Genomic DNA, 55,544 nt, shown 5'->3' with positions numbered 1-55,544 from the left:
CCGATTTCGGCCCGGAAGCCAAGCAGGATTATTCCGTGGAGATTCAGGGCCCGGTAGTCGCTGATATCCATCATTTCGCCCTGCTGCAAAGCGGCCGTCCGGGACGTGCGCGGTTCTGGTGGCAGCGTCGGCGTCAGCGTCGCGCAGAAATGGCGTTCAGCGAACACGATGGTCAGGTACGCCTGGTGTTCCGCGACAACGACCAGCACAACACCGATATCGAGGATGTCTATTTACAGGTGCTGCGCCAAGCCAAGCGCCGCGTGATCATCGCCAACGCCTATTTCTTCCCTGGCTATCGCCTGTTGCGCGAGATCCGTAACGCGGCGCGCCGGGGTGTTGAGGTGCGGCTGATTCTGCAAGGTCAGCCGGACATGCTGGTGGCCAAACTGGCGGCACGCATGACTTACGATTACCTGCTCAAGGCGGGCGTGCAGATTCATGAATATTGCGAGCGCCCCCTGCACGGCAAAGTCGCCTTGGTGGATGACGACTGGAGCACCGTCGGTTCGAGCAATCTCGACCCGTTGAGCCTGTCGCTGAACCTGGAAGCCAACGTGCTGATCCGCGACCGCGCGTTCAATCAGCACTTGTTCGAACGCCTCGAAGACCTCAGCCGCAACCACTGCAAAGCCATGGATCCCAAGCGCCTGCCCCGTGGACGAATCTGGCACATGACCGTGGGTTTCCTGGTGTTCCACTTTCTACGGCATTTCCCGGCAATCGCCGGCTGGCTGCCGGCGCATAAACCGCGGCTCAAGCCTTTTCGAGGAGAGTTTAAATGAGCCGAACCCAAGCACAGTCCACCGCTGATTCGGCGCCAGCCAGCCACTCGAAATGGAGCCGCTGGAAGCGCCCGTTGACCCTGCTGTTCTTCCTCGCCCTGATCGTTCTGCTGACCATGTTCGCCACTCGCATCGAATGGGCCGAAGTGCTGCAGACCCTCGCCGATTTCAAGGTGCGCACGCTGCTCATCGCCGCGAGCGTGACGCTGTTGAGTTTTCTGGTGTACGCCAGTTTCGACCTGATCGGGCGCACCTACATTCGTCAGGATTTGACCTGGAAACAGATCCTGCCGGTGGGCGTGATCAGCTATGCGTTCAACCTGAACCTGAGTGCCTGGGTGGGCGGCATCGCCATGCGCTATCGCCTGTATTCGCGGCTGGGCGTGAGCAAAGGCAACATCGCCAAGATCCTTGGCCTGAGTCTGGCAACCAATTGGTTCGGCTACATGACCATCGCCGGTGTGGTGTTCAGCAGTGGTCTGGTGCGCATGCCGCCGGGCTGGAAACTGAGCAGCGATGCGTTGCAGTGGGTGGGCGTGCTGTTGCTGTTGATCAGCGCCGGTTACCTGGCGGCGTGTCAGTTTTCCAAGCGTCGCGAATGGACGATTCGTGGCGTGGAAATCAACCTGCCGTCGCTGCGCATGGCGGTGCTGCAACTGTTGCTGGGCGCGTTGAACTGGTCGTTGATGGCGGCAGTCATCTTCACGCTGTTGCCGAGCAAGCTGGATTATCCGCTGGTGCTCGGCGTGCTGCTGATCAGCGCGATTGCCGGGGTCATCACCCATATTCCGGCGGGGCTGGGCGTACTCGAAGCGGTGTTTGTGGCGCTGCTGCAGCATGAGGCATCGCGGGGCAGCCTGGTGGCGGGACTGCTGGCGTACCGGGCAATTTACTTTCTGCTGCCGTTGTTGATTACCGTGGTGATGTATCTGGTGGTGGAGGCCAAAGCCAAGGCGCTGCGGATCGAGAAGAAACCTTCCTGAGATTGTTGTTGAATGGGAAATAGCTATCGCGAGCAGGCTCACTCCTACAAGGAGAACGCATTCCAAATGTAGGAGTGAGCCTGCTCGCGATAGCGTCCTCAAAAGCCCCGGAAATCACCAGGCCTGAGTAATGCTCAACCCTTCCCCGCCCCACCCGCACCCCTATTTGGAATGAGTTCTACCTGTGGGAGCGGGCTTGCTCGCGAAGAGGCCCGAGGAAACAACCCATCATCTGGATTGAATGATGCTCAACCGCTCGCCCACCACCATTTCGGTAATCCAGTCCACCAGAATCGAGGTATAGGCCTGCTGCGACACCGGGTCGCTCAACGCATGGTCGGCGCCGTCGATAATCCGGTGCGTCAGTGAATGCGTCTGCTGGCACGCGGCGCGGTAACTCATGATCGTCGCGTGCGGCACGAAATCGTCGGTTTCCGATTCCACCAACAGCACATCCCCGGTGAACTGCGAACAAGCGTGCAGCGCACGGTTGCTGTCGGCGGGCACCAGTGTGCCGCGGTAGTCACGTAAATCCGCTTTGTCCAGATCACGCTTGGGCGTGTGCCATTGTTCGTCGCGATACAGCGCCGGCACTCGCAGCGCCAACCAGCGCACCGGGCGCAAGGACGTGAGGATCGAGGCCAGATAGCCACCGTAACTGGTGCCCACCACGGCAATCGCCGAGGTGTCGAGCGCCGGATGCGCCAGCAGGCGGTCGTAGGCCGCCAGCAGGTCGCGCAGGTTGTCCTCACGGGTGACGCGGCTCAACGGGATGCCGGTGCCGCCGGTATGCCCGCGCAGGTCGAACGTCAGACACACGCAACCCAGACCGGCGATACCTTTGGCACGCTCAAGGTCGCGCTCCTGACTGCCGCCCCAACCGTGGACAAACAACACCCCCGGCACCTTCGATTTGGGACTGAGAAACGTCCCGCTCATCTGTTCATCATCAATGTCGATTTGAATGCTTTCGCTTCTAGCCGTCATAGGGTTTGACCGTTACGTATTTGAGAAGAAAGGCGCTGTTTTCGGCCGGGCCGCGATAGACCTCGATGGCGTCCGCCGGCAGCGCCTGATCGATGTAGGTTTCCACGGACGACACGCGGATAGCGCGTATCCCTGGATCGTTGACGAAAGCTTGCAGCGCGGCAATTTCCGCGCTGCTGGCCCCGCCCATGCGCCACGATTGCTCAAGCACCCCGCTGCGCCTGTTGCCACTGGCATCCAGGCCTTGGGCGATGTCGTAATTGCGCCGCGAGGCAAAGAATCGTGGGTAGGCTTCATCGGCGGCGTTATCGAACACCTGGGCCTGTTCGATCGCCAGACGCACATCGTCGGGCAGATCCAGCGCCAGCAACGCGTCATAACCGCCCTGCACCACCAGCAGGTTCGAGCCGCCGTAGACCTCTTCGCCCTGACCGTCTTCGGTCAGGTACTGGTCACCGCAGTAGCTCAGCACCCTGCCGCCAATGAACGACTGGCCGACGCTGTGGGTGACGACCTGACTCAGGTCCTGCTCCAGCACCACGCCTTCGCTGAAGATCTTTTGCGCCTCGGGGCGGGCGAGGATTTCGTCGAACGCGTCGAGGCTTTTGATTACTTCCTGGCCTCGGCCGGCACAAGCGTGAATCGGCTTCAAGCGGATCGGCCCGGCGTACAGCAAATGCTCGGCGGCCGGCCGCGCATCCTCCAGCGCAAATACGCTGAGGCCGTCGAGCACCACGTTGCGCACGTGCTCGGAGAACAGCGGCGACCAGCCCTGCGGCGCCCGGGCCAGATGGCTGCGTAAACCGTGGCTGATGGCTTTGGTGCAGATGAAATCGTATTCGACGTAACCGCCCCACAGATCATCGGGACCTTTGATCCCCAGCGCTTGCGCATTGGCCGCACCGACGATGGTCTGTGTCGGCAGCCAATACACATCGCGCCCCTGATGCTTTCCGGGATCGTAGCTGCCGCCGAATGTGCAGCCGAGAATCTGCGCCAGCCAGCGGGCCAGGGCCTTGTTGGTCTGGACTTCATGTTGCGGCGCGTCGGCACGCAGCGAGTGCGCGACGACGATTTTGCTACTGAGTGTCGGGGTCATGCGTTCCCCTTGCATCGGTTCGTGGGTTCAGCAAGGAAAAGTGCAGAGATCAGGCCAATGGCTGATCCGCAGAAAACGCCCGGTAACCGGGCGGTTGGCGAAACGGTGCTGGCACCGCGCCTGTTTCAAACTGCACGACGGCGCGCGAAAGTCCGGCAAATTGCACGATCCGACAGCTCGGCCATCACCCCTGTGGGAGCGGGCTTGCTCGCGAAGGCGGCGTGTCAGATACATCAATTTCCATTGATACACCGCATTCGCGAGCAAGCCCACAGGGTTAATGCAGTGCCTGGACTACCGCGTCAGGCCGAACCTGGCGCGATAATCACTCGGCGCCAGCCCGGTAATTTTCTTGAAGATCGTGCGAAACGCGCCCGGGTCCTGATAGCCCACCGTCCAGGCGATGTGATCGATGGTGCCGTTGGTGAACTCGAGCATTTCCCGCGCCTTGCCCACCCGCAGGTGCTGGCAGTACTCGGTCGGTTTCAAACCGGTCGCGGCACGAAAACGTCTCAGAAAGGTGCGCTCTTCCAGCCCCGCTCGCTCAGCCATTGCCGTCAGCGAGACCTCCGTCGCCCCGGTGCTTTGCAGCCAGTGCTGGACCTTGAGAATCGCCGCGTCGCCGTGGCTGAGGATCGGCGCAAAATTGCTGCCACATTCGCTGGCGCTGTCGCTGTGTTCCATCACCAGAAAACGCGCGGTCGCGGTGGCGATGCTCGGGCCGAGCAGGCGATCGACCAGACGCAATCCCAACTCGGACCAAGCCATCAGACCGGCCGTGGTGATCAGGTCGCCGTCGTCGACAATCGGCGTATCCGCCTTGAGTTTAATCAGCGGGTAACGCTCGGCAAACGCCTCGGCCGAGGTCCAGTGGGTGGTGGCGCTACGGCCATCGAGCAAGCCGCTTTCGGCAAGCATCAGCGAACCCACGCACACACCGCCCAGCGTCGCGCCGCGGGCATGCTGCTCGCGCAGCCATTGCTTCAGACTGGCGGGCATCTGCGCCGCGCTGAAACCGCCGAGCGACGGTGGAATCAGTACGGCCAGCAAAGCGTTTCGGCTGCCCGGGTGGCTGTCATACACCGGCGTCGGCACTTGCTCGCCTTCAACCTGCCAGTGACTGACCCGCAGCTCGGGCAATTGCACCGCCGCATATTCGCCGGCGATGCGGTTGGCCACGGCGAACAGATCGGTCAACCCGTGCACCGCCGCCAGTTGCGCGCCGGGATAAATCAGCACGCCCAATTCAGCCGTGGCGGCTTTTTCTGCAGGCATTGTCAGTTTTCCCCTGTCTATTGTCGGCGCGGCCAATCCTCGAATCGTCGGCCAGCGCCAATACTGAAGCCACACCCGATCACAACCCCGAGGACACTCCCATGGCCAAGCAAGCGCTCATCGTAGTCGATATCCAGAACGACTACTTCTCCCAAGGCAAGTGGCCGCTGGTCGGCGCCGACGCTGCTGCCGATAACGCCGCGCGGCTGATCGCGGCCTTTCGCGAAGCGGGCGATTCGGTGGTGCATATTCGCCACGAATTCACCTCCGAAGATGCGCCGTTTTTCACCCCAGGCTCCGAGGGCGCCAAACTGCATCCCAAAGTGCTCAATCAGGCTGGCGAGCCTGTGGTGCTCAAGCACTTCGTCAACTCGTTCCGTGAAACCGAACTTAAATCGGTTCTCGACGAACAAGGCATCACGGATCTGGTGGTGATCGGCAGCATGAGCCATATGTGCATCGATGGCATCACTCGCGCGGCGGCAGACATGGGCTATGGCGTGACGGTGATTCACGATGCCTGCGCCAGCCGGGATCTGCAATTCAATGGCCTGACCGTGCCGGCCGCGCAGGTGCACGCAGCATTTATGTCGGCACTGGGTTTCGCCTACGCCAGCGTGGTGTCGACCGACGAGTTCCTGCGCAGCAACGCCTAGCAACAACTGAAAAACCCACTGGCCCGCCGCGTTGCGGGCCTTTTTGCGTCTGTCATGAAAATCTCACGCGTGAGTCATTGATGGCACTTTGCATTGGTTGTAGTGTGGCCCATGCGTGAGATGTTCATAACCGGGTCATAGCCATGAAAAGCCGCTCTACGACGACTGCCGCCGCAAGCCCCAAGGGCGAGCGAGCCAAGGCGTCCGCGAAAAAACCGTCGAGCTTCTACATGAAGCAGATGCGCGCAGGCTTGGCCGCCGCCGGTTATGTCAAACACGAAACTTGGGTGCTTCCGGAAAACCGAAGCTTGCTCAAGCAAATGGAGCAACAGCTACGCCAACCGATTCAGGCTGGCTCTTTCATGTCGGAGAATTACATGAGCGCAGGCAACAACTGGACCATCGACAGCCTCTTCAATGCCCTCAAGGCCCTGGACGAGGTAGTCTCCCAAGAGATTTCGCTGTCCCTGATCCAGAGCTCCGAGCCGAGCATCAAGCTGGAGATGAATGAATTCGGCGGCCTGCCGATTCACATCGCCCTGGCCGGCCAGCAGATCATCGTCGACACCGTGCTGGTGGACATCGATTCGATCAGCGATGTGCACGCCTTCAACGATGCCGTATTGCGCAGCCGCGAAATGTTCCCGCTGTCGTCGATCGGTATCGAGTCGATGCCCAACGGCCAGACCGTTTACAACATGTTCGGCGCCCTCAGCGCCGATTCGAGCCTGACCAACATCGTCACCGAGGTGAAAACCCTGGTCGACAATGTGCAGCGCGCCAGCGAAGCCTTCGAACACTTCTTCAAGTAATCAACAGGGAATATCCAATGACTCAGTCCATCTGGAGCAAGTTGTTCACCGCGCTGCGCGGCGGCGCCAATGAAGTCGGCGAAGCCATCGCCGACCAGCAGGCCCTGCGCATCCTCGATCAGGAAATCCGCGACGCCGACAGCGCGCTATCCAACGCTCGTCGCGAACTGGTCACTATCATGGCCAAGCACAAACTGGCCGCCGACCGCGTCAGCGAATACGACGCCAAGATCAAGGACCTCGAAGCCAAGGCCGTTGCCGCGCTGAACGCCGGCCGCGAAGATCTGGCGCTGGAAGTGGCCGAAGCGATTTCGACCCTGACCAACGACCTGGATGCCGAGAAGAAGCTCAGCGATGAGTTCGGCGCCTACGCCGAGAACATGCGCAAAGACATCAGCAAGGCCGAGTCGCGGATCAAAAGCCTGCGCCAGCAAGTGGACATGGCCAAGGCCCGCGACAGCGTACAGAAGGCGCAGGTCAGCGCTTCGATTGCTAGCGGCGGCGCCAACGGCAAACTGGAAACCGCCGTGGGCACCCTGAACCGTCTGCAAGCCAAACAGCAGCAACGCGCGGCCGAACTCAGCGCGGCGGACGAACTGGCCGACGCCTCCACCGGCAACGACCTGGAACGCAAACTGCGCGACGCCGGCATCACGCCGAACGAAGGCAGCGCCAATGCGATTCTTGAGCGGCTGAAGCAGAAGTCCGCACAGTAATCCGTTACGCAACCCCCTGTAGGAGTAAGCCTGCTCGCGATGAGGCCGGAACAATCAACTTCAGTGTTGACTGACCCGCCGCCATCGCGAGCAGGCTCACTCCTACATTGTTTGCACCGCGCAATTCCTTCTGCTCGAACGCACCTGTGCCCGTTACACTAGCGCCACTTTTTCGCCCCCGAACACCTCCACCCGCTTCAAGGAACGTACCCATGGGATGGTTTAAAGACTTGCTGGGCACCAGCAACTGGCAGACCGCTGCGCCAACGACCACCGCTGCCAGTGGCCCGCTGGGCATGGCGCAAGGCAAAGGCGTACGGTTCGACACAACCCTGGCGCTGTTGCTGGAAGGCTCGACCTCGGTGCGGGTGCCGTTCGATCAAGCGGTGTGGAGCGCCGGTTGGGTCGATCTCGGCCAGTCCAACAAACTGCACCGCTATTACATGAACGACGAGGATTTCTGGGTGCAGATCCACGTCACTGGTGAAGACCAGATCGAGTCGGTCACCCTCTTCAATTACCTCAGCTACGTGACGGTCAACAGTGACGCCGAACTGCAGCGTCTGGCCGGCCCGAACAGCCTGATCGGTCTGCCGGGCTATACCCACGACGGTGTCGAATACACTCGCGAGTGGGGCACCGAACAGGGCCAGACCGAACTGGTGCCGATGACCGAACACGTGGCCAACCCGGACGAGTCCTACACCATCAAACACCACTCGATACTCTATGCCCGCGACACCGGCCTGACCGATCGCCGCGAACTGCTGCTGTTTTCCGTCGAGCAGGACGAAGAAGGCACTGTCAGCCTAAGCACCTCGCTGGGCATCTCGCTGTACACGACTGATTTGAGCGCCATTTAAAAAAGGAAGTTTTTCATGCTGGAAGTGCTGGCCGTTTCCCTGAACAAAACCGCACTGGTCGGTTTTGTCGTCTACCTGATCGGCGCCGTTTTGCTGTTCATGCTGTTTCAATTCGTCTATACGCGCATCACCGCGCACAAGGAATTCGAACTGATCCGCGCTGGCAATACCGCGGCCGCTATTGCCCTGTCCGGAGCGATCATCGGCTTCGCCATTCCGGCGAGCAACGTGATTGCCTACTCGGTCAACGTGCTCGACTTTGTACTCTGGGCAGTCATAGCGGCAGTCGTGCAATTGCTGGCGTTCGTCGCTACGGGGCTGGTGCTCAAGGGCACGTCCCAGCGCATCGCCAATGGCGAAGTCGCCGCCGGCATTTACGTGGCCGCCGTGGCGATCAGCGTCGGCATGCTCAATGCCGCGTGCATGACCCCCTCCAACTGATCGGCAGGACGCCTTCGATGAAACGCAGCAAATACGTGCAATTGTCCCTCGCCGCGTCGGTGGCGATGGCCATTTCCGGTGAAGCCGCGGCGGTGGATCAGCCGCGCAGTTTCCAGAGCGTCGAACAATGCGTCGATGCCGAACTGGCCGCCGATGTCTGCTCCAACGCCTACGTCGCCGCTCTGACCGAGCACCGGCGCATCGCCCCGGCGTACGACGACAAAGCCAAGTGCGACGCAGATTTTGCCGCCGACTGGTGTCAGAAAAACTCCGATGGCCGCTTCGTCCCGAAACTCGGCGGTTTCAAAGTGCCGCAGAGCGGTGACGCGCCACAGAATCTCGACGCCATCGCCGATGCGCAGATGCCGGCGGGTGATGCCGCGTCAGTACAGGGTTCGAACACGTCGCAGGTTGCCACTGGCGGCGGCAACGGCTGGCTCACCGGTTGGCTGATCGGCAACGCGATGAGCAACAACGCCAACCGCACCGTCTACCGCGACCGTGAAACGCGCCAGCCGTACAACACTTCGACGCAATATCGCAGAGCTGAAACGACGACGCGCAGTCAGGCGGATTACGAGAGCAGCAAAAGCAAACCGGTGAACGTGGCGTCGTCGACTTCGCGCGGCGGCTTCGGCAGCCAGTCCAGTGCGCGCAGCGGTTGGGGTGGCTGGGGCAGCAGCTCCGGGCGCTCGAGCAGCTGACATGAAAAAGATCCATTGCGCCGAGCGCCCCGACTGGAAACACACCGCCGAAAGCCTCGGTTTCATGTTCCACACCATCGACGACGAACCCTATTGGGACGAAAGCGCCTACTACCAGTTCAGCCTCGCGCAGATCGAAAACGATCTCGAAGATCCGACCACCGAACTGCATGAGATGTGCATGGACCTGGTCGAGCGCGTAGTGAACAGCGAAGAGTTGCTGGATCGCCTGAGCATCCCGGCGGCGTACTACGACATGATCCGCACGTCCTGGCGTGAAGGTCATCCGCATCTGTACGGTCGCATGGACTTCTCCTACAACGGCAGCGGCCCGGCGAAACTGCTGGAGCTCAACTACGACACGCCGACCAGCCTCTACGAAGCGGCGGCGTTCCAGTGGGGCTGGCTGGAACAATGCATCGAACGCGGTACCCTGCCGCGCCATGCCGACCAGTTCAACAGCATCGACACGCGGCTGCATCAGGCCTTTGCCGAGTTGCAATTGAAGCGGCCATTCTACTTCGCATCGATGAAAGACTCGGTCGAGGACAAAGGCACCACCGACTACCTGCGGCTGATCGCAGAAAAGGTCGGCATCGAATCGCGGCACATCGATATCGAGGACATCGGCCTGACGGCTGAAGGTCGCTTTGTCGATCTGCAGGATCGCTGGATCCCGCACCTGTTCAAGCTGCACGCCTGGGAATTCATCTTCCACGAACCATTTGGCGCGGCGATTGCCGAGTGCGATACGCAGTTTTTCGAGCCGGCGTGGAAGGCGATCCTGTCGAACAAAGGCGCGTTGCCGCTGCTGTGGGAACTGCACAAGGGCCATCCGAACCTGCTCGCCGCACACCTCGATCCGAATCCGGGCGGCGCCGTGCCAAGGGGCTGGGTGCGCAAGCCGTACTTTTCCCGGGAAGGCGCGAACATCGAGCTGCAAACAGCGGACGGTCTGATCGTAAAAGAGGACGGGCCTTACACCGATGCGCCGTTCATCCTGCAAGAGTTCGCGCCGTTGCCGAAGTTTGGCGACAGCTACACGCTGATCGGCTCCTGGGTGATTGGCGATCAGGCGGCGGGGATTGGCGTGCGCGAGGACAACAGTCTGATCACCAAGAATTCCAGCCGGTTCTTACCGCACCTGATACTCGACTGAAGCACTTATATCCCAGTGTCGGCTTGGCGGCGATGACGGACCTCGGTCGCCTCATTGGTTGATTGATCCGGGCCATCGCTGGCAAGCCAGCGCCCACACTCAAGCGGTACCCTGAGCGGTTCGTTCATCCTGTGCACGATCCCACAAACGCACTTGCAGGCTGTTATGCACCGCAGTCGCGCAAACTGCCGCCTGGCCTGTAGCGACGCTGAGTTGCTTGAGCGAGTCGACGACATCCCCGACCGCGTAAAGCCCGTCGATCGATGTGCGTTGGTGGCTGTCAACGCGCACAGCGCCCTCCTCGTCGACCTGCGCACCCAGTTGCACCGCCAGCTCCGAGCGGTATTGCGAGCCGAGCGACGGATAGACGATATCGAAGCAAAAGGCTTCGCCCTTGCCCACCGTCACGAGAACTTTGCCATCGCTCACTTCGATGGCCACGACCCGGTCATCGATCAGGCGTATCCCGGCGTGCCGCGCTGCCGCGACTGCCTCCTCACACGCTGGGTTATCACCCTCGACCAGCACCGTTACGCGGTCAGTGAAGTTGCGCAAAAACAGTCCGTGACTAATCGCGCAGTGTGCTTCGCCGTACACCGCGACGTTGTCACCGTTGATTTCGTAGCCGTCGCATATGGCGCATAGCCGAATGACCGACTGTGCGATGCCGTCGTAAGGGCGATCCATTTGCGGCAGGGTATCGACGATTCCCGTTGCCAGCACCACGCGGCGCGCGCTCAGCGTTCGGCCGTTGAGTTGCGCAACGAAACCGGTGCGGTTCTTGAGCAGACTTTCCACGCGCCCGGCTTCAATCGTCGCACCGTAAGACACCGCCTGCTCGCGCAATCGGCGGAGCAGGTCGTGACCCGATATACCTGGCGGGAAGCCGGGGTAATTGTGCGAAAGCGGAATCAGGCTCGCACGACTTTGCCCGCCGTCGGCAACCACGACTCGCCGGTGGAAGCGGCTCAGATAAACCGCCGTGGTCAGCCCTGCGGGACCGGCACCAACAACCAGGCAATCGACGTCGACATGATCGGCCTTGGCAGAGGCTGATTCGGGGCGATCAAAAACCTTGCGGTATTCGTCTGGATTAACTGACATGGCCTGCCCTCCTGAATGTTTTTTGACCCCGCTTGACTGACGACAGACAGATCGCGCGATCACCTCCGTTCGCAAACGGCAACGTCCGATGAGCGGTAACGTAAGTCGATGAAATGCAGCTTTTTTTCCGCTCGTCTGCTTAGGCGAAGCAGTTTCGAACCACGTCGCAACGCCATGGCTCGCATTTACATGACCCGCCGCATTCAATCCGTAAAAACTGATAAGACGCGACGCGGCGGATCCTTTGAAGTGCCACTGCCAGGAGTTTTCGCGATGTGTGAGTACATTGTTCAACATGATGTCGCCGAGGGGTTCGAAGCGCTGCTTGCCGCAACGCAGAATCAAAGTATCGGGAGTGCAATTGCGGTGGCGGACAGCAGCCTGCACCGAACCTGCGAACCGCAGGACAGCCAACACGTGATCAAGCCGAACATGCAGGTCGATGCCATACGCAGCCGCAACGGGGTTCTGGAATGCATCAAGGTTCGCTGGGGGTGGAAGCCTTTCTGGTCGATGGGAACAATGCCGCCGATGACTCACCTGCCTCTGCATCTGGTGATGCGTTCGAAGGTGTTCGACCGGGTCAAGCGCGACGGGCGCATGCTCATCGCTGTCGACGGCTGGTATGAAGCCTGCGAACCCGAGCAATCGAAAACCAACCACCGCCTCAGCTATACCACCTCGCGCCAGAGCGCACCGATTTTTCTCGCGGCGCTGGCGCAGGCCAGTGAACAATTCAATGGTTGTGACGGACTCACCCTGGTCACCCATGATGACAGCGCCACCAAGCAGCAACGCCTGCTGGCATTTACTGCCGAGGACGCACGGGTGTGGCTACGTCCCGATCTGCAATGGGAGCAGGCGCAGGAGCTGGCCATGCACATGGCACTGGCAGAACCGCAGTTGGAGCATGTCCTGGCCTCGCCGCGCAGCCTGCGCGGGCGATGAGCACGAACATGTTCTTTATCCAGGGCCGCTCGCGACCTCACAAGGCCACGTCGAGCGACCCTCCATCAATCCGCAAACGCTCAGGCACCCCGCCGTTGCGATTCGTGAGGATGAAACATGCAAGCCCCTCGTGAAGTCACCTACAGCCTGTTCCCTGCAATCGAAGAACCGCGACGCAGCGGTACGCTGGAAGTCGATGAAATCCATACCCTCTATTGGGAAGAAAGCGGCAACCCTGACGGTGTTCCCGTCGTGTACTTGCACGGTGGCCCCGGCGAAGGGGCTCCGCCGGGCAAGCGTCAGTTCTGGGATCCGGATTACTACCGCATCGTGCTGTTCGATCAACGCGGCGCCCTTCGTTCGACGCCCCTGGGCGAGCTGCGAAACAACACGACGCAGGCGCTGGTCGACGATCTGGAAAAACTGCGCGAACATCTGAACATCGAAAACTGGCTGATAACCGGAGGCTCATGGGGCACTACCCTCGCGCTGGCCTACGGCGAGACCCATCCGCAGCGCTGCCTGGGTTTCATCTTGCGCGGCGTGTTCCTTGGCACCGAAGACGAGATCGACTGGTTCATCCACGGCATGCGTCGGTTTTTTCCGCGTGCCCATGAGGATTTCGTGAACTTCATCCCCGAGGAAGAGCGGCAAGATTTGCTACAGGCATATCTCGAGCGGATGACAGGCGACGACGAGAAATTGAGCGGCGAAGCCATTCGCGGCTGGGTCCGCTACTCGGCCAGTTGCTCATTGTTGCGCCACGATCCCGACGGCGTCGAAGACCAGGCCGCCGATGAACAAACCAGTACCGGTCTGGGACGTCTTGATGTCTGGTACTTCAAAAACCGTCTGTTTCTTGAGGAAGACCAACTGATAAACAACCTTGAGGCAATCAAACATCTTCCGTGCAAAATTATCCAGGGTGGGCACGACATGATCGCCACGCCCAATTCAGCTTTTCGTTTGCACAAGGCTTGGCCAGACTCGGTGCTGAAGATCATCAACGACGCCGGACATTCGCCATCGGAGCCGGGGATTGTCAGTGCGTTGATCGAGGCGACCGAACAGTTCAAGGAATCGGGGAAGTTCTGCTGAAGCGAAGGCATGGCAACCGAGCTGGCCGAAGACTTCGTCCTCGACATCACATTTCCAGAGTGCAGTCACCTGCCGTACACGCGGACGTATCTGCAAGCCAATAAAAAAGCGAAGCCAAATGAATGGCTTCGCTTCTTATGTCTACGGTTCTGAAAGCTGCGGATCAGAACGGAATATCGTCATCAAAGCTGTCGAAATCCGGAGCCGGTTGCGCCGCAGCCTGCTGAGGGGCCGGCGCCGAACGCTGCTGTGGAGCCGACTGTTGCGGGCGTGGTGCCTGCTGACGTGGCGCCTGCTGCTGGTAGTTATTGCCACCGCCTTGCTGCTCGCCCTGTTGTGGACGACCGCCGAGCAATTGCATGGTGCCTTGCATGTCGACCACGATTTCGGTGGTGTAACGCTTGATACCGTCTTTTTCCCACTCGCGGGTCTGCAGCTTGCCTTCGATGTAAACCTGCGAACCCTTGCGCAGGTATTCGCCGGCGATCTCGGCGACCTTGCCGAACATCGACACACGATGCCATTCGGTCTTCTCGACCTTCTGACCGGTTTGCTTGTCGGTCCATTGTTCGCTGGTGGCCAGACTCAGGTTGGTCACGGCGTTACCGTTCGGCAGGTAGCGAACTTCGGGATCCTGGCCGCAAGTGCCGACCAATATGACTTTGTTAACCCCACGGGCCATAACGTTCTCCTAAGCGTCGCACGCAGCTCCGGCCGGGTTGTTCACCAGGCGTTCGAGGGTGGTGCGATCCACTAATTCTTTGTCCAGTTTGATGTAAACAGCCGCTTCGTCAGCGACTATCACTGCATCTGTTACCCCTACCAGGGCCTTGAGGCGCTCGACCAGACCCGCTTCGCGGATCGCTTCGGGCGACAACGGCAAGCGCAGGCTCGTCACGTAGGGAGGTTCGCGCATGGTAACAGCAAAGGCCAGCCAAAGTGCAGCCAGCGCGGCGCATCCGAGGAACACAACCGACAGACCGCCGTGCTGGAACAACCAGCCGCCGAGTATCCCGCCAAGTGCCGAACCGAGGAACTGGCTGGTGGAATACACGCCCATGGCCGTGCCCTTGCCACCTGCCGGTGAAACCTTGCTGATCAGCGACGGCAATGAAGCTTCCAGCAGATTGAACGCAGTGAAGAACACCACCGTACCGATCACCAGAGCCCGCAAGCTGTCGCCGAACTGCCAGAAGAATAGCTCAGTCAGCATCAGCGTCATGACGGCGCCGAGCAAAACTCGTTTCATTTTGCGTTTCTTCTCGCCATAGATGATGAACGGGATCATCGCGAAGAAAGAAATCAGCAGTGCGGTGAGATAGACCCACCAGTGCTGTTCCTTGGGCAAACCGGCTTTTTCCACCAGCGCCAGGGGCAAGGCGACGAAGCTCGACATCAACATCGCATGTAACACAAAGATCCCCAGATCGAGCCGCAGCAGGTCGGGGTGCTTGAGCGTCGGCATCAGTGCCTGTCGCGCCACGCCGGACTCACGATGCTGCAATGGCCCGGTGGAGCGCGGCACCATGAACATGATGATCAGGATGCCAACCAGCGCCATCCCACCGGTGGCGAGGAACAATCCGGACAGCCCGAACGCGCTCGTCAACAAGGGGCCGACCACCATGGCCACGGCGAACGAAAGGCCAATGGTCATGCCGATCATGGCCATGGCTTTGGTGCGATGCTGCTCGCGGGTCAGGTCTGAGAGGAGCGCCATGACCGCCGCGGAAATCGCTCCGGCACCTTGCAGGATCCGACCGGCGATCACGCCCCAGATCGAATCGGCTTGAGACGCGAGCACACTGCCCAGAGCGAACACGATCAGCCCCAGGTAAATCACCGGCCGACGGCCGATGCGATCGGAAATGACCCCGAACGGAATCTGGAAAATGGCCTGGGTCAGGCCGTAAGCGCCAATCGCCAACCCGATCAGGGCCGGGGTCGCTCCCGCCAGGTCCATGCCATAAGTCGCCAGCACCGGCAACACCATGAACATGCCAAGCATACGGAACGCGAACACCAGAGCCAGACCGCTCGCCGCGCGGGTCTCGCTGCCACTCATGCGTTCGCTGTGGGGATCGTGCATGGAAAAACCTCGTGTGAACCGGCGGCGATTCTACCAGTCCCATCGAAAGACGGGGTAGATCGCGACGCTATGACGCGTATAGATGAAACTCTCTTCATCCAGTGCAAAAAACCCGCTGTTTGATAGTGTGCATCCATCCAGTATTTGGCCGTATACTCCTACGTTTTCGACGCCCGCCAAGCGAGGCCACTTTGGACAAGATCCTGATACGTGGGGCCCGTACCCACAACCTGAAGAACATCGACCTGACCCTGCCACGGGACAAACTGATCGTCATCACCGGCCTGTCCGGATCCGGCAAGTCGTCCCTGGCGTTCGACACGCTGTATGCCGAAGGTCAGCGTCGCTATGTCGAATCGCTGTCGGCCTACGCCCGCCAGTTCCTGTCGATGATGGAAAAACCCGACGTCGACACCATCGAAGGCCTGTCGCCGGCGATCTCCATCGAACAGAAGTCGACCTCGCATAACCCGCGGTCCACGGTCGGCACCATCACCGAAATCTACGACTACCTGCGCCTGCTCTATGCACGCGTCGGTACGCCACGCTGCCCGGATCACGATATCCCGCTGGAAGCGCAGACCGTCAGCCAAATGGTCGATCTGGTACTGGCCCAGCCCGAAGGCAGCAAGCTGATGCTGCTGGCCCCGGTGATCCGCGAGCGCAAGGGCGAACACCTCTCGGTCTTCGAAGAGCTGCGTGCGCAAGGCTTCGTTCGCGCCCGGGTCAATGGACGGATCTGCGAGCTCGACGAGTTGCCGAAGCTGGATAAACAGAAGAAGCATTCGATCGATGTGATCGTCGACCGCTTCAAGGTCCGCGCCGATCTGCAGCAGCGCCTCGCGGAGTCATTCGAAACCGCGCTGAAGCTGGCCGACGGCATTGCCCTGGTCGCGCCGATGGACGACGAGCCGGGCGAGGAAATGATCTTCTCCGCGCGCTTCGCCTGCCCGATCTGTGGCCATGCGATCAGCGAGCTGGAACCCAAGCTGTTTTCCTTCAACAACCCGGCCGGTGCCTGCCCGACCTGCGATGGCCTGGGCGTTAAACAGTTCTTTGATATCAAGCGACTGGTCAACGGCGACCTGACCCTCGCCGAGGGCGCGATTCGTGGCTGGGACAGGCGTAACGTCTATTACTTCCAGATGCTCGGCTCGTTGGCTTCGCATTACGGTTTCAGCCTGGAGAAGCCCTTCAACGAACTGCCGGCCGACCAGCAGAAATTCATTCTGCACGGCAGCGGTTCGCAGAACGTCAATTTCAAATACCTGAACGACCGTGGCGATATCGTCAAGCGCTCGCACCCGTTCGAAGGCATCGTGCCGAATCTGGAACGCCGCTACCGCGAAACCGAATCGGCGAGCGTGCGTGAAGAGCTGGCCAAGTTCCTCAGCCATCAGGCCTGCCCGGATTGCCGCGGCACCCGTCTGCGTCGCGAAGCACGGCATGTGTGGGTGGGCGAGAAAACCCTGCCGGCGGTGACCAATCTGCCCATCGGCGATGCCTGCGAATACTTCGGCGCGCTGAAGATGACCGGGCGACGCGGCGAGATTGCCGACAAGATTCTCAAGGAGATCCGCGAGCGCTTGCAGTTCCTCGTCAACGTGGGCCTGGATTACCTGTCGCTGGATCGCAGCGCCGACACGCTGTCTGGTGGCGAGGCGCAGCGGATTCGTCTGGCCAGCCAGATCGGTGCCGGTCTCGTCGGGGTCTTGTACATCCTCGACGAACCGTCGATTGGTTTGCACCAGCGGGACAACGACCGTCTGCTGGGCACGCTCAAGCATCTGCGTGACATCGGCAACACCGTGATCGTGGTCGAGCATGACGAAGACGCGATCCGTCTGGCCGACTATGTCGTGGATATCGGCCCGGGCGCCGGTGTGCACGGCGGCCAGATTGTCGCCGAAGGCACACCAGCCGAAGTCATGGCCCACCCGGACTCCCTGACCGGTAAATATCTGTCGGGCCGGGTCAAGATCGAAGTGCCCGCCAAGCGCACGCCGCGCAACAAGAAGCTGACGCTGTCGCTCAAGGGCGCACGCGGCAACAACCTGCGCAACGTCGACCTGGAAATCCCGATTGGTCTGCTGACTTGCGTCACCGGCGTATCCGGCTCGGGCAAATCGACGCTGATCAACAATACGCTGTTCCCGCTCAGCGCCACGGCACTCAATGGCGCGACCACGCTGGAAGCTGCGGCTCATGACAGCATCAAGGGCCTGGAGCATCTGGACAAGGTCGTCGATATCGACCAGAGCCCGATCGGTCGTACTCCACGCTCCAACCCGGCGACTTATACCGGACTGTTCACACCCATCCGCGAACTGTTCGCTGGCGTTCCCGAATCGCGCTCCCGTGGCTACGGCCCAGGGCGTTTCTCGTTCAACGTCAAGGGCGGGCGCTGTGAGGCGTGCCAGGGCGACGGCTTGATCAAGGTGGAAATGCACTTTCTGCCAGACATCTACGTGCCCTGCGATGTGTGCAAGAGCAAGCGCTACAACCGCGAAACCCTTGAGATTAAATACAAGGGCAAGAGCATCCACGAAACCCTCGAAATGACCATCGAGGAAGCCCGGGAGTTTTTCGACGCGGTGCCGGCGCTGGCGCGCAAGCTGCAAACGTTGATGGATGTCGGCCTGTCGTACATCAAGCTCGGGCAGTCGGCGACGACTTTGTCAGGCGGTGAGGCGCAGCGGGTCAAGCTGTCGCGCGAGCTGTCCAAGCGTGACACCGGCAAGACCCTGTACATCCTCGACGAGCCGACCACCGGCCTGCACTTCGCGGACATCCAGCAATTGCTCGACGTCCTGCATCGCCTGCGCGACCACGGCAACACCGTGGTGGTGATCGAACATAACCTCGACGTGATCAAGACCGCTGACTGGCTGGTGGACCTCGGTCCTGAAGGCGGTTCCAAGGGCGGTCAGATCATCGCAACCGGTACGCCGGAGGAAGTGGCCGAGATGAAGCAATCTCATACTGGCCACTACCTCAAGCCACTACTGATCCGCGACCGCGCTTAAACGCCGGGCATGAAAAAGCCCCTGTCACTTCAACCGTGACAGGGGCTTTTTTGTAGCCGTTGCAATCAGGACGCGTGGGATTGCAGATAGTTCTCAAGACCGATCAATTTGATCAGACCCAACTGCTTTTCCAGCCAGTAGGTATGGTCTTCTTCGGTATCGTTGAGCTGGACCCGCAGGATCTCGCGGCTGACGTAGTCTTGGTGCTGCTCGCAGAGTTCGATGCCTTTGCACAGCGCCGCGCGGACTTTGTATTCGAGGCGCAGGTCGGCTTCGAGCATCTCTGGCACAGTAGTGCCGACATCCAGATCATCCGGACGCATGCGCGGTGTGCCTTCGAGCATCAGAATCCGGCGCATCAACGCATCCGCGTGACCGGCTTCTTCTTCCATTTCGTGGTTGATTCGCTCGTAGAGCTTGGTGAACCCCCAGTCCTCATACATCCGCGAATGAACGAAATATTGATCACGCGCGGCCAGTTCGCCGGTCAGCAACGTGTTGAGGTAATCGATTACGTCTGGGTGGCCTTGCATCGCCCTACATCTCCCTACTTGAAAGTCTGTAGTTTGAACCAAGCTGACCGGAAGGTCACTCGCCTGGCGCAATAAAAGCGAAGATTTTCTGAGAAAACAGGGCTAAATAACGCAAAAACCGCCCAAATGAGGGCGGTTCTGCTTCTCGTTTAGACTTCGTTAAGCTGTACGTTGAGCAGCGTTGCGATTGCTTCTCCATACGCCGGGTCGGCCTTGTAGAAATGCTGCAACTGACGGTCGACAACGTCGCTTGAAACGCCTGTCATCGCACCGGCGATGTTGCTGACCAACAAGGCCTTCTGCTCGTCGCTCATCAGGCGGAACAACGCGCCGGCATGGCTGTAGTAATCGGTGTCTTCGCGGTGGTCGTAGCGATCAGCGGCACCGCTCAAAGCCAGTGCAGGCTCGGCGTAATGCGGCGCTTGTTTGGGTGCCTCGATGTAGCTGTTCGGCTCGTAGTTCGGCGCTGCGCCGCCATTGCTGCCGAAGGCCATCGAACCGTCACGCTGGTACGTGTTTACCGGGCTGCGCGGGGCGTTCACCGGCAACTGCTGGTGATTGGTACCGACACGATAGCGGTGGGCATCGGCGTAGGCGAATACACGCCCTTGCAGCATCCGGTCCGGCGAAAGGCCCACGCCGGGCACCATGTTGCTTGGGCCGAACGCGGCTTGCTCGACTTCTGCAAAGTAGTTCAGCGGATTGCGATTGAGCTCAAGCTCACCCACTTCGATCAGCGGAAACTCTTTCTGCGACCAGGTCTTGGTGACGTCGAACGGGTTTTCGTAATGAGCCGCGGCCTGGGCTTCGGTCATGATCTGAATGCAGACGCGCCATTTCGGGAAATCGCCACGCTCGATCGCCTCGAACAGGTCACGCTGGGCGTAATCCGGATCAGTGCCTGCCAGACGTGCAGCGTCTGCCGGTGCGAGGTTCTTGATGCCCTGTTTGGTCTTGTAGTGCCATTTCACCCAGTGGCGCTCGCCTCGGGCGTTGATCAGGCTGTAGGTGTGACTGCCAAAGCCGTGCATGTGGCGGTAGCCGTCCGGAATGCCGCGATCCGAGAACAGAATCGTGACCTGGTGCAGCGCTTCGGGCGAATGCGACCAGAAATCCCACATCATCTGCGCACTTTTCAGGTTGCTTTGCGGCAAGCGCTTTTGCGTGTGGATAAAGTCAGGAAACTTCAACGGATCACGGATGAAGAACACCGGAGTGTTGTTGCCAACGATGTCCCAGTTGCCTTCTTCGGTGTAGAACTTCAGCGCAAAACCGCGTGGGTCGCGCTCAGTGTCCGCCGAGCCGCGCTCGCCGCCCACAGTAGAGAAGCGCAGAAAGGTCGGCGTTTGCTTGCCTACCGCTTCGAACAACTTGGCGCTGGTGTATTCGGTGATGTCACGGGTCACGGTGAACGTGCCATAAGCGCCCGAGCCCTTGGCGTGGACACGACGCTCGGGAATGTTTTCACGGTTGAAGTGGGCAAGCTTCTCGATCAGATGGAAGTCGTCGAGCAGCAGCGGGCCACGTGGGCCGGCGGAGCGAGAATTCTGGTTATCAGCGACAGGTGCGCCACTGGCGGTCGTAAGCGTTTTGATCTGGCTCATGCGGTCTTCTTCCTCTGTCAGTCTTGAAACTGCCGGCTAATCGGCTTTGGGGGAGTATCGATCATCAGCGCGACGGCCACAAATTCATTAACTTGCGGACATCGATAGATAATTTCTAATTAAGCTTCCCGGCACATAGTGACGCCAGAACAATGACAGAAGCTTGTACGAACCGCGCATTTCCTACAGACACAAAAAACCGGGCACTAGGCCCGGTTCTTCGTTTCAGACTGACGTCTTACTCGGCGGATACAGCTTCGCCAGCAGTAGCACGATCAACCAACTCGACGTACGCCATAGGCGCGTTGTCGCCAGCGCGGAAACCGCACTTGAGGATGCGCAGGTAGCCACCCTCACGGGTAGCATAACGCTTGCCCAGGTCGTTGAAGAGCTTACCAACGATAGCTTTCGAGCGAGTACGGTCGAAAGCCAGACGGCGGTTAGCCAGGCTGTCTGTCTTGGCCAGAGTGATCAGCGGCTCGGCAACGCGGCGCAGTTCTTTGGCTTTTGGCAGAGTAGTTTTGATCAGCTCGTGCTCGAACAGCGACACCGCCATGTTTTGGAACATGGCCTTGCGGTGCGAGCTGGTGCGGCTCAGGTGACGACCACTTTTACGATGACGCATGGTTCATTCCTTACCAAACACTACGTTCGGTGATTACGACGATCAGGCAGTCGCCTTGTCGTCCTTCTTAAGACTTGCAGGCGGCCAGTTGTCGAGGCGCATGCCGAGGGACAGACCGCGGGAGGCCAGAACGTCCTTGATTTCAGTCAAGGATTTCTTGCCCAGGTTCGGAGTCTTCAACAGCTCTACTTCGGTACGCTGAATCAGGTCGCCGATGTAGTAGATGTTTTCCGCCTTAAGGCAGTTAGCCGAACGTACAGTCAGTTCCAGATCGTCAACCGGGCGAAGCAGGATCGGATCGATCTCGTCTTCCTGCTCGACAACCACTGGCTCACTGTCACCCTTGAGGTCGACGAACGCAGCCAACTGCTGTTGCAGGATGGTTGCAGCGCGGCGAATAGCCTCTTCAGGATCCAGAGTACCGTTGGTTTCCAGATCAATAACCAGCTTGTCCAGGTTGGTACGCTGCTCGACACGGGCGTTTTCCACCACGTACGCGATACGGCGAACCGGGCTGAACGAAGAATCAAGCTGCAAGCGACCGATGCTGCGGCTTTCGTCTTCATCGCTCTGACGCGAGTCGGCTGGTTCATAACCACGACCACGAGCTACGGTGAGCTTCATGTTCAGGGCGCCGTTAGACGCCAGGTTAGCGATTACGTGATCGGGATTAACGATCTCGACATCATGATCCAGCTGAATATCGGCAGCGGTAACCACCCCCGAACCCTTCTTCGACAAGGTCAGCGTAACTTCGTCACGACCGTGCAGCTTGATGGCCAGACCTTTAAGGTTCAACAGGATTTCAATTACGTCTTCCTGTACACCTTCGATGGCGCTGTACTCGTGGAGCACACCGTCAATCTCGGCCTCGACTACTGCGCAGCCGGGCATTGAGGACAACAGGATGCGTCGCAGCGCGTTGCCCAGGGTGTGGCCAAAACCACGCTCGAGAGGCTCGAGAGTGATCTTGGCGCGGGTTGGACTGACAACCTGCACATCAATGTGGCGGGGTGTCAGGAACTCATTTACCGAAATCTGCATGGATGCACCTATTTTCTAGCCCTTACTTGGAGTAGAGCTCGACAATCAGGCTTTCGTTGATGTCGGCGGACAGATCACTGCGAGCAGGAACGTTCTTGAAAACGCCCGACTTCTTCTCAGTGTCTACTTCTACCCATTCTACGCGGCCACGTTGGGCACACAGATCGAGAGCTTGGACAATGCGAAGTTGGTTTTTTGCTTTCTCGCGAACTGCAACCACGTCACCAGCACGAACCTGATACGACGGAACGTTTACGGTCTGACCGTTGACGCTGATCGACTTGTGCGATACCAGCTGACGGGATTCGGCACGAGTCGAACCAAAGCCCATACGGTATACAACGTTGTCCAGACGGCATTCGAGCAGTTGCAGCAGGTTTTCACCGGTTGCACCTTTTTTGCCAGCAGCTTCTTTGTAGTAGCCGCTGAACTGACGCTCGAGAACGCCGTAGATACGACGGACCTTCTGCTTTTCACGCAGTTGGGTGCCGTAGTCGGACTGGCGGCCGCGGCGTTGGCCGTGGATACCAGGTGCTGCTTCAATGTTGCACTTCGATTCGATCGCGCGCACGCCGCTCTTCAGGAAGAGATCGGTGCCTTCGCGACGAGCGAGTTTGCATTTTGGACCAATGTAACGAGCCATTCTTTACAATCTCCTGGATTACACGCGGCGCTTCTTCGGCGGACGGCACCCGTTGTGCGGGATTGGCGTCACGTCGGTGATGCTGGCGATCTTGTAGCCACAGCCGTTCAAAGCGCGGACTGCGGATTCACGACCTGGACCTGGACCTTTGACGTTGACGTCGAGGTTTTTCAGGCCGTATTCCAGCGCAGCTTGACCAGCACGTTCAGCAGCTACTTGAGCAGCAAACGGGGTGGACTTGCGGGAACCGCGGAAACCCGAACCACCGGAGGTAGCCCAGGAAAGAGCGTTACCTTGACGGTCGGTGATGGTCACGATGGTGTTGTTAAAAGATGCATGGATGTGGGCGATGCCATCAACCACTGTCTTTTTAACTTTTTTACGAGGACGAGCAGCAGGTTTTGCCATGATTAAATTCCTGTCGATTCGCTGGGGCGATTACTTGCGGATCGGCTTACGCGGACCTTTACGGGTACGCGCGTTGGTCTTGGTACGCTGACCGCGCACTGGAAGACCGCGACGATGACGCAGACCGCGATAGCAACCGAGGTCCATCAAGCGCTTGATTTTCATGTTGATTTCGCGACGCAGGTCACCTTCAGTGGTGAACTTCGCCACTTCGCCACGCAGCTGTTCAATTTGCTCGTCGCTCAGATCTTTGATCTTTGCTGCTGGGTTTACCCCAGTTTCCGCACAGATTTTCTGTGCAGTAGTGCGACCAACACCATAGATGTAGGTCAGCGAGATAACAGTATGCTTGTTATCTGGAATGTTAACGCCTGCAATACGGGCCATTCAGTGGGACTCCAATTGACAGCTACCTACGCCCCGGAAGCCAAGAAATAGGGCGCGAGATAATATCGCTGTAATAACAAATAATCAACCCGGTAGCGCACTAGCTACCGGGCTTGAAGCACAATCACACTCAGCCTTGGCGCTGTTTGTGACGCGGTTCCGCGCTGCAAATTACTCGAACAACACCTTCGCGGCGAATAATCTTGCAGTTACGGCACAGCTTTTTCACCGATGCACGAACTTTCATCACCAACTCCTCGAACCTTATGGGTACTCAGCGCAACATGCCGCTGCCGTAACCCTTCAGGTTGGCTTTCTTCATCAGGGATTCGTACTGGTGCGAAACGAGGTGCGATTGTACTTGGGACATGAAGTCCATCACAACCACGACCACGATCAGCAACGAGGTCCCGCCAAGGTAGAACGGTACGTTGGCTGCAACCACCAAGAACTGGGGAAGCAAGCACACGGCCGTCATGTAAAGAGCACCGAACAGGGTCAAGCGAGTCAGAACGCCATCAATGTAGCGCGCAGACTGCTCACCTGGACGAATGCCCGGAATAAAGGCACCGGACTTCTTCAGGTTTTCCGCTACGTCTTTCGGATTGAACATCAACGCCGTATAGAAGAAGCAGAAGAAAATAATCCCTGCACTAAACAGCAGAATATTCAACGGCTGACCAGGAGCGATCGACTGCGAGATGTCCTGCAACCAGCCCATACCTTCAGACTGACCGAACCAGGCACCCAACGAAGCCGGGAACAGCAAAATGCTGCTCGCGAAAATAGCCGGAATAACACCGGCCATGTTCACCTTCAGCGGCAAGTGGCTAGTCTGCGCAGCGAAGACCTTACGGCCCTGCTGACGCTTGGCGTAGTGAACAGCAATACGACGCTGACCACGCTCAATGAACACCACGAAACCGATAATCGCTACTGCCAGCAAACCGATGGCAACCAAGGCGAAGATGTTGATATCACCCTGACGCGCAGACTCGAAAGACTGCCCGATTGCTCTCGGAAGACCGGCGACGATACCCGAAAAAATCAACATCGAGATACCGTTGCCAACACCACGCTCAGTAATCTGCTCACCCAGCCACATCATGAACATCGCACCAGCCACAAATGTGGTTACCGCGACGAAATGGAAGCCAAAGTCACCAGTGAACGCCACGCCCTGCCCCGCCAGACCAATGGACATGCCAATGGCCTGGACTAGAGCGAGAGCGACGGTGAGGTAGCGGGTGTACTGGCTGATCTTGCGACGGCCAGCTTCACCTTCCTTCTTCAACTGCTCCAGCTGCGGGCTGACGGCGGTCATCAGTTGCATGATGATCGATGCCGAAATATACGGCATGATCCCCAGTGCAAAGATGCTCATCCGTTCCAGCGCGCCGCCGGAAAACATGTTGAACAAGCTAAGAATGGTCCCCTCATTCTGTCGAAACAGGTCCGCGAGACGGTCCGGGTTGATACCTGGAACCGGGATGTGTGCGCCTATTCGGTAGACGATAATCGCCAGGAACAGAAAACGCAGACGAGCCCAGAGTTCAGACATACCGCCTTTGCCGAGCGCAGAGAGAGCACCTTGCTTAGCCATTTATTCCTCGAACTTGCCGCCAGCTGCTTCGATAGCCGCACGCGCACCTTTGGTGGCGCCGATTCCCTTGCCGATAGTGACAGCGCGAGTCACTTCACCGGACAGCATGATTTTCACACGCTGTACGTTGACGTTGATCACGTTGGCATCTTTCAGGGACTGCACAGTAACGATGTCGCCTTCCACTTTAGCCAGCTCGGACAGACGCACTTCTGCGCGGTCCATGGCCTTCAGGGAAACGAAACCGAACTTAGGCAGGCGACGATGCAGCGGCTGTTGACCGCCTTCAAAGCCTGGAGCGATGGTGCCACCGGAGCGGGAGGTCTGACCTTTGTGGCCACGGCCACCGGTCTTGCCCAAACCACTACCGATACCACGGCCCGGACGATGCTTTTCGCGACGGGAACCCGGCGCTGGACTCAGATCATTGAGTTTCATCGATTAACCCTCGACACGCAGCATGTAGTAAGCCTTGTTGATCATCCCGCGATTCTCGGGAGTATCCTGGACTTCTACAGTGTGACCGATGCGACGCAGACCCAGACCCTTAACGCACAGTTTGTGGTTAGGGATGCGGCCGGTCATGCTTTTGATCAGCGTTACTTTAACGGTAGCCATGATCAGAAGATCTCCTTGACAGTCAGACCACGCTTGGCAGCGATGGACTCAGGAGATTGCATAGCCTTCAGACCCTTGAAAGTGGCGTGAACCACGTTTACCGGGTTAGTCGAGCCATAGCACTTGGCCAGAACGTTCTGCACACCAGCAACTTCGAGGACAGCACGCATAGCGCCGCCAGCGATGATACCGGTACCTTCAGAAGCAGGCTGCATGTACACCTTCGAAGCGCCGTGACCGGACTTCATTGCGTACTGCAGAGTGGTGCCGTTCAGGTCAACTTGAATCATGTTGCGGCGAGCAGCTTCCATTGCCTTCTGGATCGCAGCAGGCACCTCACGTGACTTGCCACGGCCGAAGCCAACACGCCCTTTACCATCACCTACCACGGTCAACGCGGTGAAAGTGAAGATACGGCCGCCTTTAACGGTTTTGGCTACGCGGTTAACTTGAACCAGCTTCTCGATGTAGCCTTCGTCGCGCTTTTGGTCGTTATTTGACATAACTTAGAACTCCAGCCCAGCTTCACGAGCAGCATCAGCCAGCGCTTTAACGCGGCCGTGGTACTTGAAGCCAGAGCGGTCGAAAGCCACTTGCGAGACGCCAGCGGCCTTAGCACGCGTAGCGACCAGCTGGCCAACCTTTGTGGCCGCGTCGATGTTGCCAGTGGCACCATCACGCAGTTCTTTATCCAAAGTCGAGGCACTTGCCAGGACTTTGTTGCCGTCGGCCGAGATGACCTGGGCGTAGATGTGCTGCGACGAGCGGAACACGCAGAGACGCACGACTTCGAGTTCGTGCATTTTCAGGCGTGCTTTGCGAGCGCGACGCAGTCGAGTAACTTTTTTGTCGGTCATTTGCTATGCCCTACTTCTTCTTGGCTTCTTTACGACGGACGACTTCGTCCGCGTAGCGCACACCTTTGCCTTTGTACGGCTCTGGTGGACGGAAGTCGCGGATCTCAGCGGCCACTTGACCTACCAGCTGCTTGTCGATGCCCTTGATCAGGATATCGGTCTGGCTAGGAGTCTCAGCGGTGATGCCTTCCGGCAGTTCGTAATCCACTGGGTGCGAGAAGCCAAGGGCAAGGTTCAGAACCGTGCCTTTTGCTTGCGCTTTGTAACCAACACCGACCAGCTGGAGCTTGCGCTCGAAGCCTTGGCTTACGCCCTGGACCATGTTGTTTACCAACGCACGCGTGGTACCGGCCATTGCGCGAGTTTGTTGATCGCCATTGCGAGCAGCGAAACGCAGCTCACCAGCTTCTTCAACGATCTCAACGGACGAATGGATGTTCAGTTCAAGAGTACCCTTGGCACCCTTCACCGAAAGCTGTTGGCCTGCGAATTTGACTTCGACACCGGCTGGCAGCTTAACGGGGTTCTTAGCGACGCGAGACATGCTTATCCCCCCTTAGAACACAGTGCAAAGAACTTCGCCGCCGACACCGGCAGCGCGCGCAGCACGATCCGTCATCACACCTTTGTTGGTGGAGACGATAGACACGCCAAGACCGCCACGAACTTTCGGCAGTTCTTCAACGGACTTGTACTGACGCAGGCCTGGACGACTAACGCGCTTCACTTCTTCGATAACCGGACGGCCTTCGAAGTACTTCAGCGAGATGGACAACGACGGCTTGGCGTCGGTGGTGATCTGAAAATCCGCGATGTAACCTTCGTCCTTCAGGACTTTTGCTACAGCAGCCTTCAACGTGGAAGACGGCATGCTTACGACAGACTTTTCAGCCATCTGGGCATTACGGATTCGAGTTAGCATGTCCGCTAACGGGTCCTGCATACTCATGGGCTAGACGCTCCTAATACAGAAAAATTAGCCTTGCGGCTACTACTTGTCGCCGAGAACTTCCGGGCAGAAAAACACGGGCTCAGGCGAGCCGGTCATTCTAGACACACCCCAGAAATGAATCAAGCCCCAAAAGGGGCTTGATTCAGATTCAAGGTCACCGGTGGTCAGGTTCTTGCAAACCCGAACACCGAGACTTTGACAGCGATTACCAGCTGGCTTTAACCAGACCTGGAACGTCACCACGCATTGCAGCTTCACGCAGCTTGTTACGGCCGAGGCCGAACTTGCGGTAAACGCCGTGCGGACGACCAGTCAGGCGGCAACGGTTACGCATGCGCGAAGCGCTTGCGTCACGTGGTTGCTTCTGCAGAGCTACGGTAGCTTCCCAACGCGCTTCTGGACTTGCGTTCAGATCGACGATGATAGCTTTCAGCGCTGCACGCTTGGTGGCGTACTTGGCAACAGTGAGCTGACGCTTCAGCTCACGGTTCTTCATGCTCATCTTAGCCATTTTCCTACTCCAATCAGTTGCGGAACGGGAATTTGAAAGCACGCAGCAGAGCGCGGCCTTCATCATCGTTCTTGGCAGTGGTGGTCAGGGTAATGTCCAGACCGCGGAGAGCATCGATCTTGTCGTAGTCGATTTCCGGGAAAATGATCTGCTCTTTCACGCCCATGCTGTAGTTGCCACGACCATCGAAGGACTTGGCATTCAGGCCGCGGAAGTCGCGAACCCGAGGCAGGGAGATCGACAGCAGACGATCCAGGAACTCGTACATACGCTCACGGCGCAGAGTCACCTTGACGCCGATCGGCCACCCTTCGCGGACTTTGAAGCCAGCGATGGATTTACGAGCGTAGGTCACAACGACTTTTTGGCCGGTGATCTTTTCCAGGTCAGCAACAGCATGCTCAATGACTTTTTTGTCACCGACTGCTTCGCCCAGACCCATGTTCAGGGTGATTTTTGTAACGCGTGGAACTTCCATCACGTTCGAAAGCTTAAGTTCTTCCTTAAGCTTCGGTGCGATTTCCTTCCAGTAAATCTCTTTTAGTCGTGCCATGGTCTTCTACCTAGCAGTGTTCAAGCATCAACCGCTTTTTGGGTCGACTTGAAGACACGAATTTTCTTGCCATCTTCTACTTTGAAACCAACGCGGTCAGCCTTGTTGGTTTCGCCGTTGAAAATGGCGACGTTAGAAGCGTCCAGTGGAGCTTCTTTTTCGACGATACCGCCTTGCACGCCCGACATCGGGTTAGGCTTGGTATGACGCTTGACCAGGTTCAGACCACCAACAACCAGACGGTTATTAGCAAGAACCTTGAGCACCTTACCGCGCTTACCTTTGTCTTTGCCGGCGATCACGATGATCTCGTCGTCACGACGAATCTTTTGCATGTCGGATCTCCTTACAGCACTTCTGGGGCGAGCGAGACGATCTTCATGAACTTCTCGGTACGAAGTTCACGGGTCACTGGCCCAAAGATACGGGTGCCGATCGGCTCTTGCTTGTTGTTCAGAAGAACAGCAGCGTTGCCATCAAAGCGGATAATGGAGCCATCAGCACGACGTACGCCGTGACGAGTGCGGACTACAACAGCAGTCATCACTTGGCCTTTTTTCACTTTACCGCGAGGAATTGCTTCCTTCACGGTAACTTTGATGATGTCACCGATACCAGCGTAACGACGATGGGAGCCACCCAGCACCTTGATGCACATAACGCGGCGAGCGCCGCTGTTATCGGCCACATCGAGCATGGATTGAGTCTGAATCATATAATTTCTCCGACCCCTAGTCCTTAGACTTCCACAGCGCGTTCGAGAACATCAACCAGCGCCCAAGACTTGGTCTTGGCCATAGGACGAGTTTCACGAATAGTGACTTTGTCGCCGATGTGGCACTGATTGGTTTCGTCGTGCGCGTGCAGCTTAGTCGAACGCTTAACGTATTTACCGTAGATCGGGTGCTTTACGCGACGCTCGATCAATACGGTGATGGTTTTGTCCATCTTGTCGCTGACAACACGGCCAGTCAGCGTACGGACAGTTTTTTCGGCTTCAGCCATGATCACTTACCTGCCTGCTGGTTGAGCACAGTCTTCACGCGAGCGATGTCACGCTTAACTTGCGAGAGCAGATGAGACTGCCCCAACTGGCCAGTTGCTTTCTGCATACGCAGATTGAACTGGTCGCGCAGCAAGCCGAGCAGTTGCTCGTTCAGCTGCTGTGCGGATTTTTCACGAAGTTCATTCGCTTTCATCACATCACCGTCCGTTTAACAAAGGCGGTGGCGAGCGGCAGCTTTGCAGCAGCCAGGGCAAAAGCCTCACGCGCCAGCTCTTCAGAAACACCCTCGATTTCATACAGGACTTTGCCTGGCTGAATCTGGGCAACCCAGTACTCCACACTACCCTTACCTTTACCCATACGAACCTCGAGAGGTTTTTTGGAGATCGGCTTGTCCGGGAATACACGGATCCAGATCTTGCCGCCACGTTTTACGTGACGGGTCAGAGCACGACGCGCTGACTCGATCTGACGAGCGGTGAGACGACCACGAGCTACAGACTTCAGCGCGAACTCGCCGAAGCTGACTTTGCTACCGCGCTGAGCCAGACCACGGTTGTGGCCGGTCATCTGCTTGCGGAACTTCGTACGCTTTGGTTGCAACATTTGGCGTACCCCTTACTTAGCAGCTTTTTTACGAGGCGCTGGTGCTTGTGGTTTCAGTTCTTCTTGGCGACCACCAATAACTTCGCCTTTGAAGATCCAAACCTTTACACCGATCACACCGTAGGTGGTGTGAGCTTCGTAGTTGGCATAGTCGATGTCGGCACGCAGGGTGTGCAATGGCACACGACCTTCGCGATACCATTCAGTACGTGCGATTTCAGCACCGCCGAGACGACCGCTCACTTGGATTTTGATGCCTTTGGCACCAATGCGCATGGCGTTCTGTACTGCGCGCTTCATAGCGCGACGGAACATTACACGACGCTCCAGCTGCTGAGCTACGCTCTGCGCAACCAGCATACCGTCGAGCTCCGGCTTGCGGATCTCTTCGATATTGATGTGCACAGGCACACCCATTTGCTTGGTCAGGTCCTGACGCAGTTTCTCAACATCTTCACCTTTCTTCCCGATAACGATACCTGGACGAGCGGTGTGGATGGTGATACGTGCAGTTTGTGCCGGACGATGGATATCGATACGGCTTACGGACGCGCTTTTTAGTTTGTCTTGGAGATACTCACGCACTTTCAGATCTGCGAACAAGTAGTCCGCATAAGTCCGACCGTCTGCGTACCAGACGGAGGTGTGCTCCTTGACGATTCCCAGGCGAATGCCAATGGGATGTACTTTCTGACCCATCTCTTCGACTCCGTTACTTGTCAGCAACCTTGACAGTGATATGGCAAGACCGCTTGACGATGCGATCAGCACGGCCTTTGGCACGTGGCATGATGCGCTTCAGCGAACGCCCTTCGTTGACGAAAACGGTGCTGACTTTCAGGTCATCAACGTCTGCGCCTTCGTTATGCTCGGCGTTGGCTACGGCCGACTCCAGCACTTTCTTCATGATCTCGGCGGCTTTCTTACTGCTGAAAGCCAACAGGTTGAGCGCTTCGCCCACCTTCTTCCCGCGGATCTGGTCGGCGACCAAGCGGGCTTTCTGGGCGGAGATTCGAGCGCCCGACAACTTAGCGGCTACTTCCATTTCCTAACCCCTTAACGCTTGGCTTTCTTGTCAGCCACGTGCCCGCGATAAGTGCGGGTACCGGCGAACTCGCCCAGTTTGTGGCCGACCATGTCTTCGTTAACGAGAACTGGGACGTGTTGACGACCGTTGTGTACTGCGATGGTCAGACCGACCATTTGTGGCAGGATCATCGAACGACGCGACCAAGTCTTAATTGGTTTGCGATCGTTCTTTTCCGCCGCCACTTCGATCTTCTTCAGTAGGTGAAGATCAATAAAAGGACCTTTTTTCAGAGAACGTGGCACTGTCGTATCCCTCTATTTACTTGCGACGACGGACGATCATTTTGTCGGTACGCTTATTACCACGAGTCTTCGCGCCCTTAGTCGGGAAGCCCCATGGCGATACCGGATGACGACCACCAGAGGTACGACCTTCACCACCACCATGTGGGTGGTCAACCGGGTTCATGGCAACACCACGAACGGTTGGGCGAACGCCACGCCAGCGCTTGGCACCGGCTTTACCCAGCGAACGCAGGCTGTGCTCGGAGTTCGAGACTTCGCCCAGGGTCGCACGGCATTCAGCCAGGACTTTACGCATTTCACCGGAACGCAGGCGCAGGGTCACGTAGACACCTTCACGAGCGATCAACTGAGCCGAAGCACCAGCGGAACGAGCGATCTGTGCACCTTTACCTGGCTTCAATTCGATGCCGTGTACGGTAGAACCGACTGGAATGTTGCGCAGTTGCAGAGCGTTGCCTGGCTTGATTGGAGCCAGAGCGCCCGCGATCAGCTGGTCGCCAGCACTCACGCCTTTAGGGGCGATGATGTAGCGGCGCTCGCCGTCTGCGTAGCAAAGCAGTGCGATGTGAGCAGTACGGTTTGGATCGTATTCGATACGCTCGACAGTGGCGACGATGCCATCTTTGTCGTTGCGACGGAAATCGACCATACGATAATGCTGCTTATGACCACCACCGATGTGACGCGTGGTAATACGGCCATTGTTGTTACGACCACCAGTCTTCGATTTTTTCTCGAGCAGCGGTGCGTGAGGAGCGCCTTTATGCAGCTCCTGGTTGACCACCTTGACCACAAAACGGCGGCCAGGGGAAGTCGGTTTGCATTTAACGATTGCCATGATGCACCCCTTCCTTACTCAGCACTGCTGCTGAAATCGAGATCTTGGCCTGGCTGAAGGGAGATAACTGCCTTCTTCCAGTCATTGCGCTTGCCCAGACCGCGAGCTGTGCGCTTGCTCTTACCCAGAACGTTCAGGGTAGTAACACGCTCAACTTTCACGCTGAACAGGCTTTCGACGGCCTTCTTGATTTCCAGCTTGGTTGCGTCAGTAGCAACCTTGAAAACGAACTGGCCTTTCTTGTCTGCCAGAACCGTAGCCTTCTCGGAAACGTGCGGGCCAAGCAGAACTTTAAATACGCGTTCCTGGTTCATCCCAGCAGCTCCTCGAATTTCTTCACGGCCGACACGGTGATCAACACCTTGTCGTATGCGATCAGACTAACTGGATCGGAACCTTGCACATCACGTACATCTACGTGCGGCAGGTTGCGAGCAGCCAGGTACAGGTTCTGATCAACAGCGTCCGACACGATCAGAACGTCGGTCAGGCTCATGTTGTTCAGTTTGCCCAGCAGATCTTTGGTTTTCGGAGTTTCAACAGCGAAATCCTGAACCACGACCAGACGATCAGTACGCACCAGCTCAGCAAGGATGGAACGCATTGCTGCGCGATACATCTTCTTGTTCAGCTTCTGGGAGTGATCCTGTGGACGAGCTGCGAAAGTGGTACCGCCGCCACGCCAGATTGGGCTACGGATAGTACCGGCACGAGCACGGCCAGTACCTTTCTGACGCCATGGGCGCTTGCCGCCACCACGAACGTCGGAACGGGTCTTCTGCTGCTTGCTACCCTGACGGCCGCCGGCCATGTAGGCCACGACTGCTTGGTGAACCAGCGTCTCGTTGAATTCGCCGCCAAATGTCAGTTCGGAAACTTCGATCGCTTGAGCGTCATTTACATTTAATTGCATGTCAGCTTCCCCTTAACCGCGAGCCTTGGCTGCCGGACGTACAACCAGGTTGCCGCCAGTAGCGCCAGGAACAGCACCCTTGACCAACAACAGATTGCGTTCAGCGTCCACGCGCACTACTTCCAGGGACTGCACGGTCACGCGCTCAGCGCCCATATGACCGGACATTTTTTTGCCCTTGAATACACGACCAGGAGTCTGGCACTGGCCGATAGAGCCTGGGACGCGGTGGGATACGGAGTTACCGTGGGTGTTATCTTGCCCGCGGAAATTCCAACGCTTGATCGTACCCTGGAAGCCTTTACCCTTGGACTGACCGGTTACATCAACCAGTTGACCAGCGGCAAAAATTTCAGCGTTGATCAGATCGCCAGCCTGGTACTCGCCTTCTTCAAGACGGAACTCCATGGTAGTGCGACCAGCGGCAACGTTCGCTTTAGCGAAGTGGCCAGCCTGAGCTGCTGTTACACGCGAAGCACGACGCTCGCCTACAGTGACTTGCACTGCACGATAGCCATCGGTCTCTTCAGTTTTGAACTGGGTGACGCGATTCGGCTCGATCTCAATGACCGTGACCGGAATGGAGACACCTTCTTCGGTGAAAATACGGGTCATACCGCATTTACGACCGACTACACCAATAGTCATGTTGTAAACCTCATGAGTGTACGGGGCTTTCACCCGCTATGGCCGCCCATTTCAGAGCGTTACACGACCAAGACCGAGTCTTAGCCGAGGCTGATCTGCACTTCCACACCGGCCGCAAGATCAAGCTTCATCAGCGCATCAACGGTTTTATCCGTTGGCTGGACGATGTCCAGTACACGCTTATGAGTGCGGATCTCGTACTGGTCGCGCGCGTCTTTGTTGACGTGCGGGGAAACCAGAACGGTGAACCGCTCTTTACGGGTAGGCAGTGGAATTGGACCACGCACTTGAGCACCAGTACGTTTCGCGGTTTCCACGATTTCCTGGGTTGATTGGTCGATCAGGCGATGGTCAAAAGCCTTCAACCTGATACGGATTTGCTGATTTTGCATTGGATTTCAGACTCCGGCTGCTATTCCCACCGAGCGCAATACGCCCGTTAAAAGGAGGCGCAATTCTATAGACGCCCCTGATAGGTGTCAACCCAATAAAAAAGGCCCCCGCTAAGCGGGGGCCCTCTCAAAACATGGAGCTATCTCAGAAGAGATAATTACTCGATGATTTTAGCTACAACGCCAGCACCAACGGTACGGCCGCCTTCGCGAATAGCGAAACGCAGGCCGTCTTCCATTGCGATGGTTTTGATCAGGGTAACAACCATTTTGATGTTGTCGCCCGGCATTACCATCTCAACGCCTTCCGGCAATTCGCAGTTACCAGTCACGTCAGTAGTACGGAAGTAGAACTGTGGACGGTAGCCTTTGAAGAACGGAGTGTGACGACCGCCTTCTTCTTTGCTCAGTACGTACACTTCAGCTTCGAACTTGGTGTGCGGCTTGACCGAACCCGGCTTGACCAGAACCTGGCCACGCTCAACGTCGTCACGCTTGGTACCACGCAGCAGAACGCCGCAGTTCTCGCCAGCACGACCTTCGTCGAGCAGCTTACGGAACATTTCAACACCGGTGCAGGTGGTGACGGTGGTGTCACGCAGACCAACGATTTCCAGTGGATCCTGAACCTTGACGATACCGCGCTCGATACGACCGGTTACAACAGTACCGCGACCGGAGATCGAGAATACGTCTTCGATTGGCATCAGGAACGGCTTGTCGATAACACGGACTGGATCCGGGATGTAGCTGTCCAGAGTCTCAACCAGCTTACGAACGGACGTGGTGCCCATTTCGTTATCGTCTTTGCCTTCCAGAGCCATACGAGCAGAACCGATGATGATCGGAGTGTCGTCACCCGGGAAGTCGTAAGTGCTCAGCAGATCGCGCACTTCCATCTCAACCAGTTCCAGCAGCTCAGCGTCGTCTACCAGGTCAGCCTTGTTCAAGTAAACCACGATGTACGGAACGCCTACCTGACGGGACAGCAGGATGTGCTCACGGGTTTGTGGCATCGGACCATCAGCGGCCGAGCAAACCAGGATTGCGCCGTCCATCTGGGCAGCACCGGTGATCATGTTCTTCACATAGTCAGCGTGACCTGGGCAGTCAACGTGAGCGTAGTGACGGATCAGCGAGTTGTATTCAACGTGCGCGGTGTTGATGGTGATACCACGAGCTTTTTCTTCTGGCGCGCTGTCGATCTTGTCGAAGTCAACGATTGCCGAACCGAATACTTCGGAGCAAACGCGAGTCAGAGCAGCAGTCAGAGTGGTTTTACCGTGGTCAACGTGACCAATGGTGCCAACGTTGACGTGCGGTAGGGAACGATCAAATTTTTCTTTAGCCACGACAATTAACTCCTAGCCTAAAGGGGCTGAATCAGCCTTGTTTTTTGGTTACGGATTCGACGATGTGCGACGGAGCCGTATCGTATTTTTTGAATTCCATAGAGTAGCTTGCGCGACCCTGGGACATGGAACGAACGTCGGTCGCATAACCGAACATCTCACCCAGTGGAACCTCGGCACGGATAACCTTGCCGGACACTGTGTCTTCCATACCCTGGATCATGCCGCGACGACGGTTAAGGTCGCCCATCACATCACCCATATAGTCTTCAGGCGTAACAACCTCTACCGCCATGATCGGCTCGAGCAACTCACCACCACCCTTCTGGGCCAGTTGCTTGGTCGCCATGGAAGCAGCCACTTTAAACGCCATCTCGTTGGAGTCGACGTCGTGGTAAGAACCATCGAACACGGTAGCCTTCAGGCCGATCAGCGGATAGCCGGCAACAACGCCGTTCTTCATCTGCTCTTCGATACCCTTCTGGATAGCCGGGATGTATTCCTTAGGAACCACACCACCTACTACTTCGTTCACGAACTGCAGACCTTCCTGACCTTCGTCAGCAGGAGCAAAACGGATCCAGCAGTGACCAAACTGGCCGCGACCACCGGACTGACGAACGAACTTGCCTTCGATTTCACAGCTCTTCGTGATGCGCTCACGATACGAAACCTGAGGCTTGCCGATGTTGGCTTCGACGTTGAACTCACGGCGCATCCGGTCAACCAGGATGTCCAGGTGCAACTCGCCCATGCCGGAGATGATCGTCTGACCAGTCTCTTCATCAGTTTTAACGCGGAAAGACGGGTCTTCCTGAGCAAGTTTGCCCAGAGCGATACCCATTTTTTCCTGGTCATCCTTGGTCTTAGGCTCTACGGCAACCGAAATAACCGGCTCCGGGAAGTCCATGCGAACCAGGATGATTGGCTTGTCAGCGTTGCAGAGGGTTTCACCAGTGGTGACGTCCTTCATGCCGATCAGGGCCGCGATGTCGCCAGCGCGTACTTCCTTGATCTCTTCACGGGCGTTTGCGTGCATTTGCACCATACGACCCACGCGCTCTTTCTTGCCTTTGACCGAGTTGATCACGCCGTCGCCGGAGTTCAACACGCCCGAGTAAACGCGGACGAAAGTCAGAGTACCCACGAATGGGTCAGTAGCGATCTTGAACGCCAGAGCCGCGAAAGGCTCGCTGTCGTCTGCATGACGCTCCATCTCTTCTTCCTCGTTATCAGGGTTGGTACCCTTGATAGCAGGAATGTCGGTCGGAGCAGGCAGGTAGTCGATAACGGCGTCGAGAACCAGGGGAACGCCCTTGTTCTTGAACGAAGAACCGCAAACGGCCAGAACGATTTCGCCGGCGATGGTACGCTGACGCAAAGCAGCCTTGATCTCTTCGATCGACAGCTCTTCGCCTTCCAGGTACTTGTTCATCAGCTCTTCGTTGGCTTCGGCGGCAGCTTCAACCATGTTGTTGCGCCACTCTTCAGCCAGCTCTTGCAGCTCGGCAGGGATGTCCTTGCGAACAGGGACCATACCTTTGTCAGAGTCGTTCCAGTAGACAGCTTGCATGTTGATCAGATCGATCTGACCCTGAAAGTTGTCTTCCGAACCGATGGCCAGCTGGATCGGCACCGGGGTGTGACCCAGACGCTGTTTGATCTGACCGATCACGCGCAGGAAGTTGGCGCCAGCACGGTCCATCTTGTTTACGTAAACAAGACGTGGAACACCGTACTTGTTGGCTTGACGCCATACGGTTTCCGACTGCGGCTCAACACCCGAAGTACCGCAGAACACAACGACAGCGCCGTCGAGTACGCGCAGGGAGCGCTCTACTTCAATGGTGAAGTCTACGTGGCCCGGGGTATCGATTACGTTGAAACGGTGCTCGTGAGAGTACTGCTTCTCGGAACCTTTCCAGAAGGCGGTAATGGCAGCAGAAGTAATGGTAATACCACGCTCCTGCTCCTGAACCATCCAGTCTGTGGTCGCGGCGCCGTCATGCACCTCGCCCATTTTGTGACTTTTGCCGGTGTAAAACAGTACGCGCTCGGTGGTGGTGGTTTTACCAGCATCCACGTGAGCGACGATACCGATGTTACGGTAGCGGCTAATCGGAGTAGTACGAGCCATAAAGCCCTCGCAAAATTAGTGAAGCTAAAATTAGAAGCGGTAGTGCGAGAAAGCTTTGTTAGCTTCGGCCATACGGTGCACGTCTTCACGCTTCTTAACAGCAGCACCTTTACCTTCAGCAGCATCCAGCAGTTCGCCAGCCAAACGCAGAGCCATAGACTTCTCGCCACGCTTGCGTGCGAAGTCTACCAACCAGCGCATTGCCAGAGCGTTACGACGGGAAGGACGAACCTCGACCGGAACCTGGTAAGTAGCACCACCAACGCGGCGCGACTTCACTTCGACCAGCGGAGCGATGGCGTCGAGTGCTTTTTCGAAGAGTTCCAGGGGATCGGTGCCAGCCTTACGGGCCGCAACGGTTTCCAGGGCACCATAAACGATACGCTCGGCAACGGCTTTCTTGCCGCTTTCCATAACGTGGTTCATGAATTTGGCGAGGATCTGGCTTCCGTATTTCGGATCGTCCAGAATCTCACGCTTTGCTGCTACGCGACGTCTTGGCATGATAAGCCCTCAAGCGGTCTTCAGGTTAGCTCGGGACAGATCCAGAGGATGCGTGCCCGACCTTACTCTTATCGACTCAATAAAATAAAAATCTGCAAAACGACCGATTACTTCGGACGCTTGGTACCGTACTTCGAACGACCCTGGTTACGACCTTTAACGCCGGAAGTATCCAAGGAGCCGCGAACGGTGTGGTAACGAACACCTGGCAAGTCTTTTACACGACCGCCGCGGATCAGTACCACGCTGTGCTCTTGCAGGTTGTGGCCTTCACCGCCGATGTACGAGGAAACCTCGAAACCGTTGGTCAGACGCACACGGCATACTTTACGCAGTGCCGAGTTAGGTTTTTTCGGCGTGGTGGTGTACACACGGGTGCACACGCCACGACGTTGCGGGCAGTTCTGCAGCGCAGGTACGTCGGATTTCTCGACGATACGCTTACGCGGCTGACGTACCAGCTGGTTGATAGTTGCCATCTACTAGCTCCACTGTTGTCTTGCGACGCTATTGTCTTGCAAGAAAAGCAAAATGGCAGGAACGAATTCCCGCCAAATTTAGGGGATCAAGAGTCTAAAGAGGATCTTGGCCCCAGTCAAGGCAAGGCCCCGACCTCCCCGCCCATCAAACCTCGACTAAATGTCTCGATTCGATGAACGGAGCGACCAGGGCCTTACGCTCATTTATCGCAGAACTCAGTTACCGCTCGAGTTCAGCGCTTCGGTCAGTGCAGCTTCCACTTCACTGGCGCTTACGCGCAACGGCTTGTCTGCTTCACGACGACGCTTGCGCTCGCTGTGATAGGCAAGACCGGTACCGGCCGGGATCAGACGACCCACGACTACGTTTTCTTTCAGGCCGCGCAGGTAATCGCGCTTGCCGGTGACTGCCGCTTCGGTCAGTACGCGGGTGGTTTCCTGGAAGGAAGCCGCCGAGATGAACGATTCGGTGGACAACGACGCCTTGGTGATACCCAACAGAACGCGAGTGTACTTGGAGACAAACTTGTCTTCCGCACCCAGACGCTCGTTTTCTACCAGTACGTGAGTCAGCTCCATCTGGTCGCCCTTGATGAAACTGGAATCGCCAGATTCAGCGATCTCAACTTTGCGCAGCATCTGACGCAGGATGGTCTCGATGTGCTTGTCGTTGATCTTCACGCCTTGCAGACGATAAACGTCCTGGATCTCGTTGACGATGTACTTGGCCAGCGCGCTCACACCCAGCAGACGCAGGATGTCGTGCGGATCGCTTGGACCGTCGGAGATAACTTCGCCGCGGTTTACCTGTTCGCCTTCGAAGACGTTCAGGTGACGCCACTTCGGAATCAGCTCTTCGTACGGATCGCTACCGTCGTTCGGGGTAATGACCAGACGGCGCTTGCCTTTGGTCTCTTTACCGAACGCGATGGTGCCGCTGACTTCAGCCAGAATCGACGCTTCTTTCGGACGACGAGCTTCGAACAGGTCGGCAACACGCGGCAGACCACCGGTGATGTCACGAGTCTTCGAAGTTTCCTGCGGAATACGAGCGATAACGTCACCGATCGCAATCTTCGCACCGTCCGCTACACCGACCAGGGCGTTGGCTGGCAGGAAGTACTGAGCGATAACGTCAGTGCCTGGCAGCAACAGATCCTTGCCGTTGTCGTCGACCATCTTCACTGCTGGACGAATTTCTTTGCCCGCTGCTGGACGATCTTTCGCGTCGAGAACTTCAATGTTGGTCATACCGGTCAATTCGTCAGTCTGACGCTTGATCGTGATCCCTTCTTCCATGCCCACGTAGGTAACGGTACCTTTCATTTCGGTAACGATCGGGTGAGTGTGCGGATCCCACTTGGCCACGATTGCGCCAGCGTCGACCTTGTCACCTTCTTTAACCGAAATCACAGCACCGTACGGCAGCTTGTAACGCTCGCGCTCACGACCGAAGTCGTCAGCAATCGCCAGCTCACCGGAACGGGACACAGCAACCAGGTGACCATCCACTCGCTCAACGTGCTTCAGGTTGTGCAGACGGACGGTACCGCCATTCTTCACCTGAACGCTGTCGGCAGCGGAAGTACGGCTTGCCGCACCACCGATGTGGAACGTACGCATGGTCAGCTGGGTACCCGGCTCACCGATGGACTGGGCGGCGATAACGCCGACCGCTTCACCAATGTTCACCTGGTGACCACGAGCCAGATCGCGACCGTAGCACTTGGCGCAGATGCCGTAGCGGGTTTCGCAACTGATCGGCGAACGCACGATCACTTCGTCGATGCTGTTCAGCTCGATGAATTCGACCCACTTCTCGTCAACCAGAGTGCCGGCAGGAACGATAACGTCCTCGGTACCCGGCTTGAACACGTCACGGGCAATAACACGACCCAATACGCGCTCACCCAACGGTTCTACAACGTCACCGCCTTCAATGTGCGGAGTCATGAGCAGACCGTGTTCGGTGCCGCAATCGATCTCGGTTACCACCAGATCCTGCGCCACGTCTACCAGACGACGAGTCAGGTAACCGGAGTTAGCGGTTTTCAACGCGGTATCCGCCAGACCCTTACGAGCACCGTGAGTCGAGATGAAGTACTGGAGTACGCTCAGACCTTCACGGAAGTTCGCAGTAATCGGCGTTTCAATGATGGAACCGTCCGGCTTGGCCATCAGACCACGCATACCGGCCAGCTGACGAATCTGTGCAGCGGAACCCCGCGCACCCGAGTCGGCCATCATGTACATCGAGTTGAAAGACTCCTGGTCGACTTCGTCGCCATGACGGTCGATGACTTTCTCTTTCGAGAGGTTAGCCATCATCGCCTTGGAAACTTCATCGTTCGCTTTCGACCAAAGGTCGATCACTTTGTTGTACTTCTCGCCCTGGGTTACCAGGCCGGAGGCGTACTGGCTCTCGATCTCTTTCACTTCGTCGGTGGCTGCACCGATGATGCGGGCTTTTTCATCCGGGATAACGAAGTCGTTAACACCGATGGAAACACCCGAGATAGTCGAGTAAGCGAAACCGGTGTACATCAACTGGTCAGCGAAGATCACGGTCTCTTTCAGACCAACCACGCGGTAGCACTGGTTGATCAGCTTGGAGATCGCCTTCTTCTTCATCGGCAGGTTGACGACGTCGTACGACAGACCTTTTGGCACAACCTGGAACAGCAGCGCACGGCCGACAGTAGTGTCGACGATACGGGTACCGCTCACGCTGTTGCCGTCACGGTCGTTGACGGTTTCGTTGATACGAACCTTGACCTTGGCATGCAGTGCGGCTTCGCCGGCACGGAATACACGGTCGACTTCCTGCAGATCCGCAAACACGCGACCTTCGCCTTTGGCGTTGATCGCTTCACGGGTCATGTAGTACAGACCCAATACAACGTCCTGCGACGGAACGATGATTGGCTCACCGTTGGCTGGCGACAGAATGTTGTTGGTCGACATCATCAACGCACGCGCTTCCAACTGGGCTTCCAGTGTCAGCGGTACGTGCACGGCCATTTGGTCGCCGTCGAAGTCGGCGTTGTACGCGGCGCAGACCAGCGGGTGCAGCTGAATAGCCTTACCTTCGATCAGTACCGGTTCAAACGCCTGGATACCCAGACGGTGAAGGGTCGGTGCACGGTTGAGCAGGACCGGGTGTTCGCGAATCACTTCAGCGAGAACGTCCCAAACCTCTGGCAGCTCGCGCTCGACCATTTTCTTGGCCGCTTTGATGGTGGTCGCCAGACCGCGCATTTCCAGCTTGCCGAAAATGAACGGCTTGAACAGCTCCAGAGCCATCTTCTTCGGCAGACCGCACTGGTGCAGACGCAGGGTCGGACCTACGGTAATTACCGAACGACCGGAGTAGTCAACACGCTTACCGAGCAAGTTCTGACGGAAACGACCCTGCTTACCCTTGATCATGTCAGCCAGGGATTTCAGAGGACGCTTGTTGGAACCGGTGATAGCGCGGCCACGACGACCGTTGTCGAGCAGTGCATCGACCGCTTCCTGCAACATACGCTTTTCGTTGCGCACGATGATGTCCGGAGCGGACAGATCGAGCAGACGCTTCAAGCGGTTGTTACGGTTGATCACTCGACGATACAGATCGTTGAGGTCGGAAGTCGCGAAACGACCGCCATCCAGCGGGACCAGTGGACGCAGATCTGGCGGCAGAACCGGCAGAACGGTCAGCACCATCCACTCTGGCAGGTTGCCGGAACCCTGGAAGGCTTCCATCAACTTCAGACGCTTGGACAGCTTCTTGATCTTGGTTTCCGAGTTGGTTTGCGGAATCTCTTCGCGCAGACGGCCAATCTCGTGTTCCAGGTCGATAGCGTGCAGCAGTTCACGGACAGCTTCGGCACCCATGCGGGCATCGAAATCGTCACCGAACTCTTCCAGCGCTTCGAAGTACTGCTCGTCGTTCAGCAGCTGACCTTTTTCAAGGGTGGTCATGCCTGGATCGATAACGACATAGCTCTCGAAGTAGAGAACGCGCTCGATATCACGCAGGGTCATGTCCATCAGCAGGCCGATACGCGACGGCAGCGATTTCAGGAACCAGATGTGGGCAACCGGCGAAGCCAGTTCGATGTGCGCCATGCGCTCACGACGAACCTTGGCCAGTGCAACTTCAACGCCGCACTTCTCGCAGATCACACCACGGTGCTTCAAGCGCTTGTACTTACCGCACAGGCACTCGTAATCCTTTACCGGGCCAAAGATCTTGGCGCAGAACAGGCCGTCACGCTCAGGTTTGAACGTACGGTAGTTGATGGTTTCCGGTTTTTTAACTTCACCGAACGACCACGAGCGGATCATCTCCGGCGAGGCCAATCCGATACGGATGGCGTCGAACTCTTCGACTTGACCCTGGTTTTTCAGCAAATTCAGTAGGTCTTTCAAGGCCTTTCCTCCTGGCGGAGCAGAGAGCGGGCAATCCTGCCCCGCTCTCGATTCGCGTCACGTGTTATTCGGTTTCCAGATCGATATCGATGCCGAGGGAACGAATTTCCTTGATCAACACGTTGAAAGACTCGGGCATGCCCGGCTCCATACGGTGATCGCCATCCACGATGTTCTTGTACATCTTGGTACGGCCGTTCACATCGTCCGACTTCACTGTGAGCATTTCTTGCAGAGTGTAAGCAGCACCGTATGCTTCCAGTGCCCAGACCTCCATCTCCCCGAAACGCTGACCACCGAACTGCGCCTTACCACCCAGCGGCTGCTGGGTAACCAGGCTGTAAGAACCGGTAGAACGCGCGTGCATCTTGTCGTCTACCAAGTGGTTCAGCTTCAGCATGTACATGTAGCCAACGGTAACCGGACGCTCGAACTTGTTGCCGGTACGGCCGTCAGTCAGCTGCATCTGGCCGCTTTCCGGCAGGTCTGCCAGTTTCAGCATGGCCTTGATTTCGCTTTCCTTGGCGCCGTCGAACACTGGGGTGGCCATAGGAACGCCGCCACGCAGGTTGTTCGCCAGATCGAGGATTTCCTGATCGGAGAAGCTGTCCAGATCTTCGTTACGCCCGCCGATCTGGTTGTAGATCTCGTCCAGGAAGGTACGCAGTTCAGCGACTTTACGCTGCTCTTCGACCATCCGGTTGATCTTCTCGCCCAGACCCTTGGCCGCGAGGCCCAAGTGGGTTTCAAGGATCTGACCAACGTTCATACGCGAAGGTACGCCCAGCGGGTTGAGGACTACGTCGACCGGGGTGCCATTGGCATCGTGCGGCATGTCTTCAACCGGCATGATCACGGAGACCACACCCTTGTTACCGTGACGACCGGCCATCTTGTCGCCTGGCTGGATGCGACGACGGATTGCCAGGTAAACCTTGACGATCTTCAGCACGCCTGGAGCCAGGTCATCGCCCTGCTGCAGTTTGCGCTTCTTGTCTTCGAACTTGTCGTCCAGCAGACGGCGACGATCAACGATGTAGGCCTGAGCCTTCTCGAGCTGCTCGTTCAGAGCATCTTCAGCCATGCGCAGTTTGAACCACTGGCCATGCTCAAGACCGTCGAGCACTTCGTCGGTGATGTCCTGACCTTTCTTAAGACCGGCGCCGCCTTCAGCCTTGTGGCCTACCAGAGCGGAACGCAGACGTTCGAAAGTCGCGCCTTCAACGATGCGGAACTCTTCGTTCAGATCCTTGCGGATCTCGTCCAGCTGGGACTTCTCGATCGACAGTGCACGAGCATCACGCTCAACGCCGTCACGGGTGAAGACCTGTACGTCGATGACAGTACCTTTGGTGCCGGTTGGCACACGCAGGGAGGTGTCTTTAACGTCGCTGGCTTTTTCACCGAAGATTGCACGCAGCAGTTTTTCTTCCGGAGTCAGCTGGGTCTCGCCTTTCGGAGTGACCTTGCCGACCAGGATGTCGCCTGCGCCTACTTCAGCACCTACGTAAACGATACCGGCTTCGTCCAGCTTGTTCAGTGCAGCTTCACCCACGTTCGGGATGTCCGCAGTGATTTCCTCTGGGCCAAGCTTGGTGTCACGCGCCACGCAGGTCAGTTCCTGAATGTGGATCGTGGTGAAACGGTCTTCCTGAACCACACGCTCGGACAGGCAGATGGAGTCTTCGAAGTTGAAGCCGTTCCATGCCATGAACGCAATGCGCATGTTCTGACCCAGCGCCAGTTCACCCATGTCGGTGGACGGGCCGTCGGCCATGATGTCGCTACGCTGAACGCGATCACCTTTACGCACCAGCGGACGCTGGTTGATGCAGGTGTTCTGGTTCGAGCGGGTGTATTTGGTCAGGTTGTAGATGTCGACACCGGCTTCACCGGTTTCAACTTCGTCATCGGCAACACGAACCACGATACGGCTGGCGTCGACAGAATCGATCACGCCACCACGACGAGCCACGACGCAAACGCCGGAGTCACGAGCTACGTTACGCTCCATGCCGGTACCTACCAGCGGCTTGTCAGCGCGCAGGGTTGGTACAGCTTGACGCTGCATGTTCGAACCCATCAACGCACGGTTGGCGTCGTCGTGCTCGAGGAACGGAATCAGCGACGCAGCAACCGACACAACCTGCTTCGGCGATACGTCCATCAAGGTGACGTCTTCCGGCGCCTTGACGGTGAATTCGTTCAGGTGACGTACGGCGACCAGCTCGTCGATCAGGACTTTCTGCTCGTTCATGGTCGCCGAAGCCTGCGCGATCACGTGATCGGCTTCTTCAATAGCGGACAGGAACACGATCTCGTCGGTGACCACACCCTCTTTCACCACGCGGTACGGGCTTTCCAGGAAGCCGTACTGGTTGGTGCGAGCGTATGCAGCCAGGGAGTTGATCAGACCGATGTTCGGACCTTCCGGCGTTTCAATCGGGCAGACACGACCGTAGTGAGTCGGGTGTACGTCACGGACTTCGAAGCCTGCGCGCTCACGAGTCAGACCGCCAGGGCCGAGTGCGGAGACACGACGCTTGTGGGTGATCTCGGACAGCGGGTTGTTCTGGTCCATGAACTGCGACAGCTGGCTGGAACCGAAGAACTCTTTCACCGCCGCAGCCACTGGCTTGGCGTTGATCAGGTCTTGCGGCATCAGGCCTTCGCTTTCGGCCATCGACAGACGCTCTTTGACCGCACGCTCAACACGTACCAGGCCAACGCGGAACTGGTTCTCGGCCATTTCGCCTACGCAGCGAACACGACGGTTACCCAGGTGGTCGATGTCATCGACGATGCCTTTACCGTTACGGATGTCGACCAGGGTCTTCAGTACCGCGACGATGTCTTCCTTGCACAGCACGCCCGAACCTTCGATCTCGGTACGACCGATACGACGGTTGAACTTCATCCGGCCGACCGCAGACAGGTCATAGCGCTCAGGGCTGAAGAACAGGTTGTTGAACAGGGTTTCGGCAGCGTCTTTGGTTGGCGGCTCGCCTGGACGCATCATGCGATAGATCTCGACCAGCGCTTCCAACTGGTTGCTGGTGGAGTCGATCTTCAGCGTGTCGGAGACGAACGGACCGCAGTCGATGTCGTTGGTGTACAGGGTCTCGATGCGAACGACCTGGGCCTTGGCGATTTTGGCCAGGACTTCAGTGTTCAGCTCGGTGTTACATTCAGCCAGGATTTCACCGGTGGCCGGGTGCACGATAGCCTTGGCGGTAGTGCGGCCCAGGACGTAGTCCAGCGGCACGTCCAGCGTCTTGATACCGGCTTTTTCGATCTGGTTGATGTGGCGCGCGGTAATACGGCGGCCCTGCTCAACGATGACCTTGCCTTTTTCATCCTGGATGTCCAGAACGGCAATTTCACCACGCAGACGCGATGCAATCAGTTCCAGGCTGAGGGTTTCGCCGCTCAGGTGGAATACGTTGGTGGTGTAGAACGCGTCCAGCACTTCTTCGGTGGTGTAACCGAGTGCACGCAGCAGTACCGAGGCCGGCAGCTTGCGACGGCGGTCGATACGTACGAAGACGCAGTCTTTCGGGTCGAATTCGAAGTCCAGCCACGAACCGCGGTAAGGAATGATGCGAGCCGAGTACAGCAGTTTGCCGGAGCTGTGCGTCTTGCCGCGGTCGTGGTCGAAGAACACGCCCGGGGAACGGTGCAGCTGGGAAACGATAACACGCTCGGTACCGTTGATTACGAAGGTACCGTTTTCAGTCATCAGGGGAATTTCACCCATGTAGACTTCTTGCTCTTTGATGTCCTTGATCGCTTTGTTCGACGATTCTTTGTCGAAAATGATCAGGCGCACTTTTACCCGCAAAGGTACGGCGAAAGTTACACCGCGCAATACGCATTCTTTGACATCAAATGCCGGTTCGCCCAGGCGATAACCGACGTACTCCAGCGCAGCATTGCCGGAGTAGCTGATGATCGGGAAAACGGATTTGAAGGCCGCATGCAGGCCCACGTCGCGGAACTGATCTTTAGTCGCTCCCGCTTGCAAGAATTCACGATACGAATCCAGCTGGATGGCCAGGAGGTAAGGCACATCCATGACGTCCGGCAACTTGCTAAAGTCCTTGCGGATACGTTTTTTCTCAGTATATGAGTAAGCCATCAGCGTTCCCCAGCTTGGTCACCTGCTTGTTTGGCCCCTCCCGACGGGAGCAGCCAGAAAATCGTGCAAACCCCATGGTTTGCGCCACCGCATCGGGTGGTTACAGCGCCTTTATCAGCACCGACCCAGTCGGCTGCCAATAACGGAAAAAGGCCGGTGGCAAGAGCCACCAGCCATCAGCCTGTCGCTTGACGCTCGGGCTGGAGGAGCAAAGTCGATGCTTACTTCAGCTCGACTTTAGCGCCTGCTTCTTCCAGCTTCTTCTTGGCGTCTTCAGCCGCTTCTTTCGAAACGCCTTCAGCTACAACCTGAGGAGCGCCGTCTACTTTCTCTTTGGCTTCTTTCAGGCCCAGACCGGTCAGTTCACGAACTGCCTTGATCACGTTAACCTTCTTCTCGCCAGCTTCCAGCAGAACAACGTTGAACTCGGTTTGCTCTTCAACAACAGCGGCAGCAGCAGCTGGACCAGCCGAAGCGGCAGCAGCGGTAACACCGAAGGTTTCTTCCATCGCTTTGATCAGCTCAACGATTTCCACTACGGATTTCTGGCCGATTGCTTCGATGATTTGTTCGTTAGTCAGAGACATGACTCAATTCCTGAATTGGGGGACGGCCTACGCGACCATCGAAATAAACAAAAAACGCGAGAAGTGACGAGCCTTAGGCTGCGGCAGCTTCTTTCTGGTCGCGAATTGCCGCCAGAGTACGAGCCAATTTGCTGGTAGCGCCTTGAATCACGCTCATCAGCTGAGAAATTGCTTCGTCACGGGTCGGCAGAGTTGCCAGTACGTCGATCTGATTAGCTGCGAGGAACTTGCCCTCGAACGCAGCTGCCTTGATCTCGAACTTGTCCTGACCCTTGGCAAACTCTTTGAAGATACGGGCAGCAGCGCCCGGATGTTCGTTCGAGAATGCAATCAGGGTCGGGCCGGTGAACACGTCGTTGAGGACACTGTATTGAGTGTCAGCAACAGCGCGCTTGAGCAGGGTGTTACGTACAACACGTACGTAAACGCCAGCTTCACGAGCCTCTTTACGGAGTCCGGTCATTGCGCCTACTGTTACGCCACGTGCATCAACCACGACAGCGGACAGAGCGACTTTGGCAGCCTCGTTGACTTCAGCGACGATGGCCTTCTTGTCTTCGAGATTAATTGCCACGGGTTTAACTCCTGCTTGTTACCGTTTCATTCGATCGAAACCGAATGTCGTTTTGGTGTCTGATTCGGTAAGGAACCGGGAGCACCATCTGCGTAGGCTTGAGGTTTAAGGCTTGCGCCGCCTACGGTCTTGGATAGCCCCCGCCAGGCAGGGACCCCAATCTTTCAATTGGCGCGGCAATCCGCGCCAACTTTAGTCTTACGCGTCGAGCGAGCTTTGGTCGATGACCAGACCTGGACCCATAGTGGTGCTCAGGGTAACGCGCTTGACGTAGATACCTTTCGAGGAAGCTGGCTTGATACGCTTCAGATCAGCGATCAGGGCTTCAACGTTTTCCTTCAGCTTGACGGCGTCGAAGCCGATCTTGCCAACGGAAGTGTGAATGATGCCGTTCTTGTCGGTGCGATAACGAACCTGACCAGCCTTGGCATTCTTGACGGCGGTAGCCACGTCAGGAGTCACGGTGCCGACCTTCGGGTTAGGCATCAGGCCACGTGGACCGAGGATCTGACCCAACTGACCTACAACACGCATGGCATCCGGGGATGCGATCACTACGTCATAGTTCAGGTCGCCGCCTTTCATTTCGGCAGCCAGGTCGTCCATACCTACACGGTCAGCGCCGGCAGCCAGAGCGGCCTCGGCAGCCGGACCCTGGGTGAACACAGCAACGCGAACGGTCTTGCCAGTGCCGTGAGGCAGCACGGTAGCGCTACGAACGACCTGGTCGGATTTACGCGGGTCTACACCCAGGTTTACAGCAACGTCGAACGACTCGCTGAACTTGACAGTCGACAGCTCGGCCAGCAGCGCAGCGGCGTCTACAATGTTGTAGGCCTTGCCTGCTTCGATTTTGCCGGCGATAGCCTTTTGACGCTTGGTCAGCTTAGCCATTACACACCCTCCACGTTAAGGCCCATGCTACGAGCAGAACCGGCGATAGTACGCACGGCTGCATCCATATCAGCTGCAGTCAGATCCGCGTTTTTGGTTTTCGCGATTTCTTCCAGCTGAGCACGGGTAACGGTGCCAACCTTAACGGTGTTCGGACGAGCGGAACCGCTGGTCAGACCGGCCGCCTTCTTCAGCAGTACCGAAGCAGGGGTGGATTTGGTTTCGAAAGTGAAGCTACGGTCGCTGTAGACAGTGATGATCACTGGAGTCGGCAGGCCTGCTTCAATACCCTGAGTACGGGCGTTGAAAGCCTTGCAGAATTCCATGATGTTCACGCCGTGCTGACCCAGGGCAGGACCAACAGGTGGGCTTGGGTTAGCCTGAGCGGCCTTCACTTGCAGCTTGATGTAAGCGGTAATCTTCTTGGCCATGAGGCACTCCAATTACGGGTTCTAGCGCCTCGAAAGGCTCCCCGGTTACTTGCGCGTTTATCCCAGTGACGACAAAACCCCACAGCCTAAGGCTGCGGGGTTGGGATTGCTTGCCCAGTTAGACCTTCTCGACCTGACTGAACTCGAGCTCCACCGGAGTAGAGCGACCGAAAATGAGCACAGCCACTTGGATCCGGCTCTTTTCGTAGTTAACTTCTTCTACAACGCCGTTGAAATCGGCGAACGGACCATCATTGACACGTACCGTCTCGCCCGGCTCGAACAATGTCTTCGGCTTAGGCTTGTCGCTACCGTCAGCAACGCGACGCAGAATTGCTTCTGCCTCTTTATCCGTGATCGGTGCAGGCTTGTCAGCGGTACCGCCGATGAAACCCATCACGCGAGGGGTATCCTTGACCAAGTGCCAGGTACCCTCGTTCATATCCATCTGGACCAGCACATAGCCAGGGAAGAACTTGCGCTCGCTTTTGCGCTTCTGGCCATTGCGCATTTCCACCACTTCTTCAGTGGGAACCAGAATCTCGCCGAAGCCATCTTCCATGCCAGCCAGCTTTACGCGCTCGACAAGCGAGCGCATCACATGCTTCTCGTAACCCGAGTAAGCATGCACAACATACCAACGCTTAGCCACGGGACACCCTTAGCCGACAATCAAGGAAACAAGCCAGCCGAGCAGGGAATCAAGACCCCACAACAGCAACGCCATAACCAGAACAACAGCCACGACAATCAGCGTGGTCTGCGTGGTTTCTTGGCGAGTTGGCCACACGACTTTACGAATCTCGGTGCGAGCTTCCTTAACCAGTACAAAGAAAGACTTGCCCTTCGCAGTCTGCAGGCCTACAAAGGCAGCTACAGCGGCAATGGCAAGCAACGCAAGTACACGGTACAGGATCGGCGAAGCAGCGTAATACTGATTGCCAACAACGCCAACAACTACCAAAGCGACTACTACAAGCCACTTGAGCAGATCGAAGCGAGAGCCTTGAGCTTCAGCTTTAGGAGTCATCTATGAAGATCCTGTGAAAAGAAAGCCAGACACACCAAGTGAATCTGGCAGGTCAGGAGGGAATCGAACCCCCAACCTACGGTTTTGGAGACCGTCGCTCTGCCAATTGAGCTACTGACCTAAAACAAAATCAGGCCGACCATTATGCCGGCCCGAAAAATACATTACAACCGCTTATTCGATGATTTTGGCTACGACACCAGCGCCGACGGTACGACCGCCTTCACGGATAGCGAAACGCAGACCGTCTTCCATCGCGATGGTTTTGATCAGGGTAACAACCATTTTGATGTTGTCGCCCGGCATTACCATCTCAACGCCTTCCGGCAGCTCGCAGTTACCAGTCACGTCAGTAGTACGGAAGTAGAACTGTGGACGGTAGCCTTTGAAGAACGGAGTGTGACGACCGCCTTCTTCTTTGCTCAGTACGTACACTTCAGCTTCGAACTTGGTGTGCGGCTTGACCGAACCCGGCTTGACCAGAACCTGGCCACGCTCAACGTCGTCACGCTTGGTACCACGCAGCAGAACGCCGCAGTTCTCGCCAGCACGACCTTCGTCGAGCAGCTTACGGAACATTTCAACACCGGTGCAGGTGGTGACGGTGGTGTCACGCAGACCAACGATTTCCAGTGGATCCTGAACCTTGACGATACCGCGCTCGATACGACCGGTTACAACAGTACCGCGACCGGAGATCGAGAATACGTCTTCGATTGGCATCAGGAACGGCTTGTCGATAACACGGACTGGATCCGGGATGTAGCTGTCCAGAGTCTCAACCAGCTTACGAACGGACGTGGTGCCCATTTCGTTATCGTCTTTGCCTTCCAGAGCCATACGAGCAGAACCGATGATGATCGGAGTGTCGTCACCCGGGAAGTCGTAAGTGCTCAGCAGATCGCGCACTTCCATCTCAACCAGTTCCAGCAGCTCAGCGTCGTCTACCAGGTCAGCCTTGTTCAAGTAAACCACGATGTACGGAACGCCTACCTGACGGGACAGCAGGATGTGCTCACGGGTTTGTGGCATCGGACCATCAGCGGCCGAGCAAACCAGGATTGCGCCGTCCATCTGGGCAGCACCGGTGATCATGTTCTTCACATAGTCAGCGTGACCTGGGCAGTCAACGTGAGCGTAGTGACGGATCAGCGAGTTGTATTCAACGTGCGCGGTGTTGATGGTGATACCACGAGCTTTTTCTTCTGGCGCGCTGTCGATCTTGTCGAAGTCAACGATTGCCGAACCGAACACTTCGGAGCAAACGCGAGTCAGAGCAGCAGTCAGAGTGGTTTTACCGTGGTCAACGTGACCAATGGTCCCTACGTTGACGTGGGGCAGGGAACGATCAAATTTTTCCTTAGCCATCGATATCACCCTCAAACAGAAGAATTAGACAAACAATATCAACCATTAAAACAAAGGCAGATATTTTCATATCTGCCTTGTTATATGGAGCTCTTGAGCGGATTTGAACCGCTGACCTCACCCTTACCAAGGGTGTGCTCTACCAACTGAGCTACAAGAGCAAAACCCTTTGCACGACCTGCGAACTTGGAGCGGGTAGCGGGAATCGAACCCGCATCATCAGCTTGGAAGGCTGAGGTTCTACCACTAAACTATACCCGCGGAGCCTGCAGCTCACGCTTAAATCTGGTGGAGGGAGAAGGATTCGAACCTTCGAAGTCGTAGACGTCAGATTTACAGTCTGATCCCTTTGGCCGCTCGGGAACCCCTCCTAATCAGGTCGGCATTCTATATCATGCCAAGCCTCTGTCAAGCATTTTCTCATTTAAAAACCTGAGCTTAGCTGCGTTGACACACTTCACTTTGAAATCCGGTTAAGGTGTTCGCTGTGGAGCGGGCGCCATTCTATGCAAACTATTCAGCAGGTGCAACCCCTTCGCACAGCATTATTTTATGTTTTAACTCATTGAATTCCTTGGAAAGGTTTTGCAGCTGCTGATCACCCAACAAGCGCTGCCCGTCCGGTGTAACTGTCAGCCAGAAACCGCTCCCGGCAGCATCCTTCGGGGCGGACTGCGCATTAACCTTCATGGTCGACAGACGCTGCTGCAACCTGGCAATCGAATCCTCATCAGAAAAGCCACCAAGGAACAGGCACTGCTGACGCGCTGCGCCCTCCCTGATGCGCCCATTGCCGGCAGCCTCACTCAACAGACGAATGTCCTGCTGTGAACCGCGATACAGACTCAAAGGCGTTACATCTTTGGCTCGCAGAGGTGCTTCTTGCTGATGCCAGACATAGTAAAAAACGTTGAGAACAACAAGCAGCAGAAACAACCAACGCATATATAAACCTCAGGACAATGGACACGCCATAGCCAAGCCGACAAAGACCAGGTCAGGTATAACCCTGGCCTCAGGCGAGACCCCCGCAACCAACTCGGCATCCCCGCCCGTAATGAAGACAGTAAAACCTTCCCCCCAATAAACGCGTGCCAGCTCCAACTGGGTCAGGACGAAGCCCCTCAACATCAAAGAGCAACCACGCTCTACCGCTTCAACGGTAGTCCGCCCCGGGACATGACTGGAAAGCGCCCGCTCTGCCGCCTCATCTCCGTAGCGAATTTTGCGGGTGTGTGTGCGCAGCTGATTCCGCATCAACGGCATACCAGGACAAATAAACCCTCCGAGATGCTCACCGTCAGCTGCAACGAAATCAGCAGTGACCGCAGTGCCGAAATCCAGAACAAGACAGGGACGACCGCCAGCCAGATGAAAGCCACCAAGCATCGCGAGCCAGCGATCAAGCCCAAGCCGCTCATAGTCTTCATAACCATTGCGCACGCCAGACATCTCACGGGCAGGCTTCGCCGATACGATAGGAATACTGAACTCTCGCTCAATAAGCTCGATCAATGCGCCGGTTTCTTCGCTCGTCCTGACACTGACTAAACGACATTTGCGCAGCGACAGCGACGCAATCATTCGCAGGCTTTCAATCAGTGCCTGATTGGAGTCTACAACCCCTTCCGAAACTACAGCTCCGACCAACGCATCCAGCACGCGCCACTTTATAAAGCTATTGCCGCAGTCAAGCTCAAGAATCATCACGCAACCTCAGGCTGAGCTCTCCGCCACTAAAGACCTTCTCAATACCGTCCACCCTCAGGCGCAGCCCACCCTGATTATCAACTCCGAGCACAACGCCATCTATATGGCTGTTACCCGCAATCAACGAAACCGAGCGCCCTTGCCAGAGATGACTTTCCGCCCATTCGGCCTGGAGACTAGCGAAACCATTGGCTTGGTGCTTGTGAATATAAGTGCTGAGCTGATTACTCAGCTCAACCACCAGAGCATTGCGGTCACAGGCCTTACCTGACTCAAGCCTAATAGAAGTCCATTGCTGATCGACCCCTTCCGCAACTTGCATATTCACGTTGATCCCTATTCCCAACACAACATGACAGACATCCGCCGGGTCCCCAACAAGCTCGAGCAGAATGCCAGCGATCTTCTTGCTGCCAACCAAAACATCGTTGGGCCACTTCAGCCCGGCATTCGACACGCCCGAATTTCGCAAGGCCTGCATAACAGCAAGGCCTACGACAAGACTCAGCCCTTCGAGCTGACGCATACCGCCGTCGATACGCAGAGCCAGGCTGTAGTAGAGGTTCTCGGCAAACGGGCTTACCCATTTCCGCCCTCGACGGCCACGCCCGGCGGTCTGCCGTTCAGCCAGCACCAAAAAGGGCGCGGAAGCGCCCTGTGCAATGGAGCGCAAAGCTTCGGCATTTGTCGAATCGACAGAATCGAAGACAGTCACAGGCCATTGAGGCGACTTTCTGGCTATTTCCACAGGATCAAGCAACATCAATGGCGCAGACAACTGATATCCCCGCCCGCGAACTTTGTGGATTGACAGACCAAGCTCAGCCTCAAGATGCTGCAGTTGCTTCCATACAGCACTTCGACTTATTCCCAGGGCAGCCCCCAGATCCTGTCCGGAATGGAATCGACCATCCTTCAAGAGGTTCAACAACGTCAACATGCAGGTTTCGCCTCACAATGAGGCCCGAATGATAGCCATGCCCCGGGCCGTTGCATAGAAATCAAGCAGACACATTTCTCGCAGGCAAAACAAAACCCCAACTGCTTTCGCAATTGGGGTTTCGGAATTTAATCTTGACGATGACCTACTCTCACATGGGGAA

The 55,544-nt window shown here is 57.1% G+C and carries 64 protein-coding genes and 4 tRNA genes (1 of these 68 running past the window's edge); 12 read left to right on the top strand and 56 right to left on the bottom strand.

The annotated features are described in order from the left end of the window. Both clsB and HU743_RS22045 read left to right on the top strand, forming a co-directional pair. Window positions 1-785, top strand: the 3' portion of a protein-coding gene (clsB, locus tag HU743_RS22050) for a cardiolipin synthase ClsB (RefSeq protein ID WP_186631364.1). Its footprint begins 490 nt before the window's first position; the window shows 785 of its 1,275 coding nt (coding positions 491-1,275); its start codon lies off the left edge, out of view; it ends in the stop codon at window positions 783-785. After that, window positions 782-1,768, top strand: a complete 987-nt coding sequence (locus HU743_RS22045; protein WP_186619542.1) for a lysylphosphatidylglycerol synthase domain-containing protein — start codon at window positions 782-784, stop codon at window positions 1,766-1,768. The genes clsB and HU743_RS22045 overlap by 4 nt, the downstream gene beginning before the upstream one ends. Window positions 1,769-1,996: 228 nt before the next feature. On the opposite strand, the gene HU743_RS22040 is transcribed toward HU743_RS22045, so the two are convergent. From HU743_RS22040 to HU743_RS22030, 3 genes are all read right to left on the bottom strand, one after another. Next, window positions 1,997-2,755, bottom strand: coding sequence for an alpha/beta fold hydrolase (locus HU743_RS22040; protein ID WP_186532304.1), 759 nt, complete (start codon window positions 2,753-2,755; stop codon window positions 1,997-1,999). Further along, on the bottom strand, window positions 2,745-3,854 hold the full coding sequence (locus HU743_RS22035) for a DUF3182 family protein (RefSeq protein ID WP_186651204.1): 1,110 nt from the start codon (window positions 3,852-3,854) through the stop codon (window positions 2,745-2,747). The genes HU743_RS22040 and HU743_RS22035 overlap by 11 nt, the downstream gene beginning before the upstream one ends. 294 nt (window positions 3,855-4,148) lie before the next feature. Further along, window positions 4,149-5,129 (bottom strand): GlxA family transcriptional regulator, encoded by a 981-nt coding sequence (locus HU743_RS22030; protein WP_186651203.1) that lies wholly within the window; start codon window positions 5,127-5,129, stop codon window positions 4,149-4,151. Between the two features lie 101 nt (window positions 5,130-5,230). Between HU743_RS22030 and HU743_RS22025 the strand changes: the two genes are divergently transcribed. The 7 genes from HU743_RS22025 to HU743_RS21995 all read left to right on the top strand — a co-directional run bounded on the left by HU743_RS22025 (window position 5,231) and on the right by HU743_RS21995 (window position 10,480). Then, complete coding sequence (locus HU743_RS22025) at window positions 5,231-5,785, top strand: cysteine hydrolase family protein (RefSeq protein WP_186651201.1); 555 nt, start codon at window positions 5,231-5,233, stop codon at window positions 5,783-5,785. 143 nt (window positions 5,786-5,928) lie between these two features. After that, complete coding sequence (locus HU743_RS22020; RefSeq protein ID WP_186651199.1) at window positions 5,929-6,597, top strand: YjfI family protein; 669 nt, start codon at window positions 5,929-5,931, stop codon at window positions 6,595-6,597. 17 nt (window positions 6,598-6,614) lie between these two features. Continuing rightward, a complete protein-coding gene (locus HU743_RS22015; RefSeq protein WP_186651197.1) occupies window positions 6,615-7,313 on the top strand; it encodes a PspA/IM30 family protein in 699 nt (232 codons plus the stop codon). 212 nt (window positions 7,314-7,525) lie between these two features. Continuing rightward, window positions 7,526-8,176, top strand: a complete 651-nt coding sequence (locus HU743_RS22010; protein WP_186651195.1) for a DUF2491 family protein — start codon at window positions 7,526-7,528, stop codon at window positions 8,174-8,176. 15 nt (window positions 8,177-8,191) lie between these two features. Next, window positions 8,192-8,617 (top strand): DUF350 domain-containing protein, encoded by a 426-nt coding sequence (locus HU743_RS22005; RefSeq protein ID WP_186546723.1) that lies wholly within the window; start codon window positions 8,192-8,194, stop codon window positions 8,615-8,617. A gap of 17 nt (window positions 8,618-8,634) precedes the next feature. Continuing rightward, window positions 8,635-9,321, top strand: a complete 687-nt coding sequence (locus HU743_RS22000) for a DUF1190 domain-containing protein (RefSeq protein WP_186651193.1) — start codon at window positions 8,635-8,637, stop codon at window positions 9,319-9,321. A 1-nt stretch (window position 9,322) separates the two neighbouring features. Beyond that, window positions 9,323-10,480 (top strand): glutathionylspermidine synthase family protein, encoded by a 1,158-nt coding sequence (locus HU743_RS21995; RefSeq protein WP_186651191.1) that lies wholly within the window; start codon window positions 9,323-9,325, stop codon window positions 10,478-10,480. A gap of 99 nt (window positions 10,481-10,579) precedes the next feature. On the opposite strand, the gene HU743_RS21990 is transcribed toward HU743_RS21995, so the two are convergent. Further along, window positions 10,580-11,584 carry an NAD(P)/FAD-dependent oxidoreductase gene (locus HU743_RS21990; protein ID WP_186651189.1) on the bottom strand — a complete coding sequence of 335 codons (1,005 nt, stop codon included), beginning with the start codon at window positions 11,582-11,584 and terminating at the stop codon, window positions 10,580-10,582. 189 nt (window positions 11,585-11,773) lie between these two features. Here HU743_RS21990 and HU743_RS21985 point away from each other — a divergent pair, with 189 nt between their 5' ends. Beyond that, window positions 11,774-12,532 carry an SOS response-associated peptidase family protein gene (locus tag HU743_RS21985; protein WP_186651187.1) on the top strand — a complete coding sequence of 253 codons (759 nt, stop codon included), beginning with the start codon at window positions 11,774-11,776 and terminating at the stop codon, window positions 12,530-12,532. 117 nt (window positions 12,533-12,649) lie between these two features. Then, entirely contained in the window at window positions 12,650-13,630 is a 981-nt protein-coding gene (gene pip / locus HU743_RS21980) for a prolyl aminopeptidase (protein ID WP_186546718.1), read from the top strand. 163 nt (window positions 13,631-13,793) lie between these two features. Here pip and HU743_RS21975 read toward each other — a convergent pair whose 3' ends face one another. After that, entirely contained in the window at window positions 13,794-14,312 is a 519-nt protein-coding gene (locus HU743_RS21975) for a single-stranded DNA-binding protein (protein WP_186619552.1), read from the bottom strand. A 9-nt stretch (window positions 14,313-14,321) separates the two neighbouring features. Beyond that, the gene (locus tag HU743_RS21970; protein ID WP_186546716.1) at window positions 14,322-15,719 is read right to left on the bottom strand and encodes an MFS transporter; all 1,398 of its coding nucleotides are present in this window, start codon (window positions 15,717-15,719) and stop codon (window positions 14,322-14,324) included. Window positions 15,720-15,910: 191 nt separating this feature from the next. Here HU743_RS21970 and uvrA point away from each other — a divergent pair, with 191 nt between their 5' ends. Continuing rightward, window positions 15,911-18,745: an excinuclease ABC subunit UvrA gene (gene uvrA, locus HU743_RS21965; protein ID WP_186619553.1), complete on the top strand. Its 2,835-nt coding sequence runs from the start codon at window positions 15,911-15,913 to the stop codon at window positions 18,743-18,745. Window positions 18,746-18,810: 65 nt separating this feature from the next. On the opposite strand, the gene bfr is transcribed toward uvrA, so the two are convergent. The 50 genes from bfr to birA form a co-directional block, all read right to left on the bottom strand. Beyond that, window positions 18,811-19,278 carry a bacterioferritin gene (gene bfr, locus HU743_RS21960; protein ID WP_042610653.1) on the bottom strand — a complete coding sequence of 156 codons (468 nt, stop codon included), beginning with the start codon at window positions 19,276-19,278 and terminating at the stop codon, window positions 18,811-18,813. 149 nt (window positions 19,279-19,427) lie between these two features. Next, window positions 19,428-20,882: a catalase gene (locus tag HU743_RS21955; protein WP_186651185.1), complete on the bottom strand. Its 1,455-nt coding sequence runs from the start codon at window positions 20,880-20,882 to the stop codon at window positions 19,428-19,430. Between the two features lie 238 nt (window positions 20,883-21,120). Beyond that, window positions 21,121-21,507 carry a 50S ribosomal protein L17 gene (gene rplQ, locus HU743_RS21950; RefSeq protein ID WP_003176402.1) on the bottom strand — a complete coding sequence of 129 codons (387 nt, stop codon included), beginning with the start codon at window positions 21,505-21,507 and terminating at the stop codon, window positions 21,121-21,123. 42 nt (window positions 21,508-21,549) lie between these two features. Beyond that, entirely contained in the window at window positions 21,550-22,551 is a 1,002-nt protein-coding gene (gene rpoA, locus HU743_RS21945) for a DNA-directed RNA polymerase subunit alpha (protein ID WP_003186012.1), read from the bottom strand. 22 nt (window positions 22,552-22,573) lie between these two features. Further along, window positions 22,574-23,194, bottom strand: coding sequence for a 30S ribosomal protein S4 (gene rpsD, locus HU743_RS21940; RefSeq protein WP_003176404.1), 621 nt, complete (start codon window positions 23,192-23,194; stop codon window positions 22,574-22,576). 18 nt (window positions 23,195-23,212) lie between these two features. Next, the gene (gene rpsK, locus HU743_RS21935; protein ID WP_002555466.1) at window positions 23,213-23,602 is read right to left on the bottom strand and encodes a 30S ribosomal protein S11; all 390 of its coding nucleotides are present in this window, start codon (window positions 23,600-23,602) and stop codon (window positions 23,213-23,215) included. 30 nt (window positions 23,603-23,632) lie between these two features. Further along, a complete protein-coding gene (gene rpsM / locus HU743_RS21930; RefSeq protein WP_009045849.1) occupies window positions 23,633-23,989 on the bottom strand; it encodes a 30S ribosomal protein S13 in 357 nt (118 codons plus the stop codon). A 130-nt stretch (window positions 23,990-24,119) separates the two neighbouring features. Continuing rightward, window positions 24,120-24,236 (bottom strand): 50S ribosomal protein L36, encoded by a 117-nt coding sequence (gene rpmJ, locus HU743_RS21925; protein ID WP_002555468.1) that lies wholly within the window; start codon window positions 24,234-24,236, stop codon window positions 24,120-24,122. Window positions 24,237-24,263: 27 nt separating this feature from the next. Then, window positions 24,264-25,592, bottom strand: coding sequence for a preprotein translocase subunit SecY (gene secY, locus HU743_RS21920; RefSeq protein WP_016772945.1), 1,329 nt, complete (start codon window positions 25,590-25,592; stop codon window positions 24,264-24,266). Next, the gene (gene rplO, locus HU743_RS21915) at window positions 25,593-26,030 is read right to left on the bottom strand and encodes a 50S ribosomal protein L15 (RefSeq protein WP_003228720.1); all 438 of its coding nucleotides are present in this window, start codon (window positions 26,028-26,030) and stop codon (window positions 25,593-25,595) included. 3 nt (window positions 26,031-26,033) lie between these two features. Continuing rightward, complete coding sequence (gene rpmD / locus HU743_RS21910; protein WP_003176408.1) at window positions 26,034-26,210, bottom strand: 50S ribosomal protein L30; 177 nt, start codon at window positions 26,208-26,210, stop codon at window positions 26,034-26,036. 2 nt (window positions 26,211-26,212) lie between these two features. Next, complete coding sequence (rpsE, locus tag HU743_RS21905; protein ID WP_064392263.1) at window positions 26,213-26,713, bottom strand: 30S ribosomal protein S5; 501 nt, start codon at window positions 26,711-26,713, stop codon at window positions 26,213-26,215. 3 nt (window positions 26,714-26,716) lie between these two features. Then, window positions 26,717-27,067 (bottom strand): 50S ribosomal protein L18, encoded by a 351-nt coding sequence (rplR, locus tag HU743_RS21900; RefSeq protein WP_003186037.1) that lies wholly within the window; start codon window positions 27,065-27,067, stop codon window positions 26,717-26,719. 10 nt (window positions 27,068-27,077) lie between these two features. Beyond that, entirely contained in the window at window positions 27,078-27,611 is a 534-nt protein-coding gene (gene rplF, locus HU743_RS21895; RefSeq protein ID WP_003176412.1) for a 50S ribosomal protein L6, read from the bottom strand. A 12-nt stretch (window positions 27,612-27,623) separates the two neighbouring features. Further along, window positions 27,624-28,016, bottom strand: a complete 393-nt coding sequence (gene rpsH, locus HU743_RS21890) for a 30S ribosomal protein S8 (RefSeq protein WP_186651183.1) — start codon at window positions 28,014-28,016, stop codon at window positions 27,624-27,626. 208 nt (window positions 28,017-28,224) lie between these two features. Next, window positions 28,225-28,530 (bottom strand): 30S ribosomal protein S14, encoded by a 306-nt coding sequence (rpsN, locus tag HU743_RS21885; RefSeq protein ID WP_126366851.1) that lies wholly within the window; start codon window positions 28,528-28,530, stop codon window positions 28,225-28,227. A gap of 13 nt (window positions 28,531-28,543) precedes the next feature. Next, complete coding sequence (gene rplE, locus HU743_RS21880; RefSeq protein WP_003176415.1) at window positions 28,544-29,083, bottom strand: 50S ribosomal protein L5; 540 nt, start codon at window positions 29,081-29,083, stop codon at window positions 28,544-28,546. Between the two features lie 20 nt (window positions 29,084-29,103). Further along, window positions 29,104-29,418, bottom strand: coding sequence for a 50S ribosomal protein L24 (rplX, locus tag HU743_RS21875; protein WP_186546713.1), 315 nt, complete (start codon window positions 29,416-29,418; stop codon window positions 29,104-29,106). Between the two features lie 11 nt (window positions 29,419-29,429). Further along, window positions 29,430-29,798 (bottom strand): 50S ribosomal protein L14, encoded by a 369-nt coding sequence (rplN, locus tag HU743_RS21870; RefSeq protein WP_002555479.1) that lies wholly within the window; start codon window positions 29,796-29,798, stop codon window positions 29,430-29,432. Window positions 29,799-29,821: 23 nt separating this feature from the next. Further along, window positions 29,822-30,088 (bottom strand): 30S ribosomal protein S17, encoded by a 267-nt coding sequence (gene rpsQ, locus HU743_RS21865; RefSeq protein WP_003194644.1) that lies wholly within the window; start codon window positions 30,086-30,088, stop codon window positions 29,822-29,824. 2 nt (window positions 30,089-30,090) lie between these two features. Beyond that, complete coding sequence (rpmC, locus tag HU743_RS21860; protein WP_002555481.1) at window positions 30,091-30,282, bottom strand: 50S ribosomal protein L29; 192 nt, start codon at window positions 30,280-30,282, stop codon at window positions 30,091-30,093. Further along, window positions 30,282-30,695 (bottom strand): 50S ribosomal protein L16, encoded by a 414-nt coding sequence (rplP, locus tag HU743_RS21855; RefSeq protein ID WP_007896757.1) that lies wholly within the window; start codon window positions 30,693-30,695, stop codon window positions 30,282-30,284. Before rplP ends, rpmC begins: the two co-directional genes overlap by 1 nt. 12 nt (window positions 30,696-30,707) lie before the next feature. Next, complete coding sequence (gene rpsC / locus HU743_RS21850; RefSeq protein ID WP_003176422.1) at window positions 30,708-31,394, bottom strand: 30S ribosomal protein S3; 687 nt, start codon at window positions 31,392-31,394, stop codon at window positions 30,708-30,710. A gap of 13 nt (window positions 31,395-31,407) precedes the next feature. Continuing rightward, on the bottom strand, window positions 31,408-31,740 hold the full coding sequence (gene rplV, locus HU743_RS21845; protein ID WP_003103908.1) for a 50S ribosomal protein L22: 333 nt from the start codon (window positions 31,738-31,740) through the stop codon (window positions 31,408-31,410). A gap of 11 nt (window positions 31,741-31,751) precedes the next feature. After that, a complete protein-coding gene (rpsS, locus tag HU743_RS21840; protein ID WP_003228731.1) occupies window positions 31,752-32,027 on the bottom strand; it encodes a 30S ribosomal protein S19 in 276 nt (91 codons plus the stop codon). Between the two features lie 16 nt (window positions 32,028-32,043). After that, the gene (gene rplB / locus HU743_RS21835) at window positions 32,044-32,868 is read right to left on the bottom strand and encodes a 50S ribosomal protein L2 (RefSeq protein WP_003228734.1); all 825 of its coding nucleotides are present in this window, start codon (window positions 32,866-32,868) and stop codon (window positions 32,044-32,046) included. 14 nt (window positions 32,869-32,882) lie between these two features. Beyond that, window positions 32,883-33,182, bottom strand: coding sequence for a 50S ribosomal protein L23 (rplW, locus tag HU743_RS21830; protein WP_002555488.1), 300 nt, complete (start codon window positions 33,180-33,182; stop codon window positions 32,883-32,885). Next, a complete protein-coding gene (rplD, locus tag HU743_RS21825; protein WP_003228735.1) occupies window positions 33,179-33,781 on the bottom strand; it encodes a 50S ribosomal protein L4 in 603 nt (200 codons plus the stop codon). The genes rplW and rplD overlap by 4 nt, the downstream gene beginning before the upstream one ends. A gap of 12 nt (window positions 33,782-33,793) precedes the next feature. After that, the gene (gene rplC, locus HU743_RS21820; protein WP_003228738.1) at window positions 33,794-34,429 is read right to left on the bottom strand and encodes a 50S ribosomal protein L3; all 636 of its coding nucleotides are present in this window, start codon (window positions 34,427-34,429) and stop codon (window positions 33,794-33,796) included. An 80-nt stretch (window positions 34,430-34,509) separates the two neighbouring features. Continuing rightward, the gene (rpsJ, locus tag HU743_RS21815; protein WP_003186070.1) at window positions 34,510-34,821 is read right to left on the bottom strand and encodes a 30S ribosomal protein S10; all 312 of its coding nucleotides are present in this window, start codon (window positions 34,819-34,821) and stop codon (window positions 34,510-34,512) included. Window positions 34,822-34,979: 158 nt separating this feature from the next. Further along, window positions 34,980-36,173 carry an elongation factor Tu gene (tuf, locus tag HU743_RS21810; RefSeq protein ID WP_003176426.1) on the bottom strand — a complete coding sequence of 398 codons (1,194 nt, stop codon included), beginning with the start codon at window positions 36,171-36,173 and terminating at the stop codon, window positions 34,980-34,982. Between the two features lie 31 nt (window positions 36,174-36,204). Continuing rightward, entirely contained in the window at window positions 36,205-38,310 is a 2,106-nt protein-coding gene (fusA, locus tag HU743_RS21805) for an elongation factor G (RefSeq protein WP_186546712.1), read from the bottom strand. Between the two features lie 30 nt (window positions 38,311-38,340). Beyond that, window positions 38,341-38,814 (bottom strand): 30S ribosomal protein S7, encoded by a 474-nt coding sequence (rpsG, locus tag HU743_RS21800; RefSeq protein WP_016772941.1) that lies wholly within the window; start codon window positions 38,812-38,814, stop codon window positions 38,341-38,343. A gap of 107 nt (window positions 38,815-38,921) precedes the next feature. Further along, window positions 38,922-39,293, bottom strand: a complete 372-nt coding sequence (gene rpsL, locus HU743_RS21795; RefSeq protein ID WP_003186084.1) for a 30S ribosomal protein S12 — start codon at window positions 39,291-39,293, stop codon at window positions 38,922-38,924. 216 nt (window positions 39,294-39,509) lie between these two features. Next, entirely contained in the window at window positions 39,510-43,709 is a 4,200-nt protein-coding gene (gene rpoC / locus HU743_RS21790) for a DNA-directed RNA polymerase subunit beta' (RefSeq protein WP_186546711.1), read from the bottom strand. Window positions 43,710-43,773: 64 nt separating this feature from the next. Beyond that, the gene (rpoB, locus tag HU743_RS21785) at window positions 43,774-47,847 is read right to left on the bottom strand and encodes a DNA-directed RNA polymerase subunit beta (RefSeq protein WP_186546710.1); all 4,074 of its coding nucleotides are present in this window, start codon (window positions 47,845-47,847) and stop codon (window positions 43,774-43,776) included. Window positions 47,848-48,068: 221 nt separating this feature from the next. Then, window positions 48,069-48,434 carry a 50S ribosomal protein L7/L12 gene (rplL, locus tag HU743_RS21780; RefSeq protein WP_003228750.1) on the bottom strand — a complete coding sequence of 122 codons (366 nt, stop codon included), beginning with the start codon at window positions 48,432-48,434 and terminating at the stop codon, window positions 48,069-48,071. 73 nt (window positions 48,435-48,507) lie between these two features. Next, on the bottom strand, window positions 48,508-49,008 hold the full coding sequence (gene rplJ, locus HU743_RS21775) for a 50S ribosomal protein L10 (RefSeq protein ID WP_008081912.1): 501 nt from the start codon (window positions 49,006-49,008) through the stop codon (window positions 48,508-48,510). Between the two features lie 198 nt (window positions 49,009-49,206). Then, complete coding sequence (gene rplA / locus HU743_RS21770; RefSeq protein WP_003228754.1) at window positions 49,207-49,902, bottom strand: 50S ribosomal protein L1; 696 nt, start codon at window positions 49,900-49,902, stop codon at window positions 49,207-49,209. Continuing rightward, window positions 49,902-50,333 (bottom strand): 50S ribosomal protein L11, encoded by a 432-nt coding sequence (rplK, locus tag HU743_RS21765; protein WP_042561349.1) that lies wholly within the window; start codon window positions 50,331-50,333, stop codon window positions 49,902-49,904. Before rplK ends, rplA begins: the two co-directional genes overlap by 1 nt. A 118-nt stretch (window positions 50,334-50,451) precedes the next feature. Continuing rightward, a complete protein-coding gene (nusG, locus tag HU743_RS21760) occupies window positions 50,452-50,985 on the bottom strand; it encodes a transcription termination/antitermination protein NusG (protein WP_007916492.1) in 534 nt (177 codons plus the stop codon). Window positions 50,986-50,994: 9 nt separating this feature from the next. Next, the gene (gene secE, locus HU743_RS21755) at window positions 50,995-51,363 is read right to left on the bottom strand and encodes a preprotein translocase subunit SecE (RefSeq protein WP_016772937.1); all 369 of its coding nucleotides are present in this window, start codon (window positions 51,361-51,363) and stop codon (window positions 50,995-50,997) included. Between the two features lie 45 nt (window positions 51,364-51,408). Next, window positions 51,409-51,484: transfer RNA gene (locus tag HU743_RS21750), tRNA-Trp, on the bottom strand. A gap of 53 nt (window positions 51,485-51,537) precedes the next feature. Next, entirely contained in the window at window positions 51,538-52,731 is a 1,194-nt protein-coding gene (tuf, locus tag HU743_RS21745) for an elongation factor Tu (protein ID WP_003176426.1), read from the bottom strand. A gap of 85 nt (window positions 52,732-52,816) precedes the next feature. Further along, a tRNA-Thr gene (locus tag HU743_RS21740) sits at window positions 52,817-52,892 on the bottom strand. Window positions 52,893-52,918: 26 nt separating this feature from the next. Beyond that, window positions 52,919-52,992, bottom strand: a tRNA-Gly gene (locus tag HU743_RS21735). Between the two features lie 25 nt (window positions 52,993-53,017). Next, window positions 53,018-53,102 (bottom strand) — tRNA-Tyr (locus HU743_RS21730). Between the two features lie 142 nt (window positions 53,103-53,244). Further along, on the bottom strand, window positions 53,245-53,676 hold the full coding sequence (locus HU743_RS21725; protein WP_186651181.1) for a hypothetical protein: 432 nt from the start codon (window positions 53,674-53,676) through the stop codon (window positions 53,245-53,247). Window positions 53,677-53,685: 9 nt separating this feature from the next. After that, window positions 53,686-54,438 carry a pantothenate kinase gene (locus HU743_RS21720; protein WP_186651179.1) on the bottom strand — a complete coding sequence of 251 codons (753 nt, stop codon included), beginning with the start codon at window positions 54,436-54,438 and terminating at the stop codon, window positions 53,686-53,688. Beyond that, window positions 54,428-55,381 (bottom strand): bifunctional biotin--[acetyl-CoA-carboxylase] ligase/biotin operon repressor BirA, encoded by a 954-nt coding sequence (gene birA, locus HU743_RS21715; RefSeq protein ID WP_186651178.1) that lies wholly within the window; start codon window positions 55,379-55,381, stop codon window positions 54,428-54,430. Before birA ends, HU743_RS21720 begins: the two co-directional genes overlap by 11 nt. Between the last annotated feature and the right edge of the window lie 163 nt (window positions 55,382-55,544).

This window comes from Pseudomonas sp. SWRI99, from assembly GCF_014270125.1.
Lineage (GTDB): Bacteria > Pseudomonadota > Gammaproteobacteria > Pseudomonadales > Pseudomonadaceae > Aquipseudomonas > Aquipseudomonas hamedanensis.
This window is presented reverse-complemented; position numbering and strand designations above follow the sequence as displayed.

Bases quoted from the DNA above. Each gene is read 5' to 3' on its own strand.
- HU743_RS22045 (WP_186619542.1), top strand. From the start codon at position 782: ATGAGCCGAACCCAAGCACAGTCCACCGCTGATTCGGCGCCAGCCAGC.
- HU743_RS22040 (WP_186532304.1), bottom strand. From the start codon at position 2,755: ATGACGGCTAGAAGCGAAAGCATTCAAATCGACATTGATGATGAACAG.
- HU743_RS22035 (WP_186651204.1), bottom strand. From the start codon at position 3,854: ATGACCCCGACACTCAGTAGCAAAATCGTCGTCGCGCACTCGCTGCGT.
- HU743_RS22030 (WP_186651203.1), bottom strand. From the start codon at position 5,129: ATGCCTGCAGAAAAAGCCGCCACGGCTGAATTGGGCGTGCTGATTTAT.
- HU743_RS22025 (WP_186651201.1), top strand. From the start codon at position 5,231: ATGGCCAAGCAAGCGCTCATCGTAGTCGATATCCAGAACGACTACTTC.
- HU743_RS22020 (WP_186651199.1), top strand. From the start codon at position 5,929: ATGAAAAGCCGCTCTACGACGACTGCCGCCGCAAGCCCCAAGGGCGAG.
- HU743_RS22015 (WP_186651197.1), top strand. From the start codon at position 6,615: ATGACTCAGTCCATCTGGAGCAAGTTGTTCACCGCGCTGCGCGGCGGC.
- HU743_RS22010 (WP_186651195.1), top strand. From the start codon at position 7,526: ATGGGATGGTTTAAAGACTTGCTGGGCACCAGCAACTGGCAGACCGCT.
- HU743_RS22005 (WP_186546723.1), top strand. From the start codon at position 8,192: ATGCTGGAAGTGCTGGCCGTTTCCCTGAACAAAACCGCACTGGTCGGT.
- HU743_RS22000 (WP_186651193.1), top strand. From the start codon at position 8,635: ATGAAACGCAGCAAATACGTGCAATTGTCCCTCGCCGCGTCGGTGGCG.
- HU743_RS21995 (WP_186651191.1), top strand. From the start codon at position 9,323: ATGAAAAAGATCCATTGCGCCGAGCGCCCCGACTGGAAACACACCGCC.
- HU743_RS21990 (WP_186651189.1), bottom strand. From the start codon at position 11,584: ATGTCAGTTAATCCAGACGAATACCGCAAGGTTTTTGATCGCCCCGAA.
- HU743_RS21985 (WP_186651187.1), top strand. From the start codon at position 11,774: ATGACCCGCCGCATTCAATCCGTAAAAACTGATAAGACGCGACGCGGC.
- pip (WP_186546718.1), top strand. From the start codon at position 12,650: ATGCAAGCCCCTCGTGAAGTCACCTACAGCCTGTTCCCTGCAATCGAA.
- HU743_RS21975 (WP_186619552.1), bottom strand. From the start codon at position 14,312: ATGGCCCGTGGGGTTAACAAAGTCATATTGGTCGGCACTTGCGGCCAG.
- HU743_RS21970 (WP_186546716.1), bottom strand. From the start codon at position 15,719: ATGCACGATCCCCACAGCGAACGCATGAGTGGCAGCGAGACCCGCGCG.
- bfr (WP_042610653.1), bottom strand. From the start codon at position 19,278: ATGCAAGGCCACCCAGACGTAATCGATTACCTCAACACGTTGCTGACC.
- HU743_RS21955 (WP_186651185.1), bottom strand. From the start codon at position 20,882: ATGAGCCAGATCAAAACGCTTACGACCGCCAGTGGCGCACCTGTCGCT.
- rplQ (WP_003176402.1), bottom strand. From the start codon at position 21,507: ATGCGTCATCGTAAAAGTGGTCGTCACCTGAGCCGCACCAGCTCGCAC.
- rpoA (WP_003186012.1), bottom strand. From the start codon at position 22,551: ATGCAGATTTCGGTAAATGAGTTCCTGACACCCCGCCACATTGATGTG.
- rpsD (WP_003176404.1), bottom strand. From the start codon at position 23,194: ATGGCTCGTTACATTGGTCCAAAATGCAAACTCGCTCGTCGCGAAGGC.
- rpsK (WP_002555466.1), bottom strand. From the start codon at position 23,602: ATGGCAAAACCTGCTGCTCGTCCTCGTAAAAAAGTTAAAAAGACAGTG.
- rpsM (WP_009045849.1), bottom strand. From the start codon at position 23,989: ATGGCCCGTATTGCAGGCGTTAACATTCCAGATAACAAGCATACTGTT.
- rpmJ (WP_002555468.1), bottom strand. From the start codon at position 24,236: ATGAAAGTTCGTGCATCGGTGAAAAAGCTGTGCCGTAACTGCAAGATT.
- secY (WP_016772945.1), bottom strand. From the start codon at position 25,592: ATGGCTAAGCAAGGTGCTCTCTCTGCGCTCGGCAAAGGCGGTATGTCT.
- rplO (WP_003228720.1), bottom strand. From the start codon at position 26,030: ATGAAACTCAATGATCTGAGTCCAGCGCCGGGTTCCCGTCGCGAAAAG.
- rpmD (WP_003176408.1), bottom strand. From the start codon at position 26,210: ATGGCTACCGTTAAAGTAACGCTGATCAAAAGCATGACCGGCCGCATC.
- rpsE (WP_064392263.1), bottom strand. From the start codon at position 26,713: ATGTCAAATAACGACCAAAAGCGCGACGAAGGCTACATCGAGAAGCTG.
- rplR (WP_003186037.1), bottom strand. From the start codon at position 27,067: ATGACCGACAAAAAAGTTACTCGACTGCGTCGCGCTCGCAAAGCACGC.
- rplF (WP_003176412.1), bottom strand. From the start codon at position 27,611: ATGTCTCGCGTCGCTAAGAACCCCGTTAAGCTGCCAGCCGGTGTCGAA.
- rpsH (WP_186651183.1), bottom strand. From the start codon at position 28,016: ATGAGTATGCAGGACCCGTTAGCGGACATGCTAACTCGAATCCGTAAT.
- rpsN (WP_126366851.1), bottom strand. From the start codon at position 28,530: ATGGCTAAGATGAGCATGAAGAACCGTGAGCTGAAGCGTCAGCTCACT.
- rplE (WP_003176415.1), bottom strand. From the start codon at position 29,083: ATGGCACGACTAAAAGAGATTTACTGGAAGGAAATCGCACCGAAGCTT.
- rplX (WP_186546713.1), bottom strand. From the start codon at position 29,418: ATGCAAAAGATTCGTCGTGACGACGAGATCATCGTGATCGCCGGCAAA.
- rplN (WP_002555479.1), bottom strand. From the start codon at position 29,798: ATGATTCAGACTCAATCCATGCTCGATGTGGCCGATAACAGCGGCGCT.
- rpsQ (WP_003194644.1), bottom strand. From the start codon at position 30,088: ATGGCTGAAGCCGAAAAAACTGTCCGTACGCTGACTGGCCGTGTTGTC.
- rpmC (WP_002555481.1), bottom strand. From the start codon at position 30,282: ATGAAAGCGAATGAACTTCGTGAAAAATCCGCACAGCAGCTGAACGAG.
- rplP (WP_007896757.1), bottom strand. From the start codon at position 30,695: ATGTTGCAACCAAAGCGTACGAAGTTCCGCAAGCAGATGACCGGCCAC.
- rpsC (WP_003176422.1), bottom strand. From the start codon at position 31,394: ATGGGTCAGAAAGTACATCCCATTGGCATTCGCCTGGGAATCGTCAAG.
- rplV (WP_003103908.1), bottom strand. From the start codon at position 31,740: ATGGAAGTAGCCGCTAAGTTGTCGGGCGCTCGAATCTCCGCCCAGAAA.
- rplB (WP_003228734.1), bottom strand. From the start codon at position 32,868: ATGGCAATCGTTAAATGCAAACCGACTTCCCCTGGCCGCCGTTTTGTG.
- rplW (WP_002555488.1), bottom strand. From the start codon at position 33,182: ATGAACCAGGAACGCGTATTTAAAGTTCTGCTTGGCCCGCACGTTTCC.
- rplD (WP_003228735.1), bottom strand. From the start codon at position 33,781: ATGCAATTAAATGTAAATGACGCTCAAGCGATCGAAGTTTCCGAACTG.
- rplC (WP_003228738.1), bottom strand. From the start codon at position 34,429: ATGACTATTGGTGTAGTCGGTCGTAAATGCGGTATGACCCGTATTTTC.
- rpsJ (WP_003186070.1), bottom strand. From the start codon at position 34,821: ATGCAAAATCAGCAAATCCGTATCAGGTTGAAGGCTTTTGACCATCGC.
- fusA (WP_186546712.1), bottom strand. From the start codon at position 38,310: ATGGCTCGTACTACTCCGATTAGCCGCTACCGTAACATCGGTATCGTC.
- rpsG (WP_016772941.1), bottom strand. From the start codon at position 38,814: ATGCCAAGACGTCGCGTAGCAGCAAAGCGTGAGATTCTGGACGATCCG.
- rpsL (WP_003186084.1), bottom strand. From the start codon at position 39,293: ATGGCAACTATCAACCAGCTGGTACGTCAGCCGCGTAAGCGTATCGTC.
- rpoB (WP_186546710.1), bottom strand. From the start codon at position 47,847: ATGGCTTACTCATATACTGAGAAAAAACGTATCCGCAAGGACTTTAGC.
- rplL (WP_003228750.1), bottom strand. From the start codon at position 48,434: ATGTCTCTGACTAACGAACAAATCATCGAAGCAATCGGCCAGAAATCC.
- rplA (WP_003228754.1), bottom strand. From the start codon at position 49,902: ATGGCTAAGCTGACCAAGCGTCAAAAGGCTATCGCCGGCAAAATCGAA.
- rplK (WP_042561349.1), bottom strand. From the start codon at position 50,333: ATGGCCAAGAAGATTACCGCTTACATCAAGCTGCAAGTGAAGGCCGCT.
- secE (WP_016772937.1), bottom strand. From the start codon at position 51,363: ATGACTCCTAAAGCTGAAGCTCAAGGCTCTCGCTTCGATCTGCTCAAG.
- tuf (WP_003176426.1), bottom strand. From the start codon at position 52,731: ATGGCTAAGGAAAAATTTGATCGTTCCCTGCCCCACGTCAACGTAGGG.
- HU743_RS21725 (WP_186651181.1), bottom strand. From the start codon at position 53,676: ATGCGTTGGTTGTTTCTGCTGCTTGTTGTTCTCAACGTTTTTTACTAT.
- HU743_RS21720 (WP_186651179.1), bottom strand. From the start codon at position 54,438: ATGATTCTTGAGCTTGACTGCGGCAATAGCTTTATAAAGTGGCGCGTG.
- birA (WP_186651178.1), bottom strand. From the start codon at position 55,381: ATGTTGACGTTGTTGAACCTCTTGAAGGATGGTCGATTCCATTCCGGA.